The organism is Aminobacter sp. MET-1 (assembly GCF_026521175.1).
Taxonomy (GTDB): Bacteria; Pseudomonadota; Alphaproteobacteria; order Rhizobiales; family Rhizobiaceae; genus Aminobacter.
Window position 1 is genome coordinate 1 of record NZ_JAMSHL010000013.1, and the last position, 55,415, is coordinate 55,415.

The following is a 55,415-nucleotide window of genomic DNA, read 5'->3' on the forward strand; positions in this document are numbered from 1 at the left end:
CCCCCCCCCCCCCCCCCCCCCCCCCCCCCCCCCCCCCCCCCCCCCCCCCCCCCCCCCCCCCCCCCCCCCCCCCCGCCGGCATGGCGTTGTCTTCGGTCATTGGCCCTGGTCCAGGCGCCCTTCGGCTGCCTTGTTGCGGTATTGCAGCGTGATGAGCACGCCCTTGATCAGCCGGAGCGCACCAAGGCTCAGGACCACCGTCAGCGGGATCCACAGCACCAGATGCAGCCACAGCGGCGGCGACAGCGTCACCTCCATCCACAGCGCCAGCCCGACGACGATGAAGCCGATGATAAGGATGACAAAGACGGCTGGCCCGTCGCCGGCATCGGCGAAAGAGTAGTCGAGGCGACAGACGCCGCATTGCTTGCCGACCGTCAGGAAGCCCGAGAACAGCTTGCCCTCGCCGCAACGGGGGCAACGTCCCTTCAAGCCGGCCGCAACAGGCTCGACGGGCGGCCAGATCGCCTTGTCGCCGCTCATGGATTTATCTCGATAGGAGTGCCGTTTTCGACCATCTGCCAGATCTCCGCCATGTCCTCGTCGCTAACGGCGATGCAGCCGTTCGTCCAGTCGAACATCTGCAGCAGCCACGACCACCAGCCATATCCGTTCGGTTGGCCGTGGATCATAATCATTCCGCCGGGATCGACACCTGCCCTCTTTGCCGCAGCCTCGTCGTTGGCGTCGGGATAGGAGACGTGGATCGACCGATAGTAGCCGCTGCCCGCATTGCGCCAGTCGAGCACATAACGGCCTTCGGGCGTGCGCTCGTCGCCCTCCTGGAGCTTATGGCCTTCCGGGTTGGCGCCGAGGGCCATTGCGTAGCTTCGCACGACCTTGCCGCCCGCCATCAGTTCAAGCCTGCGCTCCGATTTGTCGACCTTCACCAGGTCGACAGGCTCGGCGCGGACACCGCCGACGGAACAGAAGATGGCGATGGCGGGAAGAACGAAGCGTCTGGTCAGCATGGCGGAGGCTTGCCGCAAGAAAGTGCCAAAAAAGAGAAGGCGGCCGCGTTGCCGCGACCGCCTTGCTCGAAAAAGTGCCGGTGTCAGTGGCCGGCTGCGATGGTGCCGCCGGACGAACCCCAGATGTAGATCGCCGCAAACAGGAACAGCCAGACCACGTCGACGAAATGCCAGTACCAAGCGGCCGCCTCGAAGCCGAAATGCTGCTTCGGGGTGAAGCCGCCGGCCATGGCGCGGAACAGGCAGACCAGCAGGAAGATGGTGCCGACGATGACGTGGAAGCCGTGGAACCCGGTCGCCATGAAGAACGTCGCACCGTAGATCGAGTCCTTGAACGCGAACGGAGCGTGGATGTACTCGTAGGCCTGCACGAACGAGAACAGGATACCGAGGCCAACGGTCAGCGCGAGGCCGTTGATCAGGCCCTTGCGGTCGTTGTGCAGGAGGGCGTGGTGCGCCCAGGTCACGGCCGTGCCCGACAACAGCAGGATGATGGTGTTGTAGAGCGGCAGGTGGAAGGGATCGAGAACCTCGATGCTCTTCGGAGGCCACACACCACCGGTAAACTCGCTACGCAGCACCTGGTGCGGCTCGGCCGGGAACAGGGCGACATCGAAGAAGGCCCAGAACCAGGCAACGAAGAACATCACCTCGGAGGCGATGAACATGATCATGCCGTAGCGCAGGTGCAGCGAGACGACGCGGGTGTGATGGCCCTCGTTGCCTTCCTTGATCGTGTCGTGCCACCAGCCAAACATCGTGTAGAGCACGATTGCGGTGCCGATCGCGAAGATCCAGTAGTTGGCGTTGGCGATGTTGTAGCCGAACACCGGGAAGACCGAACCCTTCATGTGCTGCATCCAGGCGACGCCGCCGAATGCCATGAGGAGCGCGCCCACCGAGGCAAGGAACGGCCACGGGCTGGGATCGATGATGTGATAGTCGTGTTGTGGTTTGGCGTGCGCGTCTGCCATATCAGCCCCCGGCTTTTCCGTCGGAATTAACGATTGTCGCATCGGCGCCGAACTTGGGCGCGGCTGCTACAGGCTTTGCCCCATCAATGGGGAAAAAGGTATAGGACAAGGTGATCGTCTTGATGTCCTTGAGTTCGGGCACGTTGATGATCTCCGGGTCGACAAAGAAGACCACCGGCATGTCGATCGAGGCGCCCGCCTCGAGGGTATTGTCGGTAAAGCAGAAGCACTCGACCTTGTTGAAATAGGCGCCGGCCAGATCGGGGGTGACGTTGAACGTCGCCCGGCCCGAAGTCGGCTTGTCGAACACATTCTTCGCAGTGTAGTGCGCCTGCGTGGTTTCGCCGATCTTGATCTTGACCTCGCGCGCCACCGGCTTGAAATCCCACGGCAGCCCGCCCGAGGTGTTGGCGTCGAAGCGGATGGTGATCTCGCGGTCGAGAATCTTGTCGGAATACTGCTCGACGCGCTGCGTCGTGCCACCGTATCCGGTGATCTTGCAGAACATGGCATAGAGCGGCACCGCCGCATAAGCCATGCCGACCATGCCGCCGACAAAAGCAACGCACATGCCCGCAACCATCCGGTTGGAGCGCTGCTTCTGCTTGTCCTGCTGTTCCTGGGTCATGCCTTCGCTCATAGTGGACGGTCCAGGATGGATGGGCCGAACTTGGCGATGGTGGCGATGTAGAAGATGATCACGAGCGCGCCCAGCGCCAGGCCAATGGCGATGTTACGGCTGCGACGCGCCTTCTTCTGCTTGTCGGTCATGGTGACCAGGTCGTTGTTTGTCATGTTCATGCACCTCCAAGCGCAAAGACGCGCTCGATGACACTGTCGGCCAGGTAGGCTGCAAAGATCACGAACAGATAAAGCAGCGAATAGGCGAACAGGGCCTTGGCCGGCTTCATCACGCGATCACTGTCGGGCATGCGCAGCACCTTCCAGGCATACCAGACGAAGCCGATGCCGAGGGTGAGCGAAACGATACCGTAGCCGATGGTGGTGTAGCCGAGCATCCAGGGCAGCACGCCAACAGGGGCGAGCAGCAGCGAATAGGCGAAGATCTGACGACGCGTCGAGGCCTCGCCCGCGACGTTCGGCATCATCGGGATGCCGGCGCGTTCATAATCCTGCGACTTGAACAAAGCGAGCGCCCAGAAATGCGGCGGCGTCCAGAGGAAAGTGATGAGGAAGAGCACGAAGCTCTCCAGGCTGACCGAACCGGTGACGGCAGCCCAGCCGATCATCGGCGGCAGCGCGCCCGCCGCGCCGCCGATGACGATGTTCTGCGGGGTCCAGCGCTTCAGCCACATCGTGTAGATGACGGCGTAGAAGAAGATGGTGAAGGCAAGCAGTGCGGCCGACAGCCAGTTGATGAGGACGCCAAGCGTCATCACCGAAAGCACCGACAGGACCAGACCGAAGGTCAGCGCTTCGCCCGGCTTGACCCTGCCCGCCGGCACCGGACGGGTGGCCGTGCGGGTCATGATCTTGTCGATGTCGGCGTCATACCACATGTTGAGCGCGCCCGAGGCGCCGGCGCCGATGGCGATCGCCAGGATCGCCACCACCGCGAGGAACGGGTTGATCGTGTTGGGCGCCGCCACCATGCCGACGAACGCGGTGAAGACGACCAGCGACATGACTCGCGGCTTCAGCAGGGCGAAGAAATCGCCTGCCGTCGCTTCCGACATGCGGAAGGTCTGGTCTTCAAAGCTGTTTCGGACAAGGGCCATGCGTACTTACGTCCAGTCGTTCCGTTTGGCAGAAACCGCCGGATTGACCGGCGGCTTCGTTTTTCAGTCAGTGCCTTACTTGATCTTCGGCAGCTGTTCCCACTGGTGGAAAGGCGGCGGCGAAGGCAGCTGCCATTCGAGAGTGGTCGCACCCTCGCCCCAGGGGTTGGCACCAGCGACGCGCTTCTTGGAGAAGGCTTCGAAGACGCCGAACAGGAAGATCAGCACGCCGACGGCCGAGATGTAGGAGCCGTAGGACGACACCATGTTCCAGCCTGCATACGCATCCGGATAGTCGATGTAGCGGCGCGGCATGCCGGCGAGGCCAAGGAAGTGCTGCGGGAAGAAAATCAGGTTCACGCCGACGAACGTCACCCAGAAGTGCGTGTTGGCGATAACCGACGAGTACATATAGCCGGTCATCTTCGGGAACCAGTAGTACCAGGCCGCGAAGATCGCGAACACGGCACCCAGCGACAGCACGTAGTGGAAGTGCGCAACCACGTAGTAGGTGTCATGCAGCGAGCGGTCGAGGCCGGCATTGGCCAGCTGCACGCCGGTGACGCCACCAACCGTGAACAGGAAGATGAAGCCGATCGCCCACAGCATCGGCGTCTTCATCGAGATGGAGCCGCCCCACATGGTGGCGATCCACGAGAAGATCTTCACGCCCGTCGGCACCGCGATGACCATCGTGGCGAAGACGAAGTAGCGCTGCGTGTCGAGCGAAATGCCGGTGGTGTACATGTGGTGGGCCCACACGACGAAGCCGACTGCACCGATGGCGACCATGGCGTAGGCCATGCCGAGATAACCGAAGATCGGCTTGCGCGAGAAGGTCGACACGATGTGGCTGACGATGCCGAAGCCCGGCAGGATCAGGATGTACACTTCAGGGTGACCGAAGAACCAGAACAGGTGCTGGAACAGGATCGGATCACCGCCGCCTTCCGGTGCGAAGAACGCCGTGCCGAAGTTACGGTCGGTGAGCAGCATCGTGATGCCGCCGGCCAGAACCGGCAGCGACAGCAGCAGCAGGAAGGCGGTGATCAGCACCGACCAGGCAAACAGCGGCATCTTGTGCAGCGTCATGCCCGGAGCGCGCATGTTGAAGATCGTGGTGATGAAGTTGATCGCACCGAGGATCGACGACGCGCCGGCGATGTGCAGCGACAGGATCGCCAGATCCATGGCCGGACCAGGCTGCCCCGAGGTCGAGAGCGGCGGATAGATCGTCCAGCCACCGCCGACGCCGTGGGCGCCCGGAGCGCTCGGCATGAACGCCGAGAGGATCAGCAGGATGAAAGCCGGCGGAAGCAGCCAGAAGGAGATGTTGTTCATGCGCGGGAACGCCATGTCAGGCGCGCCGATCATGATCGGAACCATCCAGTTGGCGAAACCACCGATCAGCGCAGGCATGACCATGAAGAAGATCATGACCAGGCCGTGGGCCGTGGTGAAGGCATTGAACATGCTCTTGCCGGCGTCGATGGCCGCATCGCCTTCTACGCCGTAGACCATCGAGGCCAGCCCGTGGAAAATCTGGATGCCCGGCTCAGCGAGCTCCCAGCGCATCATGACGGACAGGAATCCGCCGACGCAGCCCGCCATGATCGCGAAGATCAGATAGAGCGTTCCGATATCTTTGTGGTTGGTGGAGTACACCCACCGGACCCAGCCAGTCGGCCTGTGGTCGTGGTGGTCGTGAGCTGCAGCGCCTGCCATATTCCGCTCCGTTCCCTGATCTTATTCCGCCGCGGCTTAGTTGCCGGCGGCCGCGACCTTGGCCACGCCGTCCGTCTCGGCCATCAGCGCCTTGTTGGCGCCCGGCAGGTCGGACTTCGCGGCGGCCAGCCACGTATTGTACTGAGCGTCGCTGACGACGCGGATTGCGATCGGCATGTAGGCGTGATCCTTGCCGCAAAGCTCGGAGCACTGGCCGTAATAGAGGCCTTCCTTGTCAGCCTTGAACCAGGTCTCGTTGATGCGACCCGGAACAGCGTCGACCTTGATGCCGAAGGCCGGCATGGCGAAAGCGTGGATCACGTCCGAAGCTGTGACCAGAACGCGAACGACCTGACCAATCGGAACGACCACTTCGTTGTCGACGGCGAGAAGACGCGGATAGACAGCCTTGTCTTCCTTGCCGGCAGCGGCGCGATCGGCGTCGGTCAGCATGGCCGCGTTGAACGAAAGCGGCTGCTCGACCTGGTATTCGTAGTCCCAGTTCCACTGGTTGGCCGTAGCCTTGATCGTCAGCTTCGGCTCCTCGACGGGCGAATACTGCGCCGTCAGAAGCTGGAAGGACGGAATGGCCAGGAACAGCAGAATCACAACCGGACCGACGGTCCAGACGACCTCGATCAGCGTGTTGTGGCTGGTGCGCGACGGCGTCGGATTGGCGCTCGCCCGGAACCTGAAGATGCAATAGGCCAGCAGGAACAGAACGAACAGCGTGATCGGAACGATGAACCACAAAGTGTAGTGCTCGAACCAGGTGATCTGTTCCATGATGCCGGTCGCGGCCGGCTGGAAAGTGGTTTGCCAAGGCGTCGGCTGAGCCGCATAGGCCGCGACGCTGGCAAGGGAAGCAGTCGCCGCGACGGCGCTAGCAAAGATCTTTCTCATCGCCCTCAGTATCTCCCATTTCCGTGCGGGCGTAGCCGCAAGGACATCGTGCCGCTCCGGAATGGGAATCCCGGAGACGTTCGGTGGTTCAAACCATACTCTCTTTATAACCGCAAGGAAGCAGAGGCGTAACTCATGCGGCATTTTTGCGCGCAAGCTCGCGGGCTGGCGCCGCGACCCGTTTGGCGCTAGTTGGTTGTCACGCGCGTGCGGACGAGGCAATTTGCCCGCATGTTTTAAGCTATGCCCAAAAAAGGCGTCGCAATTCGGGCCAAATTGACCCCGAATGAATGGAAAAACCGAGTTAGCAGGATGGCGAAGCGGCCGTCTTGTTATTTACTTGCAGACCGCACGACCTGAATTGTCGTGATTCGCAATGGAGCCGTCATGAAGTCTGGGCTGTTTGGAACCTTGGCGAAGGTGTTGGTCGCTGTCGCCTTCCTGGCACCTGTCAGCGCCGGCGCCCAGCAGCAGCAGAGCGGCACGGTCAAGTCCACCCATGGCGCATGGTCGATCATCTGCGACAGGCCGGCGGGCGCCACCAACGAACAATGCGTGATGATGCAGAACGTCATCGCCGAAGACCGCCCGGAAATGGGCCTTTCGGTGGTCGTGCTGCGCACCGCCGACAACAAGGCCGAAATCCTGCGCGTGCTCGCGCCGCTCGGCGTGCTGCTTCCCAACGGCCTGGGCCTCAATGTCGACCAGAAAGATATCGGCCGCGCCTATTTCGTCCGCTGCTTCCAGGACGGCTGCTATGCCGAGGTGATCCTCGAAAAGCAGCTGCTCGACACGCTGAAGACCGGCAAGTCCGCCACCTTCATCGTCTTCCAGACCCCCGAGGAAGGCATCGGCATCCCCGTCGACCTGACCGGCTTCGCCGAAGGTTTCGCGGCACTGCCGTAAACACCTGGCGCCGGAGACATTGTCCGGAGCCTCCGCGTCGCCTACATCGGGACTAATCAGTTCCCCGTTTCGGAGGCGACGCGCCATGACCACCCTGCTCAGCCAGTTCGACATTTCAGAAGACCGCGTGCGCAAGATCGTCGCCGAGACGATCGAGGGCGCCGATGACGGCGAACTCTTCGTCGAATATCGCGAGGGCGAGGCGCTGATGTTCGACAACGGACGTCTGAAGACCGCCAACTTCAACACCGACCAGGGTTTTGGTTTGCGCGCGGTTGCCGGCGAGGCCACCGGCTACGCCCATTCGAGCGACCTGTCGGAAGCGGCACTGCTGCGCGCTTCGGATGCGGTCTCGGCCGTCAAGGGCGGCTATAGCGGCACGCTCGCCGCTGCTCCGGCCCGCACCAACCGTCATCTCTACGGCGAAGAGAACCCCATCAACTCGCCCGGCTTCGAGGCCAAGGCCAAGCTGTTGCAGGAGATCGACGCCTGGCTGCGCGAAAAGGATCCACGCGTCCGGCAGGTCACCGCCTCGCTCGCCTCGTCCTGGCAGCATGTCGAGATCCTGCGGGGCGACGGCCAGGTGGTGCGCGACATTCGCCCGCTGGTTCGCATGAACGTGTCGGTGATCGTCGGCGACGGCGACCGCCAGGAGAGCGGCTCCTATGGTGCGGGCGGACGCAAGAATTTCGACGAGTTCCTGACCGAAGACAGCTGGCAGACGGCCGCCAGCGAAGCGCTGCGCCAAGCACTGGTCAATCTCGAAGCCATCCCTGCGCCGGCCGGTACCTTCGATATCGTTCTGTCCTCCGGCTGGCCGGGCGTCATGCTGCATGAGGCCGTCGGTCACGGCCTCGAAGGCGACTTCAACCGCAAGAAGACCTCCGCCTTCGCCGGACTTCTGGGCCAGCAGGTCGCAGCCAAGGGCGTCACCGTCGTTGATGACGGCACGATCGCCGAGCGCCGCGGCTCGTTGACGGTCGACGACGAGGGCACGCCCAGCGCCCGCAACGTGCTGATCGAGGACGGCAAGCTGGTCGGCTACATGCAGGACCGGCAGAATGCCCGCCTGATGGGCATGAACGCCACCGGCAACGGCCGCCGCGAATCCTACGCGCACCAGCCGATGCCGCGCATGACCAACACCTACATGACCTCGGGCGACATGACGCCGGAAGAGATCATCGCTTCGGTCAAGAACGGCATCTATGCCGTGTCCTTCGGCGGCGGCCAGGTCGACATCACCTCGGGCAAGTTCGTGTTCGGTTGCACCGAGGCCTACATGATCGAGGACGGCAAGGTGACCCAGCCGATCAAGGGCGCGATGCTGATTGGCAACGGTCCCGACGCCATGCATCGGGTCACCATGGTCGGTAACGACATGAAGCTCGATACCGGCATCGGCATGTGCGGCAAGGCCGGACAGGGCGTGCCGGTCGGCGTCGGCCAGCCACACCTGCGGATGAACCAGATGACCGTCGGCGGCACGCGGGTCTGATCGTTTCGGCGGCGGATCGTCCGCCACGGCGCAGATTCAAGCACTTGGAGCGTCGGTTCGCACGCGCGGCGCCCCAAGCCCTCTGGACCGAATCTCTAAACCAGTATTCAAGAATATCCTGATACATCTGGGGCCGCAGCCGCCGGAGCATTTGCGATGCTTGATAGTGTGCCGATCGGAGCATGGTATGCCGCCAGCCTGGCGGCCGCCATCTTGATTGCCTATCGCATCTATTCGCGGCGGGCGAAGGAACAGGCGCGGCGTTCGTTTGCCGAACGCCGCGCCGCGATCAGCATGCCACAACTCTCGATCGGCGGCGGGCAGGCCAATTCGATCATTCCTTGGGCAATCCAGCAGGCGCGCGGCGACCGGCCGTTCTCGCCGGACAGGCTGACGCGCGAGGAGGCCCGTCTTGCCGAACTTGCCCAGGCGGCCATAACACTCGACGATCGCTCGTTCCGGGCAGCCTGCCGCACCGTTTCCGAGAGCGAGCGGATGATCCTCGAATATATCAGGAGGATGGTCGGCGAGGATTCCAGCGTCACGCTGGATCAACCTGTAAGCGACGAGCCGGATGCGCGGACAAGCCATGCGGTCGTGCCGCTAACGGACAGCGCTCAGTTGACGACGCAGGCACAGCCCCCGGAAGGCCACGCCGCGCAACTGTTCAAGCCGGTCGACCAGATCGGCGAATGGCTGCCGGGCAACGGCGACCCGGATCTCTGGCACCTGCTTGCCGGTGGACTGAGCTTCGACCACGGCGCAACGCTCGACATCATCGACTGGATCGTCAGGCAGCCGGATTGCGACCGCGCCACCGCGGCGCTGACCATTGCCCACATCGGGGCCTATGCCTACAAGCAACTGGAGACCATGGAGCAGAACGAAGACTGGTCCCATCATGTTCAGGCAATCGTCAGGACGGTCTGCGAGCGCTCCGAAGTCGGGTTGTATCCCATTTCCCGCCTCAATCTCTCCTGCGTCGGCCATGACAACGACCAGCGTGCGACCCTCGACATGCTGGTGCGTCGCGCAGCCGAACTCGACGCGCGAGGACACATTGTTCCGTGGCCGCAGCCGGTCCATCTGCTTTCGACACCGTTCGAGGGACGCGACGCGCTTTCGACGCATTATGAGGTCCGTGAAGACGGGCTCTATCTCGTCCGCTGAGAGGTTTTCTCAGATCAGCGTCGGCGCTTCAGCTTCTCCAGCAATGCCACCGCTTCGACATGATGCGACCAGAGGAACTGGTCGATGGGCGTGACGCTCTTCAGCGTGTAACCGCCGTCGATCAGAATACTGAGATCCCGCGCGAGCGTCGCCGGATTGCACGACACAGCCGCGACATAAGGCACGTCGGACCGGGCGATCTGCTTGCACTGGTCTTCCGCCCCTGCCCTCGGCGGATCGAAGGCGATACCGTCGAAGGCATTGAGTTCCTTGAAGGTCATCGGCCGACGGTCGAGGTCGCGGCGCTCCACGGTCACCCGCTTGAGTCCGCCGGCGAAGCGGAAGCCGCGATCGAGTGCCGCAAGCGAAGCCGCATCGCCCTCCACTGCATGGACCTCCGAATTGGCGGCAAGCCTGAGCGAAAAGGTGCCGCTGCCGGAATAGAGATCGGCGACCTTCTTGGCCTTGCGCAGATGCCCGGTAACGAGCGAAGCCATCGTCTGCTCGGCATCGGCCACGGCCTGGACGAAACCACCGGTTGGCGGCGTCACCACTGCCGTGCCGAATGTCAGCACCGGCTTGACCGGCTCGACGATGATCTCGCCGTCGATGGAGAGCCTGGCAATCTTCGACTTGATGACGAAATCGGTTGCCGCACGGCGGATCGCCTCGGTCGGCTTGCCGCAATCGCTGGCGGCAACATCGAAGCCTGACTCGGTCGAGGTGACCAGGAATCTGAAAGGCTTCGACGTGTTGGCGATGATCCCGGCGAGATGGCGAAGGGTGCCGGCCGCCTCGACGATGCCAGGCAGGAGCACCGGACATTCCTCGATGTCGACAAGCGTGTGGGAAAACGCCTTGTTGTAGCCGAGATGCATCCCGGTCTCGGTGTTGCGGGCGGTGAACGCGGCGCGCCTGCGGCTGCGCGGCGGACAGGCGACAAGGTCGCCAACCGGCGTCTCGATGCCCCTCGCCTTCAGCGCATGGGCAACCAGCCCGCGCTTCCATTCGCGATAGGCACCGTCTTCGAGATGCTGGATGGCGCAGCCGCCGCATTCGGTGAAGTGGCGGCAGGCGGGCTCGATGCGCTCCGGCGACGCCTCGAGCACGGCGAGCAGTTGCGCGCGATCCTTGTCACGAGAGGCCGTCACCGTCTCGCCGGGCAGCGTGAAGGGAATGAAGATGTGGCCACCATTGGCATCGACGACGCCGTCGCCATGCGCGCCAAGACGCGCAATCTCGAACCTGGTCGTCATCGATCCTTCACTCCACCGAGCAGAAATTCATGATTGCCGTCACCGCCTTCGACCGGCGAAGCGCAGATGCCGATTGCACGCCAGCCGGGCACGGTGTCGAGCCAGGCACGAAGCTCCTCGGCGACACGCGGTCCGTCGGCCGGGTTCTTGAGCAGGCCGCCCTTGCCGATCGCCTCGCGCCCAGCCTCGAACTGCGGCTTGACCAGGAACACGCCTTTTGCGCCTGGCGCGGCCAGCTCGAGCGCATTGGGCAGCGCCAGGCGCAACGAGATGAAACTGACGTCCGAAACCAGGAAATCGGGCGTCCGGCGGCCAAGATCATCAGATGTCAGGCTGCGCGCATTGAGACCCTCGAGGCAGGTCACGCGTGGATCGGACTTCAGACCGGCGCCCATCTGGCCATGGCCAACATCGATCGCCACGACATGAGCGGCGCCGCGTTCGAGCAGCACCTGCGTGAAACCGCCGGTGGAGGCACCAATGTCGAGCGCCTGGGCACCAGTCGGATCAAAGCCAAAACGGTCGAGCCCCGCGATCAACTTGAGTGCTGCGCGCGACACATAGGCCTGTGCGGGATCGTGGACCTCAATCTCTACATCAGCCGAAACGGTCTGCCCCGGCTTTTTCGCCGGTTGGCCATCGACGGTCACGGCCCCGCGCGCCACCGCATCGCGAGCGCGCGAGCGGCTGGCAAACAGCCCGCGGCTGACGAGCAGCTCGTCGAGCCTCAGGCTGGCGATTGCTTGCCTAGAGTTGTCCATGGCTTTCAATGACGAATGCGCGACCGCAACGCAAGCGCCGGTCAGGCGCGCGCCGCCTGTGCCGACTTGCCAAGAGCTGCGAACACGGCACGCACGATGCCCGCCGAGTCCAGTCCGGCATCGGCATACATCTTGTCGGGATTGGCATGATCGACAAAGCGGTCGGGCAGCGTCATCGGACGCACCTTGAGGCCACTGTCGAGCAAGCCATTGCGCGCAAGGAAGTCCAGCACCTGGCTGGTGAAGCCGCCAACCGAGCCTTCCTCGACCATGACCAGCACCTCGTGCGAGCGCGCCAGGCGACGGATCAGCTCCTCGTCCAGAGGCTTGGCGAAGCGCGCGTCGGCAACTGTCGTCGACAGGCCGGCAGCGCCGAGTTCTTCGGCGGCGAGCAGGCAATCCTTGAGACGGGTACCGAAGGACAGCAGCGCCACCTTGGTGCCTTCCTTGACGATACGGCCCTTGCCGATCTCCAGTACCTCTCCCCGCGCGGGCATGTCGACGCCGACGCCGTTGCCTCGCGGGTAACGGAACGAGATCGGGCCTTCATCGAACTCGGCCGCGGTGCGCACCATGTGGCGCAGTTCAGCCTCGTCGGCGGCCGCCATGACGACAAAATCCGGCAGCGAGGCGAGATAGGCCGTGTCGAAGGCGCCACAATGGGTCGGCCCGTCAGCACCGACGAAACCGGCTCGGTCGATGGGGAAGCGCACCGGCAGCTTCTGGATCGCCACATCGTGGACCACCTGGTCGTAGGCCCGCTGCAGGAAGGTCGAATAGATCGCGACGAACGGTTTGAAGCCCTCGGTCGCAAGCCCCGCGGCGAAGGTGACCGCATGCTGCTCGGCGATGGCCACGTCGAAGGTGCGCGACGGAAACGCCTCGCCAAACAGGTCGAGCCCGGTGCCCGAGGGCATAGCAGCGGTGACCGCAATGACCTTCTCGTCCTCGCGCGCCTCCTGGATCAGGCTCTCTGCAAAGACCTTGGTGTAGGCGGGCGCGTTGGCCGGCGCCTTGGCCTGCGCACCGGTGATGACGTCGAACTTGTTGACGCCGTGATATTTGTCGGCGGCGGCTTCCGCGGGTGCGTAGCCCTTGCCCTTCTGGGTCACGACATGGATCAGCACCGGCCCGGTGCCATTGTCGCGGACGTTCTTCAGCACCGGAATCAGGTGCTCCAGATTGTGGCCGTCGATGGGGCCGATGTGGAAGAAACCCATCTCCTCGAACAACGTGCCGCCGGTGACGAAGCCGCGCGCATGCTCGACGGCGCGGGTGATCGCCCGGTCGACGCGGCGGCCGAGATAGGAGGTCAGCTTCTTGCCAAGCTCGCGCACGCCGGCATAGGTGCGGCCGGACGCAAGGCGCGCCAGATAGGCGCTCATCGCACCCGCCGGTGGGGCAATCGACATGTCATTGTCGTTGAGGATGACGATCAGGCGCGCGTCGAGCGAGCCGGCATTGTTCATCGCCTCATAGGCCATGCCGGCGGACATGGCGCCGTCGCCGATAACCGAGATGACGTTGTTCCTGCCACCCTGGAGATCGCGCGCCACGGCCATGCCGAGGCCGGCCGAAATCGAGGTCGAGGAATGCGCGGTGCCGAAGGGATCGTATTCGCTCTCGCCCCGCTTGGTGAAGCCGGAAAGCCCGCCCTCCTGGCGCAGTGTGCGCATGCGGTCGCGCCGGCCGGTCAGGATCTTGTGAGGATAGGCCTGGTGCCCGACATCCCAGATGATGCGGTCGCCGGGCGTGTCGAAAACATAGTGCAGCGCCACCGTCAGCTCGACCACACCAAGGCCCGCGCCGAGATGGCCACCGGTCTGCGACACGACGTCGATCAGCTCGGCGCGCAGTTCGCTGGCAAGCTGCGGCAGTTGGGCTTCGTTCAGAGCGCGCAGGTCGGCCGGCAGGCGGACCTTGTCGAGCAGGGGCGTTTCGGGCTTCGCGTTCATCAATCCGCACCAGTTGAACTTCGGCAGATACGGCCATGGGCTGCGAAAGTAAATGCGTGGAGGTGCCGCGCCCTGGGGCTGGCGTTAGCCCTCGGGCAGCGGGATGAACTCCTCCTCATCTCCTGGAACGATATCAAAGCGGCCGGTCTTCCATTCGTTCTTGGCCTGCTCGATGCGCTCCCGCGACGACGAGACGAAGTTCCACCAGATGTAACGCCTGGTGCCGAGCGAAGCGCCGCCGAACAGCATGAAATGAGCGCCAGTCTCCGACGAGACAACGATCTCGTCGCCCGGACGGAACACCAGCAGGCGCTCGATGGGAAACCGGTCGCCGAGAATGTCGAGTTCGCCGCCGAGCGTATAGATGGCGCGCTCGTCGGCGTCGGCGGGGATCTTGATCTTCGCGCCCGGCGCCAGCTTGATATCGGCATAAAGCGTGTCCGATGCCTGGCGCACCGGTGACTTCAGGCCCTTGAACTCGCCGATGATGAGACGGCCGGAAGCGCCGTCGGCATCGAAGGTCGGCAGCACCGCGGCAGCGGTGTTCTCGAACATCGGCGCGGTCTCCTCCTTGGCGTCGGGCAAGGCCAGCCAGGTCTGCAGGCCCGATATCGACATCGGCGCGCCGCGCAGTTCTTCCGGCGTGCGCTCGGAATGGACGATGCCGCGGCCGGCGGTCATCAGGTTCACGTCACCGGGCGCGATCACCATCTCGGTGCCGAGCGAATCGCGATGCCTGATCTTGCCATCGAAAAGATAGGTGACGGTGGCGAGGCCGATATGCGGATGCGGGCGCACGTCGAGCGCATGCCCGGCCCGCAGGATCGCCGGCCCCATACGATCGAAGAAGATGAAGGGCCCGACCAGCCTGCGCCTTGCCGTCGGCAGCGCGCGGCGCACCTGGAAGCCGTCAATGTCCTTGGCGTTGGGCACCACCATCAGCTCGATCTGATCGCAGGAAAAAGCGTCGCCCGGTGTCGGGTCTTCGGCCGGGAAAAAACTCATGACTGTATCCTCAGCTGATTGAAACCTGTCCGCCGCCCGTTCCGCCCGCTCAGGCAAATCTCAGCGCCGAGCGCGCCTTGGCCTTGGCGGCCTCTTCCTCGCGGTTGCGAGGGTGCTGGTGTGTTTCCATCGAATGCAGCAATTCGTGCGCCGCTTCGGCAATGGTGTCCACTGCGCGGTGAAACGCCTCTTCGTTTTTCTTCGACGGTTTTGTCGTCCCGCTCAGCTTGCGGACGAACTGCAGTGCGGCATCACGGATTTCGTCATGCGTCGCCGGCGGATCGAAATTGAACAATGTCTTGATGTTGCGGCACATCGCCTGCTCCCGGGCTTCATGAACCGTATGGGTATGCCAAAACTGGGCGCAACGTGCCGCGAGGTCAAGCCATCCGGCTGCCGCTGCCGCGGCAGCTCGGACTGTATTCGCTCACTCCGCGTCGAGCGGCTCGGTGCCGACAGGCTTGCCGTCACGCGACAGGCGGATCTTTTCGACCTTGTCCTCGGCCGACTTCAGCAGCCGGTCGCAATGCGCCTTCAGCGCTTCGCCACGCTCGTAGATCTTGATCGACTGGTCGAGCGGCACGTCGCCACGCTCGAGGTCATCGACGATCTTTTCAAGAGCAGCCAACGCCTGCTCGAAGCTCATCGCCTTGATTTCGTCATTGGGCTCAACGGCCATGGTTCATCCTTTCATCAGGCGGGTCACGTGGGCGGCAACGGAGAAGGCCAGCCCTTGCAGGTCATAGCCGCCCTCGAGCAGGCTGACGAGGCGGTTTGACGAATGCCTTGCGGCACGGTCCATCAATTGCCCCGTCGCCCAGTCGAAATCGGCTTCGGTGAGGTTGATCTCGGCCAGCGGGTCGCGATGATGCGCGTCGAAACCGGCCGAGATGATGATCAGGTCGGGCGCAAAACTGTCTAGCGCCGGCAGCACGCGTGAGCGGAACGCCTCGCGGAAATGGTCGCTGCCGGTGTCGGGCGACAGCGGCGCGTTGACGATGTTGCCGACGCCTTCCTCGCCTTTGGCGCCGGTACCGGGAAACAGCGGCATCTGGTGGGTCGAGCAATAGAGCACGCTCGCATCGTCCCAGAAAATGTCCTGCGTGCCGTTGCCGTGGTGCACGTCCCAGTCGACGATGGCGACACGTTCGGCGCCATGCCGCTTCTGAGCATAGCGGGCGGCGATGGCTGCGTTGTTGAACAGGCAAAAGCCCATCGCCGTGGTCTTTTCGGCGTGATGCCCCGGCGGGCGCGAGGCGACAAAGACATTGTCGGCCTTGCCGGCAAAGACATCGTCGACGGCAGCATTGGCGGCACCGATCGCCGTCAGCGCAGCCTGCCAGCTCTTGGGGCTCAGCACAGTGTCGCCGTCGATCCGCGCCATGCCCTCCTCCGGCACCTTGCGGCGAATACCTTCGACGAATGGTTCGGGATGGGCATAGAGAATCGTCTGCTCATCGCCCTCAGGCGCCTCGACGCGGTCGAGCCTTTCGAACGGCTCGTCGTCGAGCACGCGCTGGATGGCGCGCAGCCTGTCTGGCCGCTCAGGGTGGCCGGCGGGCGTCAGGTGTTCGAGATAGATCGGATGGGTGTAGAGCCGCGTGGTCATCACCCCACCTTATCAGCTATGGCCGGCCAGACCACGCAATACCTGTCAAAGCCCTGGGGAAAATGGGCGGGATTCATGATGCTCCAGCCAAGGCCTGCCAGGACAAGGCTCGCATTCAGACCGTCGTCCTGCCGTCTACCAGCAGCCCTTCCATGAGCGCACGGAATGCCGGAACTGCCTTCTTCGACGTCGCATCGGGGTCGTCGGAAGTGGCGATCCACTGCGCGGCGTAGAGCGAAGCACCGCTTATCAGGCGCGCCATCGCCTCGGGATCGATGTCGCGCAGGACACCTTCTTGCTTCAGCGCGACAAGGTTGCCCGTGATCGACAGGATGCAGGCGTTGGCGTTGGGCCACTGCGCCGGGTCGCCGAGAACCGCCGGACCGTCGCGCAGCACGATGCGCTGGATTTCGGGCTCCAGCGCCATTTCGACGTAAGCGATGTTCTCATCGACAAAGCCCTGCCAGCGCGTCCTGGCCATGGCGGAGATGGCGGTCAGGCGCGAGGACATTTCATGGTCGATCTGAGCCAACACGGCTTCGAACAGCCCCTTCTTGTCACCAAAATGGTGATAAAGCGCGCCACGTGTCAGCCCGGCTTCGGCCGTGAAGTCGTCCATCGAAGCGTTTGCATAACCCACTGTCGCGAATGCCTTGCGCGCGGACGCGATCAGCTTGGCGCGCGTTTCGGCAATCATCTCGCTACGGGGTTTGTGCGCTGGCTTCATGGCTTCTTCCTCGTCGGATCTCATTCACATACGTGGCGTATATTTCTTTCACATACGAGGCGTATGGTAATTGACATACGGCGCGTATGCAATTAGCTCTTCACATACGCCGCGTATGTAAATGGCGAGTCCTCGAATTTCCAGGAGTGCTCCGATGCACAATCCGTATGGTGAAATCTTCAGAGTCCCGGGGGCCAAAGGCTTCGCAGCGGCAGCCTTCGTCGCCCGCCTGCCGATCGCCATGGCCCCTATCGGCATCGTCGCAATGCTGTCGCAGACGCGCGGCGAATATTGGCTGGCCGGCGCCGTCTCGGCCACGTTCGCCCTGACCAACGCGTTCGCTGCCCCGCAAATCTCGCGCCGCATCGACCGGCTTGGCCAGACAGCAGTGGCCCTGCCCACCACTGTCATTTCCGTCCTCGCCTTTGCCGCCTTGCTCATTGCAGCCCATTATGACTGGCCGGCCTGGACGCTGTTCGTCGCCGCTTTCATCGCTGCGGCAATGCCGAGCGTGCCCGCCATGGTCAGGGCTCGCTGGACTGAAATCTTCCGCGACCGCCCCGAACTCAACACGGCCTTCGCCTTTGAATCTGTCGCCGACGAAATGGTTTATATTGCCGGCGCCTCACTGTCCGTTGGCCTGAGCGTGGCCCTGTTCCCCGAAGCGGGCATGCTCGCCAGCACGCTGTTCCTGGCTTTGGGCATGGCGGCTTTCATCCTGCAGAGGTCGAGCGAACCCAAGGTAAGACCATCTGAGCTCGCGAGCGGCGGCTCGGCCATCATGCTGCGCCCGGTCCAGATCATCACGCTGGCGCTCATCTTCGTCGGCTCGATCTTTGCCACCGCCGAAGTCAGTGCCGTGGCGATCACCAAGGAGCTGGGACAGCCCACTGCCGCCAGCCTCGTCATCGGCGTCTATGCCGCCGGCTCGCTCATCGTCGGCCTGATCGTCGGCGCGTTGAACCTCAAGGCACCGAAGCAGCGCCTGCTCGCCATCTCGATTGCCGTCGTGGCGCTGACAACGTTGCCCCTGCTGGTCGCAGACACGGTGCCGTTGCTGGCGCTTGCCATCTTCGTCAGCGGCGTCGCGATCTCGCCCACCTTCATCATGGCCTTCGGCCTGATCGAACGCCGGGTTCCCGAGGCCATGCTGACCGAAGGCATCACCTGGGTGATGACCGGCATCGGCATCGGCATGGCCCTGGGCGCTTTCGTGGCAGGCTGGGTCGTCGACACCTTCGGTGCCCAGAACGGCTTCTGGGTGTCGATCGCCGCAGGCACGATGTCGTTCCTTGTGGTCCTGCTCGGCCAGAAAGCTCTCGCAGGCGGTCCCGAAGTAGAATTGATGGGCGCTGCACCACAGGCGGCGGAATAAGCCCCCGCTCGGCAAGGAACAACGTTCTGTCAGCATCAACGAGCCGCCAGGTCTGGCGGCTCGACTGCCTTTGAAATCTCGGATATCTCCGTCCCCGGTGACAAAAATGCGCAATCCATATAGCGAAATCTTCAAGGCGCCCGGCGCCAAGGCCTTCTCCGCCGCCGGCTTCGTCGCGCGCGTGCCCATGTCCATGGTCACGCTCGGCATCGTGACCATGCTGTCGGAGGCCCGCGGCGAATACTGGCTTGCCGGCGCCGTCGCTGCCGTTTTTGCCCTGTCCAGCGCTGTCGTCGCGCCGCAGGTCGCAAGGCTTATCGATCGTTATGGCCAGGTCCGCATCCTGCTGCCGAGCGCGGCCATCGCGGTGATCGCGCTGTCCGGGCTGATGCTCGCGACGCGCTACGACGCGCCCAACTGGGTCCTCTTCGCCTTCGCGATACTCGCAGGCGTCACCCCGATCATGGGCGCCATGGTGCGCGCGCGTTGGACCGAGATCTACCGCGACACGCCACATCTACACACGGCCTTCGCGTTCGAATCGATCATGGACGAGGTGATCTTCATGACAGGTCCGATCGTTGCCATCGGTCTCAGCGTCGGCTTCTTCCCGGAGGCCGGCCCTCTGGTCGCGACCGTGTTGCTGGGCGTGGGCAGCCTGCTCTTCGCCGCCCAGCGCTCGACCGAACCGCCTGTTCATGCGCAGGATCGCAGAGACGGCAAATCCGTGATCTGGCTCGGCCCCGTCCAGATTCTGGTGCTCACGCTGATTGCCATCGGCGCCATCTTCGGCACAGCCGAGGTCACCGCCGTGGCCTTTGCCGAGGCCCAGGGCAACAAGGCGTCCGCGGGCTTTGCGCTTTCCGCCTACGCTGCCGGCTCGCTCGTCGCCGGCCTCGTCTTCGGCGCCATGAAGCTCAAGATGCCGCTCGCGCGGCAGCTATTGATTGCGATCGCGCTCGCGGCCCTGACGACTCTGCCGCTGCTGGTGGTCGACAACGTGACCGTGCTGTCAGTCGTGCTGTTCCTGGCGGGCGTTGCCGTGTCGCCGACCATCATCCTGTCGATGGCGCTGGTGGAGAAAGTCGTCCCCTCCTCCAAGCTCACCGAGGGCATGACATGGGCCGTCACCGGCATCAGCATCGGCATGGCCGCAGGCTCATCAGCCTCGGGCTGGATCATCGATCATATGGGCGCGAGCAGCGGCTTTATGGTCTCGCTGGTCGCGGGCTTCATTGCGCTGGTCGTTACCTTCCTCGGCCAGCGGTCGCTCGGCCGGTCGCTCCGCATCGCACCTGCTGCAGCTCAACCGGCGGAATGAAGGAAGTGGGTCCGCAGAGCAGTCGCTCGCGCGGACCGTTTTCCGACGTAGTCAGGCGCGGCGGGGCGCGCCGTCCCAGCGCGAGGCCTCGCCCGAGCCGAAGGCCTTTTCCTTCAACTCGCGGAACTTGGACGAAACCTCTTCGAGCTTGCGATCCCATTCCGGATTGGGCGCCTGCCCCTCGATCACCTTGAAATAGACCTGCATCAGCGACGCCACGGCAAAGGGCTCGATGATCGCCGCCTTGAAGGCCCAGGCGAAGACGATGGCCAGCACGAAGCCCCAGCCCGCCATCTCGCCCGGCATGAAGTAGAGAATGGCGCCGGCAGGGGCCAGCATGAACAGGAAAATCAGCAGCGACAGCGCCCAGACGACGAGCGACAGCCAGATCGCGTTCTTGACCATCGTCTTGCCGTTCTGGGCATAGAGCACGATGCCCTGGCGCGCCGTCTGCCACGGCGAATTGCTGCCGATGCGGATGTTGTAGCCGAGGATGATCTCGTCGACATAGGTCAGCGACATGCGGATCACCGTGTTGGCGAACCTGACCAGGCCGTCGAGGCCGGGAATGGGCAGGAACGCGGCGATGCCGCCGATCAGGCCGGTGATCGCGCGCACCGCGCCCTTGACCAGTTGGTCGAGCACGAACAGCACGCTCGCTTCGGTGAAGCGTTCGGTGACGACCTCGCGCGCATAGACGATCTGGTTCTGGCCGCCGGGAATCTCGCGGCCGTCGATCAGATGGACCATGGCGGCGATATGGCCGGCCTTGACCAGATAGAGAATGTATTCGCGGACCCAGTAGACCGCGACGGAAACCACGCCGAAACCGGCAATGCCGCCCCAAAGCGCGAAGGACACCGGACCGTCGGGATCGGCCATCACATGGCCGACGCCGTAGCCGATGCCGGCCCCTGCGCCCATCGCCACGATGTAGGCGAGCGTGATGCCGAAATAGACGACCATGCGCAGCACGATGAACGGCCAGGTACGTACCATGATCGACAGGCTTTGGCCTATGCTGAAGTCCCACATACCCGACTCTCCCCCAAGAGAGAGCAAGAGAATGCGCCGCGTCCAGAGGAAGTCAACCGCAGCGCCGGCACAGTCCACCGGACTGCATTGTGCGCCGCAAGGCGATTGCGCCTTGCAGCAAGACGCTAGCGGATTTCGGTCTTCGCGATGCGGATGCCGAAACCTTCGAGGCCGACATAGTGACGCTCGCGCGAGGCGATCAGGTTGATCGACGAAATGCCGAGGTCCTTCAGGATCTGCGCGCCGAGACCGATCTGGCGCCATTCGTCCTCGCGGCGACGCGCCTCCTCGTGGTCCTCGCGCTCCGCCGAAGGCCGATTGCGGCCGAGATTGGACACGCCGACCGAACCTTCGCGGAGATAGACGATCACGCCGCGGTTGCACTCGCCGAAGTTCTTCATGATGTCGGCAAGCTTGTTGCTGGTACCGAACACGTCGGTGACGACGTCCTCTGTGTGCAGGCGCACCGGCACTTCCTCGCCGTCGCGGATGTCGCCGAAGACGATGGCGAGGTGGTGCATCGAGTCCCACGGCAGCGTGTAGGTGATCGCCTTGGCCTTGCCGGCGGGGGTGTCGATGTCAAAGGTGCTGACGCGCTCGATCAGCGTTTCCTGGCGCTGGCGATAGGCGATCAGGTCGGCGACGGACACCTGCTTCAGCCCGTTCTTCTCGGCGAAGGCAGCCACTTGCGGGCCACGCATAACCGTGCCGTCGTCATTGACCAGTTCGGAGATGACGCCGACCGGCGGCAGGCCGGCGAGCTTGCACAAGTCGACCGCTGCCTCGGTATGACCCGAGCGCATAAGCACTCCACCCTCGCGAGCGATCAGCGGGAAGATGTGGCCAGGGCGGACGAAATCGCCACCGCCGACATTGGGGTTGGCAAGATTGCGCACGGTGAGCGTGCGGTCGTCGGCCGAGATGCCGGTCGTGGTGCCGTGCTTGAAATCGACGCTGACGGTGAAGGCCGTGGTGTGGGCCGAGTCGTTGTCGGCGACCATCGGCGCAAGGTTGAGCCGGCGGGCGTCTTCCTTGAGCATCGGCGTGCAGACGATGCCGGAGGTATGGCGGACGATGAACGCCATCTTCTCGGGCGTGCAGTGCACGGCGGCGACGATCAGGTCGCCCTCGTTCTCGCGCCCGTCGTCATCCATGACGACCACGATTTCGCCGCGCTCGAAAGCCCTCAGCGCTTCGACAGTTTTCTTCTGGTCGTATGGCATGGCGTGCTCGCTTCGCTCGTTCTGGCGAATAGGGAATAGTGGGTAGCGAATAGAGCGAAACCGCACCATTCGCTACTCACTACTCGCCATTCGCTCACTTTCCCGTCTGTCCTCGATGGCGCAGATAGTGGTCGGCAATGGCGCAGGCGACCATGGCTTCACCGATCGGCACCGCGCGGATGCCGACGCAGGGGTCGTGCCTGCCCTTGGTCATGACGTCGACTTCCTTACCGTCCTTATCGATCGACTTGCGCGGCGTCAGGATCGACGAGGTCGGCTTGACCGCGAAACGCGCGATCACATCCTGTCCCGTCGAGATGCCGCCCAATATACCCCCGGCATTGTTGGACATGAACATCGGCCGGCCGTCATTGCCCATGCGCATCTCGTCGGCATTCTCTTCACCGGTGATACGTGCCGCCTCGAAGCCGTTGCCGATCTCGACGCCCTTAACGGCGTTGATCGACATAAGGTTGGAGGCGATGTCCTGGTCGAGCTTGGCGTAGATCGGCGCGCCGAGGCCGGCTGGCACGCCTTCGGCAACAATCTCGATGACCGCACCAACCGACGAACCCGCCTTGCGGATGCCGTCGAGATAATCGGCGAACACCTGCACAGAGGCAGCATCAGGGGTGAAGAACGGATTTTCCGCGCTGCCGATGAAATCCCAGTCCCAGTTGGCGCGATCTATATCCTTGGTCCCCATCGACACCAGAGCACCGCGCACGACGAGGCCCGGCACGATCTTGCGGGCGATGGCGCCGGCAGCGACACGGGCAGCCGTCTCACGCGCCGAGGAGCGGCCGCCGCCGCGGTGATCGCGCAGGCCATATTTCACGTCATAGGCGTAGTCGGCATGTCCCGGACGATATTGCCTGGCGATCTCGCCATAATCCTTGGAGCGCTGGTCGACATTCTCGATCATCATCGAGATCGGCGTGCCCGTGGAGATGAGGGTCTCACCATCCTCGTCGGTGATGACACCCGACAGCACCTTCACCTCGTCGGGCTCGCGGCGTTGGGTGACAAAGCGCGACTGTCCGGGCTTGCGCTTGTCGAGCTCGTCCTGGATGTCCTTCAGCATGAAGCGGATGCCGGGCGGGCAGCCATCGACCACGCAGCCGAGCGCCGGTCCGTGGCTTTCGCCCCAGGTGGTGACGCGGAACAGATGGCCGAAGGTGTTGTGCGACATGGACAGGCCCTTCCCGGCTCCTTGCCGGCATATGGCGGGGTTCTAGCGCATGACCTGGAAAAGTAAAATTGCTTTTCGGACGAGATCATGCGCCACAGGGAAATGGAGCGTCGCTTGCGCTACGACAAAGATGCGCCACGCCGGATTGGCCCATATTAGCGGTGGTCAAACTGTGATCGCAGGCGATTTAGTTTTGACACATTCGCTTGGTTTCTGCTTCCTTCCTGCCCGCTCATCAATCGTTCGCCTTGGGAGAGGCGCAGAGGAAAAGAGGACGATAATGCGTACCCTTATTGGCGCCGTTGCCGCCGTGCTCATGATGTCAGGCGCAGCGTTCGCCGCCGAGGCCGAAGGCCAGGTCAAGTCCATCGACAAGGACAAGGCGATCATCACCCTGGATAATGGCAAGTCCTACAAGCTGCCGGGCGAGTTCGACGTCGACAACATCAAGCCGGGCATGGACGTGCTCCTGGCCTATGACGTGGTCGGCGGCGAGAACCTGATCACCGACATGCAGTTGCCGCAGTAGGCAGCCCACCGGCCGACGGCTCAAAGCCAGTCGAGGCGGCCGTTTTCGACTTTCAGCACGCGGTCCTGGGGAATCTCCAGGGCCGCGGCTTCGTTTTTGGGCATGGATCCGACCAGCCGGAAGATGGCGCGCAGCACGCCGCCATGGGTGACGCAGACCGTCGGCTGGCGAACAGCTTCGAGCCAAGGTCGCACGCGCTCGGTCAGCATCGCGTAGCTTTCGGCATAGTCGCCGGGCGGCACGAAATCCCACTTGTCGTGGCGGCGCGCCTGCGAAGCGCCGGGCGAGCGTTGCTCCAGCTCGGCGAATGTGTAGCCTTGCCAGTCGCCGAAATTGACCTCGACCAGGCGCGTGTCGGTCCGGTAGACGCCGGGGTCCAGCCCCATGCCGCCGCGAACGCGCTCCATCGTCTCGCGCGTCCGACGCATCGGGCTTGCGACGAAGTCGAAGTTTTCCGGATCGGCGATCAGCTCGGCCAGTTTCGCACCGTTGCGGTCGGCCTGTTCGCGGCCGAGCGCATCGATGTCGGTGTCGGCCTGGCCCTGCAGGCGCTGCTCTGCATTCCAGGCCGTCTGGCCGTGGCGCACAAAATAGATGAGCGGTGTCATACCGGGCAGGGCAAGGGCTGAGCGGTTGCTGTCGGATCAGTCCTTGACGGTCGAGATGTCGGGCGCGTCGACCGCCTTCATGCCGACGACATGGTAGCCCGAGTCGACATGATGCACTTCGCCGGTGACGCCGCGCGACAGGTTCGACAGGAAATACAGGCCAGAATCGCCAACCTCGTCGATCGACACGGTGCGGCGCAACGGCGCGTTGTATTCGTTCCACTTGAGAATGTAGCGGAAGTCGTCGATGCCGGACGCTGCGAGCGTCTTGATCGGACCGGCCGAGATCGCATTAACGCGGATGTTCTTCGGCCCAAGGTCGACGGCCAGATACTTCACGCTCGCTTCGAGCGCCGCCTTGGCGATGCCCATGACGTTGTAATTCGGCATCACCTTCTCGGCACCGTAATAGGTCATGGTCAGAAGCGAGCCGCCGTCGGTCATCAGCTTCTCGGCGCGCTGGGCGATCGCCGTGAAGGAGTAGACCGAAATGTCCATTGTTTTCAGGAAGTTGCCATGGCTGGTGTCGACATAACGGCCCGTCAGCTCTTCCTTGTCGGAAAAGCCAATGGCGTGGACGACGAAGTCGAGCTTGCCCCACTTCTTTTCCAGCGTCTCGAACACGGCGTCGATGCTGGCCATGTCGGTCACATCGCAATGGCCACAGACGAAAGCGCCGATTTCAGCTGCAAGCGGCTCGACGCGCTTCTTCAGCGCATCGCCCTGATAGGTGAACGCCAGTTCCGCACCCTGGTCGGAACAGGCCTTGGCGATGCCCCAGGCAATCGATCTGTTGTTGGCGACGCCGAGAATAAGGCCGCGCTTGCCGGCCATCAGGCCCTGTCCACCCGCCATGTGAGCGCACTCCAATGCTTGAATTGTTTTGGAGAGCCTATCGCATAGGCAATCTTGACCTTCAAGCTTTCATGCGCCCAAGGCTGTGAGGCCAGCAAAAACTCGCTGGCCCGACATCAGTCGGCAAATTTGCGCACCAGTTCTTCCAGCGCGGGATCACCGCCCTCGGGCAACATCACCCGCACATGGGCATAGAGGTCGCCATGGCCGCCGGCCTTTTCCGGCAGACCACGCCCCTTGATGCGCAGCACCTTGTCTGAGCTCGACCATTCGGGAACCTTCACCGCAAGTCGGCCGGTCGGCGTTTCCACCGCCGCCTTGGCGCCCAGCACCGCGTCCTTGAGGCTGACCGGCAGGTCGACATGAAGGTCCCTGCCCTCGATCCTGTAGCGTGGATGAAGGCGGAACCTGATCTTGACCAGCGCGTCGCCGGCGCCGCCGAAGCCCTGCTCGCCCTGGCCCTTGAGGCGGATCGTCTGGCCGTCCTCGACATATTCAGGAAGCTTGACGGCGATCTTGCGCCCGTCGGGAAACTGGGCCGTCACCTTGGGCGCGGTCGCAGCTTCCTCTATGGTTACGTCGAGGCTGACATTGATGTCGGCTCCTGGCTGAGCCCGCTGACCACTGCCCATGCCGGCACCTGGATGCGCGCCGGCACCGGCACCACCGCGCTGACCGAAGGCATCGCCGAAAATCTGGCTGAAAATGTCACCGGCGTCGAACGAACCGCCGCCGCCTGGCCCCGACTGACGGAACTCGAAGTGGCTGGCGCCCGGGCCGCCCTGCTGGCGGCGGAAACCGCCAAAGGGATCGCCGCCGCCGGCACCCTCGAAGCCATGGAAGCGAGGCTTGCCCTCGGCATCGATCTCGCCACGGTCGAAAGATGCCTTCTTCTTCTCGTCGCCGAGAATCTCATAGGCCTGGTTGGCTGCCGAAAAACGCTCCTTTGCCTTCGGATCATCCGGATTCTGGTCCGGGTGATGCTTCTTGGCGAGCTTGCGGAAAGCCGATTTGATGTCCTTGGCCGAGGCGTTCTTGGCAACGCCCAGCACCTCATAGGGGTCGCGCATGCAAAGTCCCACGCAAATTGAAAGGGTTCGCTCTTCTCTATATGCGCTTGCCTAGGAACAAATTCCAGAGGCTGCAGCGACGCTATTCTCAGGCAGGCTCGAAGGCCAGCATCTGCCAGGTTCCGGCGCCCGCCGCGCAGATTTCGCCCTTGAACAGGGTGACGCCGTCGAAGCTCTCGCGGGAGGCGGCGAATTTGCGGCACAGGACGCCGCGTTCCATGGTCTCGGCGAGTGCCGTGATCTGCCCTCGCGCGCCGGTATCGGTGTTGGCCCAGGCAATCGGCTGCCCAGCGAGTTCACGCACATCGGCGGACGAAACCGCGTTGCGGATCGTTGCCTGGTCGGAGAGCCGATTCGCATCGGGAAGCGTGTCGGTTGCCGGCACCTTGCTGGTCAGCAGGCTGCGGTCCACCTCCGCCTTTTCCAGGCTGAAGCCGCCGACGCCACATGCCGTCGTCGTCATCAGACCAAAAAGCACCGCTACCTTGAGGCATCGGAACCCGATTTGCGGGTGGCAAAGGCCTTCAAAGGCTTGCGCGGGGCGCGACAATAGGCATTCTCCCGGTCGGCATTGGCAGGTCGAGTAAGAGCTATGACGGACACAGAGTTAACAACGGGTGACTTCACTGAAAGCGCGGAGCCATATCGGCTCTTTGCGGCATGGCTGAAGGATGCGACGGCCAGCGAGCCGAACGACCCCAACGCGGTGGCGCTGGCGACCGTCGACACCGACGGCCTGCCCGACGTGCGCATGGTGCTGCTCAAGGGCTTCGACGAGCAGGGCTTCGTCTTCTACACCAACTTCGAAAGCGCCAAGGGCCGAGAGATCCTGGCGACGATGAAGGCCGCGATGTGCTTCCACTGGAAGTCGCTGCGGCGCCAGGTGCGCGTGCGCGGTCCTGTGGAAATCGTCACCGACGCCGAAGCCGACGCCTATTTCGCCTCGCGTCCGCGTGGCAGCCGAATCGGGGCCTGGGCCTCGAAGCAGTCGCGTCCGCTGGAAAGCCGCTTTGCACTGGAGAAGGCGGTGGCCGAATACACCGCCCGCCACGCCATCGGCGAAATCCCGCGGCCGGCGCACTGGTCGGGCTTCCGCATCCGGCCGAGCCAGATCGAATTCTGGCACGACCGGCCCTTCCGCCTGCACGACCGCATCGTCTTCACCGCCAACGACAAGGGCGATTGGGACAAGGACAGGCTTTATCCGTAGGTTCCTGGCCTCCCTTGATGTGGGGAGGCCAACCAACTCACTTCTTGCGCGTCATGAAGGCGACGAGAGCGGCGCGCGCCTCGTCGGATTTGAGGCGGGCACGGAAATGCTCGCCTTCCTCCTTGATGCGGGCGACGAGCTCAGACCGGTCGCCGCGCATCAGGTCACGCGCGATCTTCAGCGCTTCCGGTGGCTTGGCAGCAATCTCGCGTGCTGCCGCAAGGGTGGCAGCCTCAAGTTCGTCTTCGGACACCACCTTGTAGATCAGCCCGGCCGCGAGCGCCCGCCCGGCCGGAAAACCCTCGCCCAGGCCGAGCAGCGCAAAGGCCCCCTGCTGGCCGAGCACGCGCGGTGCAAGCAGGCTCGAGCCCGCTTCGGGAACCAGGCCGAGATCGACGAACGGCGTGCGGAAGGTGGTGCGCGGCGTGGCGAAGGTCAGGTCGCAATGCAGGTTGATGGTCGTACCGATGCCGACCGCAATGCCGTCGACGCCCGAGACGATCGGCTTTTCGACCAGCGCAAGCGCCCCGAGAAATTCCCACACCTCGGCGCCGCCCTCGCCGCCGGTGGCGATCGCCATGAAATCGGCGAGGTCGTTGCCGGCCGAGAAGGCACCGGGCACACCGAGAAAGACGTGCACGCGTACTGCCGGATCGGCGTCGCCGGCCTTCAGCGCTGCGGCCATCTCACCATACATGGCGCGCGTGATGGCATTCTTCTTGTCCGGACGGTTCATCCGGATGATCTGAACGGCATCCTGCCGCTCGATGACAATATGGTCGCTCACGTCAGACTGTTCCTCGTCCCAGATTCTTATACCGAAACCAGCGCCTTGGCGGCTTGGTGCAGGCTTGCCGCGCCGCCGGTGACGCGCTCCTTCAGCGCCGTAGTCTCGCCGAGCAGGTTCTCGGCAAAGAACCGGCACAAGGCGATGCGCCCCGCGTCGCCCTCGGCCACGGCCGCGCGCGCCAGATAAGAGCCGCCGGCGGCCAGCGCGAACAGCCTGAGATAGGGCGTGGCGCCGGCCAGGGCATCGTCCGTTCGGCCGTTCTCGATTTGCTTTTGCAGGAAGCGCGTGGACTGCTGCAATTCGTCCAGCGCCTGCTCCAGGCAGATCGCGGTGCGGCCATAGTCCTCGCTGTTGAGGGCCGCGACCGCATTGGCGGCGGCATCGAGCTCGCCGATATAGTCGAAGACATGGTCGCCATTTCCGAGCGGCAGCTTGCGGACGACCAGATCGATCGCCTGGATGCCGTTGGTGCCTTCATAGATCGGGGCGATGCGAGCATCGCGCAGCAAGCGCGCCGCTCCCGTCTCCTCGATGAAGCCCATGCCGCCATGCACCTGTACGCCGAGCGAGGCGACATCGACACCGACGTCGGTGGCGAAAGCCTTGGCGATCGGCGTCAACAGGTTGGCGCGGTCCTGCCAGTGCGCCTTCTCCGTGCCTTCGGAGATGCGCGCCATGTCGAGCGCGTGGGCGCAGGCATAGGTGATGGCGCGCGCCCCCTGGGTCAGCGCCTTCATGGTCAAGAGATTGCGCTGCACGTCGGGGTGATAAACGATCGGTGCCATGCCTTCGCCGGTGTAGCCGGAGGCCTTGCCCTGGCGGCGGTCGTTGGCGTAAGCGAGCGCCTTCTGGAACGCGGCTTCAGCCACCGCCACGCCCTGCATGCCGACCGACAGGCGAGCATTGTTCATCATCGTGAACATGCAGGCGAGGCCCCTGTTCTCCTCGCCGATCAGCCAGCCCACCGCACCCGGCTCACGGCCTTTGGCGAAGCCGTCGCCATAGATCATCGTGCAGGTCGGCGAAGCATGGATGCCGAGCTTTTCCTCGATGCCCGAGCAGAACACATCGTTGCGCGCACCCGGCGTGCCGTTGTCATTGAGCAGGAACTTGGGCACGAGGAACAGCGAGATTCCGCGCGTACCGACCGGCGCGTCCGGCAGCCGGGCCAACACCAGATGCACGATGTTGTCGGTCAGGTCGTGCTCGCCATAGGTGATGAAGATCTTCTGGCCGAAGATGCGGTAGGTGCCGTCGCCTGATCGTTCGGCGCGAGTGCGCAGGGCGGCGAGATCCGAACCGGCCTGCGGCTCGGTCAGGTTCATCGTGCCCATCCACTCGCCGGAGATGATCTTGGCGAGATAGAGTGCCTTCAATTCTTCCGATGCATGCTTTTCCAGCGCCTCGATCGCCCCCATGGTCAGCGTCGGGCCGATGCCGAAGGCCATGGAGGCCGAGTTCCACATTTCGAGTGCGGCAACACCCAGCATCGTCGGCAGGCCCTGGCCACCGTACTCCTCAGGACCGTTGAGGCCGTTCCAACCACCCTCGGCCCAGTGCTTGTAGACGTCCTTCCAGCCGGGCGGCATGGTCACGGCCGCATCCTTGAGCTTGGCCCCGACCTTGTCGCCGATCTCGTAGAGCGGCGCCACTTCCTCGCTGGCGAAGCGGCCTGCCTCGCCCAGGATCGCGTCGACCAGGTCTTCACCAAGGTCGCCGAACCTGCCCGCGTCGAGCGCTGCCTTCAGGCCCGCCACATGCTTCAGCGCAAAGGCAATCTCTTCCACCGGGGCGCGATACATGACGCTTCCTCCTGCTGATGACGTGCTATCGCGGCCTCACCACCGCCTGCCGCCCACACTAGCCGCGTTCCTTCAGCGAGGGAAAGTGACTTTTTACGTAAACGTCAAATTTTTGGCCGAACTCGAAACCAAAACAGGGCGTCGTCACCCATCGCTGCTATAGCGACACCAGCGGCAACCGGTTCAAATAGGCTGACGCTTCAACCCTTGGGTGCTGGAGCTTCATCAGTATTTCCTTAACCATGACGGTTCACGATCGGCTATCGATCATCGGGGATCGCCGCTTGAGGGGACTGGTGTCCAGGTTTCGCAGGCTCACGCTTTCAGCGCTTGCCGCGGCGTGCGCCTCCCTCCCCGTCGCCGCCCTCGCTTCCGACTTCTCCGAACCCTGGAAGAAACCCGACCGGGCGCTGGTCATCGACGCCTACGAATACAATTCCATCGACTGGCAGAAGCTGTCAGGCGACAAGCGCATCGTCGGCTTCATCAACAAGGGCTCCGACGGCCTGCCTCCGCCCTATTTCTGCTCCGGCACGGAAACCGAAATCCGCCTGTGCAAGGCATTGTGGAAGCGGCACGCCGTGGCGCGCGAGCTGTTCCACACCCGCAAGGTCGTCGCCAAGGCGCTCGGCCTCGAATGGGGCGCCTACCATCTCGGCCGCCCAGGCAATCCGATCGAGCAGGCGCAGAATTTCCTCGATTTCGCCGAGCCTGGTCCCGACGATCTGATGGCGCTCGACATCGAGGAGAACGATCCCGACAAATGGATGTCGCTCGAGGATGCCGAGATCTTCGTGCGCTACATCTTCCAGCGCACGGGACGCTACCCGATCCTCTACACCAACGGCACGACTTCGAAATACATCGCCGACAATCGCTATCGCTACCAGCTGCTGTCGCGGCTGCCGCTCTGGTACGCGCGCTACAAGCCCGAGATCGGCATCCATTTCCCGAAAGGTAACTGGCAGGGCTACACGCTGTGGCAATTCTCGGCGCAGGCCAATTGCGGCGAGCGCCGCTGCCCCTACCGCGTCGCCGGCACGCCCAATGACATCGACGTCAACGTTGCACCGATGGATGCGGAGGCGCTGCGCAAGGCCTGGCCGTTCGGCCAGCTCATCGAAACCACTGATGTGTTTGTGGCGAGCGTGCCGGTGCCGATCGCCCGCGACGACGGCGTGAAGGGCGAAAGCCAGATCCGCTATGCGTCAGTCGCCTATCCCGTAAGGCTCGACCTGCTGGCCGAGGCGTTGCAATCAAGCTGGAACAAGGCCGTCATCGGCACGGTGCCGGCGATGAAAGCGCCCGGCAGCCGTCATGCCTACGGCATGGCCGAATATGCGGCGGCGAAGCTGGAACGACGCGAGCGCGCCCTTGCCGACCGCAGAGCCGACCTCGACCCGGTTTCAACCGCATCCACAGAACTGGACAAGCCTTAGGCCTGCTCACGCTCGACGGCGCGCCAGCCGATGTCGCGGCGGCAGAAGCCTTCGGGCCAGTCGATCAGGTCTACCGCCGCATAGGCCTTCTGCTGTGCTTCGCTGACGGTCTTTCCGGAGGCGGTGACGTTGAGAACGCGTCCGCCATTGGCAACCAGCTTGCCGTCCTTCTCCGCGGTGCCGGCATGGAAGACCTGTGCACCCGAGGCGACAGCCTTGTCGACATCAGAGATGACCGAGCCCTTTTCCGGTGTGCCGGGATACCCCTCGGCGGCCATCACCACAGTGAGCGCCGCCTCGTCGCGCCAGCGGGCGGAGACATGCGACAGCTGGCCGTCGGCGGCAGCGTTGAGCAGGACGAGCAAGTCCTCCTTCAGCCGCATCATCAGAACCTGGCATTCGGGATCGCCGAAACGGGTGTTGTATTCGATCAGCCTCGGGCCTTTGTCCGTCAGCATCAGGCCGGCGAACAGCACGCCCGAGAATGGCGCGCCCATCTCGGCCATGCCGCGCATGGTCGGCTCGACAATCTCGCGCATGGTGCGCTCGACCGTCTCCGGATCCATCACGGGCGCAGGCGAATAGGCGCCCATGCCGCCGGTGTTGGGACCGACGTCGCCGTCGCCGACGCGCTTGTGATCCTGCGCCGTGCCGAAGGGCAGCGCCGTCTTGCCGTCGCACAGGCAGAAGAAGCTCGCCTCCTCGCCGGTCATGAATTCCTCGACGACAACGGATGCACCGGCGCCGCCGAACGCACCTTCGAAGCAGGCGTCGACAGCATCGAGGGCCTCGACCAGGGTCATCGCGACAGTCACGCCCTTGCCCGCGGCAAGCCCGTCGGCCTTGATAACGATCGGTGCGCCCATCTTCTCGACATAGGCGCGGGCGGAGGCCGCGTCGTCGAAACGGCCATAGTCAGCGGTCGGGATGCCGTAGCGAGCGCAGAGGTCCTTGGTGAAGCCTTTCGAGCCCTCGAGTTGAGCCGCGGCCTTGGACGGGCCGAACACACGGATGCCCTGAGCGCGCAGATCGTCGCCGATGCCTGCAACAAGAGGCCCCTCGGGCCCGACGACGACAAGATCGATGCCCTTGTCCTTGCAGAAGGACGCAACCGCTGAATGGTCGGCGACATCGAGCGCCACCAGTTCCGCCTCCTGGGCGATGCCGGGATTGCCGGGCGCGGCATAAAGCTTGGTCAGCATCGGCGATGCCGCGATCTTCCAGGCGAGTGCGTGCTCGCGACCGCCGGAACCGATGAGAAGGACATTCATCAGGCAATTCCTCGTCCTGCAGAAACCGCCTCTCCGCTATGGCCGATGTCGCCACGGGTCAAGGCTTGGAAGCCGCTTTTTGCTGCCGACTCGATCATCAATCGCTGCCCCGCCCAGAGACCATCCGTCGTCTTGACGACCGCGTCCGCGCCTGCCACTCCACAGCGATGGAAACCATTCAGTCAAAAGCCGGCCAGGGCCGGGTCGCCGATGCGCCGAGCGGGCATTGGGTCTACCGCGCCTTGCCGCGCAAACTCTGGCCTTATGCACAGCTGGCCCGCTGGGACAGGCCGATCGGCTGGGTGCTGTTGCTCTGGCCATGCTGGTGGTCAGCCGCGATGGCGGCAAGCGCCTATGCCCGCCCCGAGGACAGCCTGATCTCCCTGCTGCCCTCGCCCTGGTATCTGATCCTGTTCCTGATCGGCTCCATAGCCATGCGCGGTGCCGGCTGCACCTACAACGACATCGTCGACGAGAACATCGACGCCCAGGTCGAACGCACGCGTTCACGTCCCATGCCGTCGGGACAGGTCTCCAGGCGCCAGGCCTGGATCTTCCTCGTTGCGCAGGCGCTCATCGGACTGGTCGTGCTGCTGCAGTTCAACAGCTTCGCCATCCTGCTCGGAATCTCGTCGCTGGTGATCGTCGCCATCTACCCGTTCATGAAGCGCTTCAGCAACTGGCCGCAATTCGTGCTCGGCCTTGCCTTCTCGTGGGGCGCGCTGATGGGCTGGGCGGCGGAATTCGGCGACATCGATCCGCCGGCGCTGCTGCTCTATTTCGGCTCGATCCTGTGGGTGATCGGCTACGACACGATCTATGCCCACCAGGACAAGGAAGACGACGCGCTCGTCGGCGTGAAGTCGACCGCGCGCTATTTCGGCGAGAACACGAAGTCCTGGCTGATCGGGCTCTACGGCGGCGCGCTGATGTTGTTCGCCACGGCCTTTGCCATGGCGCAGGTCCCGATGCCGGCGCTGGCCGGCCTGGTGGCGGCCGGCGCGCACATGGCGCGTCAGATTGCCGTGCTCGACATCGACAATCCAGACCAGTGCCTCAAGCTGTTCAGGTCGAACGGCCAGATCGGTTGGATGATCTTCATCGGCCTGATCTGCGGCGGCGCCTGGGTGGCGCTGAAGCCGCTGATCTGATCCTGGCAATCAAGCGCGGGCGATGATCTCTTCGCCCGCGATGACGAGACGCACACCAAGCGAACCCGATTTGCGACGGGCAAGGAAACGCGGCCGGCGCATGCGCGACACCCGGCCCTTGCGGCGATCCAGCGGCGGCTGGGTCTTGATCGCGGCCCCGAGCGACTCTTCGAGCGTGCGGGCAACACCGTCGGCCTCGATCAAAAGCATCGGCAGGCTGTAGAATTCGGCCCAGGCACGCCAGTCGGCGGCAACATCGTCGAGATCGTCGGCAACCAGCAGCGGCACCGAGAGCATCGGGTCGTTGTGCAGCAGCTCCAGCGTCACTGTGACATTGCCTTCGTCGTCTTCCATGGCCCGAGCGGCGACGCCGCGGAAGGCACGAGCCGGCAAGGCGATGGTCAGCGGAAGGCCACTCTGCTCGAGCAGTCGGCGGATGACCGCGCCGCGATGATCGATGGTGAAGGTGACATCGCCCAGGTCATCGCGCGTGGCGTAGCTGACCATCTGCGGCAAGCGGAATGGGTCGAGGCGCATGTTGCGTCCCGCCCAGACTGGCTTCAGTCCGGTGTTCATGTTGTGCCTTCCTGTTTCTCCTGAGAGCCGTTTTCCGGTCTCTCCGGACCAGTTTTCCCGGTCTCGTTTGTAGGAAGGACACTAGCGGGGGGACCTTACCGCCCCGCTTAAGAAAGTCGGTTAAATTTTGCTGATCTCTCCGATGGTTATCGGAATCCCACCAAACTGCATCAAATCACCTTGCCGGGGTTCATGATGCCGGCCGGATCGAAAACGGTCTTCACCCGACGCATCAAGTCGATGGCGACGGGCGGCGCGGTTGCGATCAGTTCGTTGCGCTTGAGCTGGCCGATGCCGTGCTCGGCCGAGATCGAGCCATTGAAGCTGCGCACCACGTCGTGCACGGCATCGTTCATGCGGCGGTAGAGCGCCAGGAACTCGGCGCCGTCCATGCCGACCGGCTGCGAGATGTTGTAGTGCAAATTGCCGTCGCCCATGTGGCCGAAGCAGACCACCCGTGCCTCCGGGCAGACGCCCGCCACGGCAAACCCTGCCTTTTCGATGAAGGAAGGAATGCTGGCGATCGGCACCGAGATGTCGTGCTTGATCGAGGCGCCCTCGGCCTTCTGCGTCTCCGGCAGCATCTCCCGCAGGCGCCAGAATTCATTGGCGTGGCCGACGCTCGCGGCAATCGCGGCGTCGCCGACCTGGCCGGCCTCGAAGCCGGCGGAGAGGATGTCCTCCATCAAGGTCCTGGCATCCTCGGCCGAGCGGCCGGAGGAGATTTCCATCAGCACCTGCCAGGCCCAGTCGCCTTCCAGCGGCGGGCGGGCATCAGGGATATGACGCATGGCGAACTCCATCGGCAGGTGGCCGATCAGCTCGAATGCGGTCAGGGCGCTGCCGCCGAGGTCCTGGGCGCGGTCGAACAGGGCAAGCGCCGCCTCAGGCGTTTCAAGTCCGACCCAGGCCACCTCCCTGCCCTTCGGCTTGGGAAACAACTTCAGCACGGCGGCCGTGATGATACCCAGCGTGCCCTCGGCACCCACGAACAGGTTCTTGAGGTCGTAGCCGGTATTGTCCTTCTTCAGCTTGCGCAGGTCGTCCAGCACCTCACCGGAAGGCAGCACCACCTCGACGCCGAGACAGAGTTCGCGAGCATTGCCATAAGCAACGACACCGGTACCGCCGGCATTGGACGACAGGTTACCGCCGATCTGGCAGGACCCTTGCGAAGCGAGCGACAGCGGAAACAGCCTGTCGACCTCGTCGGCAGCCTTGTGCAAGAGGTCGAGCACGACACCCGCTTCGGCGACCAGGGTGTTCGACACCGGATCGACTTCCCGGATGCGGTTCAGCCGCGACAGCGACACCACCACCTGCCCTCCAGAGCGGTCCGGCACCTGGCCGCCGACGAGGCCAGTGTTGCCCCCCTGCGGCACGACTGGGGTGCGCGTCTCGTTGGCGAGCTTCATGATCGCGCTCACCTCCTCAACGCTGCCCGGCCTGAGCACCAACGACGTTGTCCCCGTGAACAGCCCGCGAGGCTCATGCACATAGGGCTCGATGTCGGAACTCTCGCGAACGGCGTAGCGCTCGCCAACGATCGCGGAAAAGCGCTCGGCAAGCGCGGGGTCGAGGCCGATTGTGTTCTGTGTCATGGGAGCAGCCAGGTTCGGGGCCAGATTCACATATGGGGAATGTCGCGCGGTGCCGCAGCCCGGACCAGCCGGTCGTTGATCGCCTCGCCCAGTTCTTCCGACGGAATGGGCTCGACGGCGATCAGTCCGGCACCGCTGCGGTCGAGTGCCTGCAGATGCGAAAACAGGTTGGTGGCGGCTTCACGAAGGTCGCCGGTCTCGGACAGGTTGAGGAAGGCGCGCGCCTTCTGCCAGCCTTCGGCACGCAGCGCACCGAAACCAAGCAGCGCCTCGCCAGCCTCGATACGGTCCGCGTCGAGGCGCATGGCAGCGCCCGGCGCATAATGCGACGCAAGCATGCCGGGGGCCTCGATACCAGCGGTCACGCCGCGTAACAGCGGCGATCCCAAGACCGCTTCGATATCGCCGGCAGCAATGCCGCCCGGACGCAGCAGCCGTGCCCTGTCGCCCTCGACCTTGACGATGGTCGATTCCAGGCCGACCGATGTCGGACCGCCATCGACGACAAGCGGAATGCGCCCACCGAGATCGGCAGCGACGGCCTCTCCGCTGGTCGAACTGATCTTGCCCGACGTGTTGGCGCTCGGTGCCGCGAGCGGCCGGCCCAGCCGTGATATCAGCTTGCCGCCGAAACCCATGGGCATGCGCAGCGCGATCGTGTCCAGCCCTGCGGTGACAAGCGGGTGGATGCCAAATTCGAGCCTCAACGGCACGACCAACGTCAGCGGTCCCGGCCAGAATGCGTCGGCCAGCTTGCGCGACAAGGGATCAAACACGCCGATGCTTTCGGCCATGGCCATGTCAGCGACATGGGCGATCAGCGGATTGAAGCGCGGGCGGCCCTTGGCCTCGAAGATGCGGGCGACAGCATCGCCATTGGTCGCGTCGCCGGCAAGCCCGTAGACGGTCTCGGTCGGAATGGCCACGACCTCGCCGGCACCCAGCAGGGCAAGGGCTGCGTCCATCGCCTCATCGGCCGCGATCAGTTCCGTCACGTTAAAGCTTCCTTTTCGTGTCCGGTCGATAGCGCGCATGGCGCCATGCGACAAGGCCACCCCCCCAGGAATCGCGGCGATGGCTAAAATGCGCGGCATCTTCGCAAGCCCGCCGCAACCGGCGGCATATTATGAGGGCCTGATAGATCGATTCAAAGCCGGGGGCCAAATGCGTCTTTTTGCTGCGTTTCTCGTTGTGGGCATGGCTGCGGCCGGCGCCACGCAGGCATCGTCTCTGGTCTTCGTGCCCGACAGCGAGACAAGCCCATCCTTGGTCGAGGTCGGGGCTCCGAAGGTTGCGGTCTCGATCGTGGCCCTTGGTGCGTCGGCGGTCGATACGAGAAACGTCGCGGCAATCGCCGCCGCATCCGCGCCCCGGACGCGACAGGACGTGATGGTCATTCGCAGTGGCGAGATCGGCGACGCATCTGCCGATCCGGCGCCGGCCGCCCAACCGGCACAGGCATCGGCGGCGCCCGCCCAGCAGCAGGCGGCGGCAGATGCGCAGCCCGCTCCCGCTTCGATGAAGGAGCCCGCCGCCACGCCGGCGAAGGACCTGGTTCACTAGACCTGCAGCCCTGCGCGTCCTCCCGGACGTGCAAAGGACACTGCAGCCGTCAAACCTAACCCGCGATCTTGGAGAAGTCGGCGACCTGATCGGTCGCCGCACGGATGCGGGCGAGCAGCGCAAGGCGGTTGGCACGCACCGCCACATCCTCGTCGTTGACCAGAACCTTCTCGAAGAACGTATCCACCGGTTCGCGCAGGGCGCTGAGCGCCCGCATGGCGGCGGCGAAGTCTTCGCGATGGATTTCCTTGCCAGCATTGTCGACGGCCTGGCTGACCGAAGCGAACAGTGCGCTCTCGGCAGGTTCGCGGAACAGCTTTTCGTCGATGGCTGCGGCCACGACGGTACCCTTCTTCTCTTCGGCCGCCAGGATGTTGGCGCCGCGCTTGGTGCCAGCGAGCAGGTTCTTGCCCTCCTCGCTGTCGAGGAAATGGCCCAGCGCCTCGACCCGGCGGGTCACGGTCAAAAGGTCATCGGCGTCTGGCGAAATCACCGCGTCGATCAGATCGTGGCGGGCGCCGAGTTCGCGCAGATAGACTTTCAGGCGGTCGTGGAAGAAAGCGAGCAGGTCGGCCTTCAGGGGCGCTGCCCGCTCAATCGTCTCGCGGCGCAGTTCCGCCTCATAGGCGGCGAGCGCATTGTCCACGTCCTGCTCGCCGTCGACGTCACCGGTGTCGAGCTTGGCTTGCGCGGCCTCGAACTCGGCCAGACGCTTTTCAATCGACGTCTCGGCCAACTGGGCAAGCGCCGCATCGAACAGCTTGGTCAGCGGCAGCTTGCCACGTGCTGCCAGCAAGATCCTGACAATGCCGAGCGCAGCACGACGGAGTGCGTAAGGGTCCTTTGAACCCGTCGGCTTCTCGTCGATGGTCCAGAAGCCGACCAGCGTGTCGAGCTTGTCGGCCAGCGCCACCGACACCGAAACCGGATCGGCCGGCACGCGGTCGGACGGGCCCTGCGGCCTGTAATGCTCCTCGAGTGCAGCCGCCACCGACGGGCTTTCGCCCTGCAGCAGCGCATATTTGCGGCCCATGGCGCCCTGAAGTTCGGGGAACTCGCCGACCACTTCAGTCTGCAGGTCGGCCTTGGCCAAAACGGCAGCGCGCTCGGCGAGCTTCGGCTCGGCGCCGACCAGCGGCGCGATCTCGCGAGCAAGCGCACGGATGCGCTGGACGCGGGCGCCCTGCGTGCCGAGCTTGGCGTGGAAGGTGACGCCGAGATGGTCGAGACGGGCCATGCGCTGGTCGAGCGGCTTGGCCAGATCGAGGCCGAAGGCCGAGGCCGATTCCTTCAGCGTTTCGAGATCGGGCAGGTCGCCCTGGTCGGTCTTCCAGAAATAGAGCGCGTCGGAGAGACGGGCGCGCACCACCTTGCCGTTGCCGTGGACGATCTCCTTGCCGCCGTCCCTGGCCTCGATGTTCGAGGTCAGCACGAAGTGATGCGACAGCGCGTCCTCCTTGCCTTGCGGGCGGGTGACGAAACACTTCTGGTTGGCGCGGATGGTCAAGCGGATAACCTCGGCCGGGATTTCGAGGAAGGCATCCTCGAACTGGCCCATCAGCACGACCGGCCACTCGACGAGGCCCGAAACCTCTTCCAGCAGGCCTTCGTCTTCGACCAGCTCAAGCCCACTGGCGAAGGCCAGGTTGCGGGCATCGGTGACGATGATCTCCTTGCGCCGGTCGGCGTCAATGACGACCTTGGCGGCCTCGAGCTTGGCCGCATAGTCGTCGAAGCGGCGTACTGATATCGCTTCCGGGGCGTGGAAGCGGTGGCCGTAGGTGACGTTGCCGGAGCGAATGCCGTCGACCTCGAAGTCGATGACGACGGGCTCCTCGGTCTCGGGGCCGAAAGTGCAGACGATCGACTGCAGCGGGCGCACCCAGCGCAAGCTGCCGGGCTTGGCCGAGGCCGGGCCCCAGCGCATCGATTTCGGCCACGGGAACGACTTGACGATCGCGGGCATCAACTCGGCGACGATCTCCTCGGCCGAGCGGCCGGGCTTTGAGATGTGCGCGACGTAGAAGTCGCCCTTCTTGGGGTCGCTATGGACATGCGCCTCGGAAATCGAGTTCAGCCCGGCGCTGCGTAGAAAGCCCTGGATCGCCGCTTCAGGCGCCTTGGTGCTTGGGCCTTTGCGGTCCTCGTGGATGTCCTTGGAGCGGGCGGTGAGGCCGCGAATGTCGAGTGTCAGGCGCCGCGGCGTCCAGTACTCGCGCGCTGCCTCGTAGGTGAGACCGGCTTCGACCAGACCGTCGGTCAGCATCTTCTTCAGATCGCCGGCCGCCTTGCGCTGCATGCGGGCGGGGATTTCTTCGGAACGCAACTCAAGAAGCAGATCGGGCATCGGACAGGCTCACGCGGAAAATGGTCCGCGCGGCATAGCAACTCAGCCGCCCGCTGTCACCTCCAGTGCAGCAGGCGAAATGCCATGGGCATGCAGCGACAAGCCTGCGCAAGACCGAAGATTTCCGTGAACCGAACGCTGCGCCGAAGCGACCGACGTTCAGGCAGACACCTGTTGGCTCGATGGCGATGAAAATCCTGACCGCATCCCTGCATGTCCTGGCACTCAGCGCCCTGCTCGCAGTGCATGTCGCCGCACCCGCTGAACTCAAGCTGCCGGGCGTGCGCAAGGCGCTGCAAACCATCGACGGACAGGCGGTTCCATCCGCATCGTCGTATGGTACGGCAATCGCCCAAATCGCCTAGCTCAGGCTCTCGCCAATCAGCGCCGCCAATCGTGTCGCCGCAGTATCCGCCGTCGGATTGGTAAGGTCGATCACCAGCGCCCGGCCGGCGCCGCCGGGTCAGTCGTTGAGGTGAACAATGGTGTGGGCGAAAGCCGTCAAACCGACATGCCGCCCGCTTCCGTCAGCAGGAAAGCCTCGCCGCAAGCCTTGGAAAGGTTGCGCACCCTGAGGATGTAGCTCTGGCGTTCGGTCACCGAGATCACGCCGCGAGCGTCGAGCAGGTTGAAGACATGGCTCGCCTTGATGCACTGGTCGTAGGCCGGGAACACCATCTTGTGCTGGGCGAGATTGCCGCCCTCGGCCGGCGCGCCGGCTGCGAGCAGCGCCTTGCACTCGGCTTCGGCGTCCTCGAAATGCTTGAGCAGCATCGCGGTGTTGGCGTGCTCGAAATTGTGCCTGGAATATTCCTGCTCGGCCTGCAGGAAGACGTCGCCATAGGTGACCTTGTCGTCGCCTTCGAGACCGTTGAAATTGAGGTCGTAGACGTTGTCGACGCCCTGAACGTACATCGCAAGGCGCTCGAGTCCGTAGGTCAACTCGCCTGCGACAGGCGCACATTCGATGCCGCAGACCTGCTGGAAATAGGTGAACTGCGACACTTCCATGCCGTCGCACCAGCATTCCCAGCCAAGGCCCCAGGCGCCCAGCGTCGGGCTTTCCCAGTCGTCTTCGACGAAGCGGATGTCATGCACCAGCGGATCGAGGCCGATGGCGGCCAGCGAGCCGAGGTAAAGTTCCTGCAGGTTCGACGGGTTCGGCTTCAGGATGACCTGGTACTGGTAATAATGCTGCAGCCGGTTGGGGTTTTCGCCATAACGGCCATCCTTGGGGCGGCGCGAGGGCTGCACATAAGCGGCGTTCCAGCGCTTCGGGCCCAGTGCGCGCAGCGTCGTTGCCGGGTGGAACGTACCGGCGCCCACTTCCATGTCGTAGGGCTGCAGGATGATGCAACCATGCGCGGCCCAGTAATTGTGCAGCGTCAGGATCAGGCCCTGGAACGAGCGGCTGGGGTGCATATGGGCGGGCATGGTGTTGGTCACGGGCAACGCTCGATCATTGGCGCGCCCCGCAGCAAAACGGGGCCAGAGAGGCCCCGTCCTATTCTGCCCGAAGATATGGGTCAAGCAGCGGCATCCGGCCGCCGCCCGCGCTGCCGGGTCAATTGCCCGGCAGGCGCAGTTCCTGTCCCGGCGCCAGGCGGGCCGGATCACCGCGCAGCTCGGGGTTGAGATCGAGGATCTCGCGATAGCGGTCGCCATTGCCGAGCACCTCATTGGCGATCGACCACAGCGACTGGCCGCGCTGCACCTTGTAGGCCGCAGGTACGATCTGCGCCGTCTCCTCGACCGGGTTATCGACCTCGCCCTTCTTCTGGCTGTCGGTCGCAGGCGCCACCGGCTGCACCGGCTCTGGCTTGGCCGGCACTTCCTGGGCGGCGGTCGGCTTCTCAGGCAGCGGCTCCAGACCCTTGGCCAGCTTCTTTTCGACCTCAGCCAGAACGTTTGGCTCGGGCTTCATGTCGCGCGTGTGGCTCCACTGGAATGTGGCCTCCAGCTTGCGCCCGACACGCCAGTAGGCATCGCCGAGGTGATCGTTCAGCACCGGATCGTCAGGCTTCAGCGCCACCGCGCGTTCGAGTTCGCGCACGGCGTCGTCGAACTTGCCGAGACGATAATAGGCCCAGCCCAGCGAATCGATGATGTAGCCGTCGCTCGGCCTGAGATCGGCAGCCTTCTTGATGAGGTTGAGGCCCTCATCGAGGTTGATGTTCATGTCGACCCAGGAATAGCCGAGATAGTTCAGCACCTGCGGCTGGTCCGGGAACAGTTCCAGCGCCTTGCGGAAGTTCGGCTCGGCCTTTGGCCATTCCTTCAGCCGCTCATAGGCGATGCCGCGCTGGTAGAAGAGGTTCCAGTTGACGTTGGTCGGCGTCTTCAGCTTTTCGACCGCCTTGTCGTAGACATCGGCGGCGGCACGGAAATTCTCGGTCGACGCATAGACGCCGCCGAGCGCGAGATAGCCGCGCATATCGTCGGGATTGGCCTCGACCAGCGCCTTCAGGTGCTTGATCGCCTCGTCGTGCTGCTTGAGGTCGGCGAGGTTGAGGCCGAGCTGCAACTCCGACAGCCGCTTCAGCGGCGAGCTTTCAGGCACGCGGCGGTAGAGCGCGATTGCCTCCTCGCCGTTCTGCTGCTGCTCGGCGATCGAGGCGAGCTGCACCAGCAATTCGTCGCTGTATGGCTTCAGGGCCAGCGCATATTGCAGATAGAGGCGAACGAAGGGTTCGCCGCCGCCGCGGTTCAGCGCCGTCGACAGGTTGAGCAGGATTTCGGCGGCGCCATCCTGCGGGTTGGCGACCAGAGGCGCAATCTTGTCGCCCTTGTTGATCTGCTCGCGCAGCGCCGAAATCGGCAGCTTGCCAGGCGCGAACTCGTCAGCCTTGTCGAGGACAGCGAGCGCCTCGGCCTTCTTGCCACCGCGTGCCAGGAACCCGGCATAGGCTTCGGCGGCACGCATCCATGTCTCGGGCGCAGCACTGCCGGCGCCGAGATTGTTGATCGTTGCCTTGAATATCTCGTCGGCCTTGTCCTTCTGGCCAGCTGCCTCGGCGATCAGGGCGCGATGATAGGTCTTGAACAGCTCATACCATTCCGGCCCCTGAAGCTTGTCGAGGAACTGCAGCGCATCGGCCGAGCGCCCTTCGCCCTGCTTCGCCCAGCCGGTCATGACACCTGTTATCAGCCGGTCGAGGTCGGATTCGAGCGCCAGCTTGAGCCAGTTCTCGGCACCCTGGTAATCCTTCTTGCGGATGCTGTCGACGCCGAGCGCCAGCCGCGAGAAGCGCTCCACGTCGGGCACGGTCTTCAGCATCTGGGCGTAGGGCAGCGATTCGTCGAAGCGCCCCTGCGCGATCAGCGCCAGCATCAGGCTCTGCTGAAGGGCCGCGTCTTCGGGATCAAAAGCCAGCGCGCGCTTGTAATAGGCAATGGCGCTGTCGAGATCGTTGTCTGCTTCGGCGGTACGCGCCGCGAGATAAGCGCCCGAAAAGGAGTTGATTTCGACCGGCTCGGAAACCGTTTTGGCATAGCCCGGCTGCGTCAGGGCGGTGAAGCTCGTGAAAGCCGCCAGCCCGAGGAGCCAGAGTGCGCGTCGCTGCCGCATGAAAGTCCTTCCTGGTCAGGTCCTACGGTCAAGACACCCGCTGTGCGGGATCGATGGTCGCAACCGCTTGTCGGTTCGAAGCATGGCCTTTTTGGGGTCACGCATCAATCCGGTCCGGCATTACAATCCGACAACCGGCTCAAGACTTGCTTAAGGGCAACACTGGCGTGTCGCCTCGGGCGACAATCACACGACGCGGCTGATGCAGAAATCGATGACGTCGATCAGGGCCGTCTTCTGCGGCGTGTTGTCGAGCGGCGCCAGCGCATCGCGGGCGATCTCGCCGAAATGGCTGGCGCGGCCGATCGTGTCGGAGATGGCGCCATGGCGCGTCATCAGGCCAATCGCCTTTTCGAGCGCGGTATCGTCGCTCCCACCATCCTCGATCGCGCTCTTCCAGAAGGCGCGTTCGGCGGTGCTGCCGCGGCGATAGCTCAGTATCACCGGCAGCGTGACCTTGCCTTCGCGGAAATCGTCACCGACATTCTTGCCGAGGTCCTTGCTGGAGCCGCCGTAATCGAGGGCGTCATCAATCAACTGGAAGGCAAGACCGAGATTCATGCCGTAGGAGCGCAGCGCCGCCTTGTCGTTCTTCGACGCGCCGGCGATGACCGGGCCGACCTCGGCAGCGGCCGAGAACAGGGCCGCCGTCTTCGCCTTGATGACAGCGAAATGCTCGTCTTCGGTGGTCTCGAGGTTCTTGGCGGCCGCCAGCTGCATCACCTCGCCTTCGGCGATGATCGAGGCAGCCGATGACAGGATGTCGAGCGCTTCGAGCGAGCCGACCTCGACCATCATGCGGAAAGCCTGACCAAGCAGGAAGTCGCCGACGAGCACGCTCGCCTGGTTGCCCCAGATGGTCCGCGCCGTCTTCTTGCCGCGACGCAGGTCGCTTTCGTCGACGACGTCGTCATGCAGCAGCGTCGCCGTGTGCATGAATTCGACCGAGGTCGCCAGCTTGACGTGGTTTTCGCCGGAATAGCCGAACATCTGGGCGGCTGCGAGCGTCAGCATCGGACGCAGGCGCTTGCCGCCCGACGAGATCAGGTGGTTGGCCACCTCCGGGATCATCTCGACGTCAGAACCGGCCTTGGAGAGGATCAACTCGTTGACCCTGGCCATGTCGGCCGAAGTCAGATCGATCAGTTCCTTGATCGAAGCGGCGTCCCGCTTTCCCTTCTCGATGTTGAGAACGACACCCAAGGCCAACACTCCAATTACACGGGCGCGTTGTCGCGCGCGTAGCTCTTAATCGATTCTAGGGCGCTATGCACCACACCGGCAAGTGGCGAATTGGCGCGGCGAAAGGTGTGGCGTTTACTTCGCCCGCTCAAACTGCGAATTTCCAGAGATGATCGAACTCATGCGCACCAACGACCCCGTCGTCCTGTCCTTCGTTCAATCGCTTCTGCGAGACTCCGGCATCGGCTGCTTCATCGCCGACCAGAACATGAGCGTGCTCGATGGCTCGCTGGGCATCCTGCCGCGGCGCGTCCTGATCGACGAAGACGATGCCAGGGAGGCGCGACAGCTGCTTACCGACGCCGGCATCGAGCACGAAATCCGCCTGAAGTGACCTCTGCCCCTTTAGAGATTGCCGGACCGAAGCTGCCGCCGCATACGGTGGATGCCTTCCATCGCGGCGACTTCTTTGTGGTGCAGCCGAAGAAGGGCGGACATCGCGCCGGCATGGACGCGATGATGCTCGCGTCCTCTGTCCCATCGACATTTGCAGGCCGGCTGGCCGATTTCGGCGCAGGCGCCGGTGCTGCCGGCCTTTCTGTTGCGTCGCGCTGCAGGTCGGCTCATGCGCTGCTGGTGGAACTGACGCCCGAGATGGCGGCCTTTGCCGAGGCGACGCTCGCGCATCCCGACAACACATCGCTCAAGGGGCGCGCAACCGTGCTGATGGCCGACGTGGCGCTATCGGGCAAGGCGCGCGCCGAGGCCGGACTTGCCAACGGATCGCTCGACTGGGTGATCATGAACCCGCCGTTCAACCCTCAACACCATCGCCCGACGCCCGACGCGCTGAAGCGGCAGGCGCATGTCATGGACGACGGGCTGTTCGAAAGCTGGATCCGCAGTGCCGCAGCCGTGGTCAAGCCGCGTGGCGGTTTCGCCATCATCGCTCGCCCGGAATCGCTGGTGCCCATCCTCAACGCCATGGAAGGCCGCTTCGGCAATGCCGAGGTCGTGCCGATCCACCCGCGCGCCGACGCGTCGGCGATCAGAGTCATCGTAAGGGCCGCGCGTGCCTCGCGCGCGTCCATGCAGATCTGCCCGCCGCTTGTACTGCATGAAGAAAACGACAGGTTCTCGCAACGCGCCGACGACATAAACAGCGGCCGCTCTTCGCTTTTCGGCGATTGAGCTCGCCTCAGACATTGCGGATGGCTACGGAATACATACATCCGGCATGTCCGGCGCGTCGGCCCGAAAGTAGAGACTTTCGGAACGAACGATGCGCAGATTGGAAAGGCTGGAGCGTATGTCATGCGTTCATTCGGACGCATTGAGCTCCAGAATCGGAGACGTGACGCTGTGAAGAAATTTTTCCGTCGCCTGCTGCCCAAGTCGATGCGCTCTGGCGACGTCACCATCCCCGTCCTGCGCCTGCAGGGCGCGATCATGGCCGGCGGCAGCCAATTCCGACCAAGCCTGTCTTTGGCTTCCACCGCCGGCCTGATCGAGAAGGCCTTTGCCATTCCCGGCCCGGCCGTCGCCATCTCGATCAATTCGCCCGGCGGGTCGCCGGTTCAGGCGCGGCTGATCTACAAGCGCATCCGCGATCTCGCGGCGGAGAACAACAAGAAGGTGCTGGTGTTCGTCGAGGACCTGGCGGCATCAGGCGGCTACATGATCGCGATCGCCGGCGACGAGATCATCGCCGACCCCTCGTCCATCGTCGGCTCCATCGGCGTCATCTCGTCGTCATTCGGCTTCACCGAGCTGATCAAGAAAATCGGCGTCGAGCGTCGCGTCTATACCGCGGGCGAAAACAAGGCGACGCTTGACCCGTTCAAGCCGGAGAAGGCCGAGGACATCGAGCGGCTGAAGAAGCTGCAGCTCGAAGTGCACGAAACCTTCATCGACATGGTCAAGGAGCGGCGGGGCAAGAAGCTCATCGACGATCCGGAGCTGTTCACCGGCCTGTTCTGGTCGGGCAAGAAGGGCCTCGAACTCGGCCTGGTCGATTCCCTCGGCGACATGCGCACCGTGCTCAAGGATCGCTACGGCCCAAAGGCCGAACTCAAGCTGATCACCCCGCCGCGCGGCCTGTTCGGACGCCGACTCGGCATGTTCGGCTCGTCGACGCCAACACTCGGCCCCGATGTCGCGTCTGCGTTCGCCGCGGGCATGGTGGATGCGGCGGAAGAGCGCGCGTTGTGGGGCCGGTTCGGCCTTTGAAAATGCAGGGACCGCGGATTATGATCGCGGAAAATCCCTGCCCGGCCGGACACATCAGGCGCCGGCGACCCAAGGGAGGAGAATGACATGCCGCAACTGATCTTCTTCGCGCTCGTGGTCGTGGTGGCCTGGTACGGCTACCGCTCCTTCATCCGCGAGGCCGAACGCGTCACCGCCAAGGTCCGCCGCCACGAGCGCCAGCGCCAGTCGGGCACGGACGGTACGCTGGTCAAGGATCCCAAGACCGGTGAATACCGGCTTGAAAAGGACTGACGGCCGCCCGTGACGCTGAACACCGCGCCGCTCGCCGAATTCGCCCCGGCCAAGATCAACCTCGCCTTGCACGTCACTGGCAGGCGTGACGACGGCTATCATTTGCTCGAGAGCCTTGTCGTCTTCGCCGAGCTGGGCGACCGCATCGCAGTTTCCACCTGTGAAACAGACAGCTTTGCCGTCAACGGCCGCTTTGTATCGGACGTGCCGCTCGACGGCGGCAACCTGGTGCTCAAAGCTCGCGACGCCCTGCGCGCCGCTTTCCCCGGCCATGCCCGCCCCGTTTCGATCGCGCTCGAAAAGAACCTGCCGGTCGCCTCGGGCATCGGCGGCGGCTCGAGCGATGCGGCCGCAACGCTGCGGGCGCTCGCCAGGCTTTGGCGTATCCCGGTCGGCGAGGCCGAACTTGCACGGCTGGCCCTGCCGCTCGGTGCCGACCTGCCGATGTGCCTTGCCGGACGGCCGCTCATGGCGCGCGGTATCGGCGAACATCTCGAACCGGTAGAAGATTTCCCCGCCCTGCCGATGGTACTGGTCAATCCCGGCATCGCCATATCCACGCCTGAGGTCTTCCGAGCGCTCACCCGCCGTGACAACCCGCCGCTCGCAGCCCTTACGCATGCCTGCGACATGTTCGAATGGTTCGCGGCGACGCGCAACGATCTCGAACCGGCCGCCATGTCGATCGTGCCTGCGGTCGGCGAAGCGCTCGATGCCCTGCGCCAGAGCGGCGCTGCCTTTGCCCGCATGTCGGGCTCCGGCGCCACCTGCTTCGGCATTTTCGCCAGCCAGGCGGCAGCCCAGCGTGCTGCGAATGCAATCGTCAGCAGGCAGCCCGGCTGGTTCACCGCCGCCACCAAGTCCATGATCCAGGAGCCAAGGCGATGAGCGAGCCCCGCGCCTTCATTCCCGTCGGCATTGCCGTGCTCACCGTCTCCGACACCCGCACGCTCGCAGACGACAAGTCGGGGCAGACGTTGGCCGACCGCATCGTGGCCGAGGGCCATGTGCTGAGGGCACGCGACATCGTCACCGATGACAAGGATAGTATCCGAGAGCGCGTCACCACATGGTCGTTAGACAAGGACATCGACGTCATCATCACCACAGGCGGCACCGGCTTCACCGGCCGCGACGTGACGCCTGAGGCGCTGGAGCCGATCTTCGAGAAGCGCATGGACGGCTTCTCCGAAGTCTTCCACCGCATTTCCTACGACAAGATCGGCACGTCGACGATCCAGTCACGCGCCACAGGCGGCGTGCTCAACGCCACCTTCGTCTTCGTGCTGCCTGGCTCGCCCGGCGCCTGCCGTGATGCCTGGGACGGCATCCTCAAGCCGCAGCTCGACTATCGCCACATGCCGTGCAATTTCGTGGAGATCATGCCGCGCCTCGACGAGCATCTTAGGCGCGGCGGCACCAAGTCAGCCTGAGCTATCTCCGCCCTGCAGCGACGGTGATTTCAGCTTCCAGCGTCTTCATCGCCAGCCCGCGTGCAATGCCCTCGGCATCCGCGCCATTGCGGGCCTGAATCGCCGCCTGCTTCCTAGTGATGACCAGCCCTTGCTCCAACGCCCGGGGCCGCGACGTGATGCGCTGCCACAACGGCCTGTTGCTCGCCTTCGCGCGGGTGAAGCGCGCGCCCATCGTCAGCTTGGCCGTGTGGCGCATGACATCGTCTGTCCAGCCGTCAGCCAGCCGCGCCCCTGGCTCGAGCAGAAGCAGCCAATCGCCCTTCGCCTGCGCGATACCCGCCTTTATGCCACCTTCGGCCAGGAACACGCAGCCGGCATGCTCGGCGACATAGTGGGTCTGGTCGGTCGAGCCTTGATCGCAGACGATCACCTCGCGCACGACGCCCTCAACGGCACCGCCGACCAGCGACGCCAGCGTCCGGGCCAGAGCTTCCTCGTCGTTTCGCGTTTCGATCAGCACGCTCAGCATCCCTAGCCGCATATCCGAAAGCAGGCCGATGCGCCAGCGCGGTCGAGCAAACGACAAAGTTCTTGCTTTGTTCTCATTTAAGAAATAGGAATAGTTTCATGTCGGGCGAATCGACGGCCGGCCATTCCCACCGGGAGACAATGAGATGGAACCCATTGCACGGGCCGATGTCGCAGCTTTCAAAGGCGGTGGCGCGACAATGGCCAACGCGATGATCGAAGAGAGTGGCCTGCGCATCAATCACGAGCGCCGGCGCGGACGTGGCTCCGGCGTCAACCCCTCCGGGCGTTTCGAACCGACGACGCGTCATGTCTTCGACGACGGCTGGAGCACCATCGAAGAACTGCCGCCTTTCAAGACCGAAGTGCAGGTGGAAAAGCCGCGCACCATCATCACCCGCAACGACTCCCCCGACATCTCCTTCGACCGCTCGATCAATCCCTATCGCGGCTGCGAGCACGGCTGTGTCTATTGCTTCGCCAGGCCAACCCACAGCTACATGGGCCTGTCGGCAGGACTGGACTTCGAGGCGCGGCTGTTCGCCAAGCCCGATGCGGCAAAGCTGCTCGACCGCGAGCTGTCGAAGGACGGCTACCAGCCGCGCACCATCGCCATCGGCACCAACACCGATCCTTACCAGCCGATCGAGAAGAACTGGCGCATCATGCGCGAGGTCCTCGAGGTGCTGGAGGCGCGCAACCATCCTGTGGGCATCGTCACCAAGTCGGCGCTCGTGGCCAGGGACATCGATATCCTGGCACGCATGGCGGAGAAGGGTCTCGCCAAGGTGGCGCTGTCGATCACCACGATGGACCGGCTGCTTGCCCGCACCATGGAACCACGTGCGGCGACACCGACCAGGCGGCTTGAAGCCATCCGCCAGCTGTCGCAGGCCGGCATTCCCGTCTCGGTCATGGTGGCGCCGATCATCCCCGGCCTGACCGACCAGGAGATCGAACGTATACTCGACTCGGCCGCCGCCGCCGGTGCGACCGGAGCCGGCTACGTCATCCTGCGCCTGCCGCTCGAAGTCAGCCCGATCTTCAAGGACTGGCTGTTGCGCCACTATCCCGACAGCTATCGCCATGTGCTGTCGCTGATCCGCTCGATGCGCGACGGCAAGGACTACGACGCTGAATGGGGCAAGCGCATGCGCGGCAAGGGCCCCTATGCCTGGCAGATCGGTCGCCGCTTCGAGATGGCCGCCAAACGGCTTGGCCTCAACTCCGAGCGCACCCCGCTCAGGACAGACCTGTTCAAGGCCGCCCCGAAAGACCAGCAGCAGTTGATGCTGCTCTGACCCTACAAGAGAATCCCGTCCGGCCTCCCCCGTGGCCAGCTGACGGTGCCTTCCCGAGCCGCCGCCCCATACGGACGGGAAGGTCTTGCGGAGAATCGGAGCCGATGCGAGCATCGCCGCACTATGGCTCGCCCGCGTTCCGATTCTCCGCCCCTCTTCGAGATCGTCGAGAAACCCGACTTCTCCTTCGAACAAAAGGCGATGAAGGCCGGGCAGTGGCCATGCGCCGGCATGGATGAAGCAGGGCGCGGCCCACTCGCCGGCCCTGTCGTGGCTGCGGCGGTCGTGCTCGACCCCGACAACATCCCTGCCGGCTTGGACGATTCCAAGCGTCTCAGCGCAGCCCAGCGCGACGCATTGTTCGACGAGATCCTGAGCAAGGCGCTGGGTGTGGCAGTGGCGTCGGTCTCGGCCGACAGCATCGACCGCAGCGACATCCGCAAGGCCAGCCTCGAGGCCATGCGGCGCGCGCTCGCCGGACTGCCGGTCGTTGCCCAATCGGCGCTCGCCGACGGCCGCGACGTGCCTCCCGGCCTCGCCTGCACCTGCAAGGCGCTGGTTAAGGGCGACCAGCGCTCGCAGTCGATCGCCGCAGCGTCCATCGTCGCCAAGGTTACCCGCGACCGGATGATGACGGCCTGCGGCGCCAACGATAATCGCTACGGCTTCGAAATCCACATGGGCTATGCGACCGCACGCCATCGCGCGGCGATCGTCGAACATGGCGCATCCATCCGCATCCACCGCGTCTCCTTCGCGCCGTTCAAGGACTGACGCCGTCCGCGGCCGGCGGTCCGTTGCGCAGATCTTTTCAAGCCCGGGGCCGCAGTCTCATCGCTGGTGACACTTCCCCGGTGCGACCGCAGGGCGGCTCATTGTTTCCTCCAACAAAAAAGCCGCCGGAAATTCCAGCGGCTTTCTCATATTGGGTAAGTCCAGCTCGACTTAGTTGAGCTTGGCCTTCACTTCCTGGACCGAGCTCTTAAAGCGGTCGGTGCTGGTCTTGGCGTCGAACTTGCTGCCCAGAATCTGGCGGGCGGCTTCGACGGCGAGGTCCACTGCGTTGGCGCGGACTTCGTTGATCGCTTCCTGCTCTGCCTGGCCGATCTTCTGCTCGGCGAGCGCGGTGCGGCGCGCGACATATTCTTCGGTCTTGGCATGCGCCTCTTCGGCGAGCAGGCCAGCTTCACGCTTGGCGATCTCGACGATTTCGGCTGCTTCCTTTTCCGCTTCCTTGCGCTTGCGCTGGTACTCGGCCAGCAGCTGCTGCGCTTCTTCACGCAGCTTGCGTGCATCCTCGAGTTCGGCGCGGATGCGATCCGCACGGCCGTCGAGAGATTTCGCCAGCATGCCGGGCACCTTCAGGTACACGATCAGCGCAACGAAGAGAAACAGAGCGACTGTTGCCCAGAATGTAGCGTCCATCGCTTGTCTCCTACTTGCCTGCGGCCTTGACGGCAGCGGCGATGTCGGCCTTTTCGACCTTGCCTGCGCCAAGCGCCTGGACGATCGCCTGGGCGGTGTCCTCGGCGATGGTGCCCACTTCCTTCATGGCGTTGGCCTTGATGGTGGCGATGCGCGCCTCGGCGGCAGCGAGCTTCTGCTCGAGACCGGCCTCGACTTCCTTGCGCTTGCCTTCAGCTTCGGCCTTGGCCGCGTCGCGGGCCTCCTGGCCAATGGAATTGGCCTTACCCTTGGCCTGGGCCAGTTCCTGCTCGTAGGCAGCAACCGCTGCGTCCGCCTCGGACTTCATCCGCGCGGCCTGATCGAGGTCGCCGGCGATGCGATCACGGCGAACTTCCAGCGTACCGCCGACACGCGGCAGAACGACGTTCTTCAGGAAGAGGTAGAACAGGCCGAAAGTGATGGCGAGCCAAAGGATCTGCGACGGATAGGTCGTAGAATCGAATGGCGGAAAAACGCCGCCGCCGTGCCCACCAGCTGCTTCCGTGTGCGCCTGAGCGGCACCGGCATCAGTGGTGTGAGCATCTCCCGCCGCAGGCGCTACTTCCTCGGCGTAACCCGGTGTCACAAACATCTCATTCCCCTGTCCAACCCGACCGGCCGCCTGTGGCGACCGGCACAATCGTCAGCGTGGCTCTTATGCGAAGAGCAGCAGCAGGGCGATGAGCAGCGAGAAGATGCCCAGAGCTTCGGTCACGGCGAAGCCGAACACCAGGCGGCCGAACTGGCCGTCAGCAGCCGACGGGTTGCGCAGGGCGCCCGAGAGGTAGCTGCCGAAGATGTTGCCGAGGCCGAGGGCCGTACCAGCCATGCCGAAACAAGCCAGACCGGCGCCGAGATACTTTGCTGCTTCTGCGTCCATTTTAAAACTCCTTGTTGGAACTGTTGATTTCGTTATGCGACGGGCGAGCCCGCCGTATCTGGATCAGTGCCCGGGATGGACAGCGTCGTTGAGGTACATGCAGGTCAGAACTGCGAAGACATAGGCTTGCAGGAACGCGACCAGCACTTCGAGACCGGTGATTGCAACGGTCATGAACAGCGGCAAGACCGAGCCGGCGATACCCACGGCGCCCATGGCGCTCAGTGAGGTAACGAAACCGGCGAAGACCTTCAGCGTGATGTGACCGGCCAGCATGTTGGCGAACAGACGAACCGAGAGGCTGACCGGACGCGACAGGAACGAGATCACTTCGATGATGACGACCAGCGGCACCAGCAGGCCCGGAATGCCGCTCGGCACGAACAGCTTGAGGAAGCCGAAGCCATGCTTGGCGAAACCGTAGACAATGACGGTACCAATCACCAGCAGCGCCAGCGCGAAAGTGACGATGATCTGGCTGGTGACGGTGAAGAAGTAAGGGAACAGGCCGAGCATGTTGGCAACGAGCACGAACATGAACAGCGAGAAGACGAACGGGAAGAAGCGCATGCCCTGGGAGCCCGCGGCATCTCTCAGCATCGACGCCACGAATTCATAACTCATTTCCGAGACCGACTGCAGGCGGCCGGGAACGAGGCCACGGCTGGTGGTCGTCAGGAACAGGAAGGCGCTGGCGACCACGACGGTGGCAACCATGAAAGCGGCCGAATTGGTGAAGGAGAAGTCGAGACCTCCGACCTCAATCGGAATCAATTTCGAAATCTGAAACTGATGGATAGGATCGTTGGCCACGTGGCCCCCCTTCGCCTAAATTGCGCCTTGCGGCGCTGCTTACTTCTTGCCCTGGTCGTCCGACCGCCCGTCCGGCGGCCTGATGCCAGCATCTGTAACAAGCCCTGCCGAACGCAGGACATTCAGTACACCGGCGCCAAAGCCGAGAAGCAGGAACACGATCAACCCCCAGGGCGACGTGCCTGCGAACCGATCGACAAACCAACCAAGCCCCACACCTACAGCTACACCGGCGATGAACTCGCTCGACAGCTTGAGTGCCTGACCGTAGCCAGTCGTACCTTTCGACTCTGTACCTTCATCCCCCTCGTCACGCTGTGGGCGCCTTGCTGCCAACGAGGCTTCAAGATCGCGCCTGCGGCGCTCGAGTTCGTTGTCGCGAATGTCGTTTTCGGCTCGATTTTCAGGCCGGGTGTTTCCAGTTTCGCCTGGCCTTGTTGGCTTGGCCATTGCAAACTCCCGCCCGGTCCGAGCGTCTCCGTCCGTCCGCTTCAAAGTCGCCGGCAACATAGTTAGAGGGTGCCTGCCCGTCAAGCCACGGGGGCACCCATCAGCAGAAGTATTTAATGCTGTTAAATCAGGGGCTTGGCGAAGTGCGACATCCTGCCCAAGGCTCCACCCTGCCCTCCCCGGGCGAATCCCCTGACAAACGGGGTTCAGCGCGGACTACCGGGCCAAGCCTTGAGACAGGTCAGCTCCAGCCACCGCCATAAGTGCGGTAGAAGATGTGGAGACCGATTTTGGTCATCCGCTTCATGCCCCTCGCCCACCCCGGATTGACGTAGTTGGCGTAATAATGGGTCGACGAGCCGATCTCCGGCAGGAAGATCTTTCCGGCGGTCACGGCCATGGCCACATCCTGGGCGATCTTGTAGTGCGTCGGGCTGGTGACGCGGTCCTTGATGCCGTCGCAGGCAAAGGAGAACTGGCAGCGGTTGAACCAGCCGTCGTTCTGGTAGACCACGCCGCAGATGCTGCCGGGATAGGTCGGATTGCGCACGCGGTTGAGCACGACCTGGGCAACGGCTGCCTGGCCGCGCAGCGGCTCGCTCTGGGCCTCGAAATAGATGGCGTTGGCCAGGCAGGTCTGTTCGGCCTTGGAGAAGACGCTCGCCGGCAGCGGGTTCTGCAGCCAGGAGTGGTCACCCTTGCCCATCGGTGGGATGAAACGGCCCGACGCCTGGTCGTCGTCGCGCAGCAACGCCTCGAAGGGCGACGCCTTGGCATAGTCTGGCTCGGCCGGGGCATAGGCGGTGGCGAGAATGTCGGCTTTGTCGCTGGTGACCAAAGAAGCAAGCATAGAAGGCACGTCGCGATCGCGCTTCTTCGTCTCCTTGACGTGGAAGGCCGCGGCGATCTCGACCTCCTTGCCCTTGATCTCGGGCTTGGCAAAGGTCAGCTTCATGCCGCTATCGGCGGAGGGGCGCAGGAGCAAGGAACTGGTGCGCTGGAACACCGAACCGGCGGTAAAGTTCCTGGGTGGCGCAACCGGGGTCACCTCGACGACGCGGCTGCGCTTGTCGACGCGCACGACCCGGTCCTCGTCGGGCAGCTTGGAAGCAGCGCCGATCTTGCCACGGAAGGCGACCGTTCCGACGCCTGAAATCTTCATGCCGGAGCCCG

The 55,415-nt window shown here is 63.9% G+C and carries 59 protein-coding genes (1 of these 59 running past the window's edge); 19 read left to right on the top strand and 40 right to left on the bottom strand.

Translation table 11 applies throughout. The features are described from left to right. Positions 1-96: 96 nt before the first annotated feature. The 8 genes from NDO48_RS17970 to coxB all read right to left on the bottom strand — a co-directional run bounded on the left by NDO48_RS17970 (position 97) and on the right by coxB (position 6,312). Positions 97-483: a DUF983 domain-containing protein gene (locus tag NDO48_RS17970; protein ID WP_018426813.1), complete on the bottom strand. Its 387-nt coding sequence runs from the start codon at positions 481-483 to the stop codon at positions 97-99. Then, complete coding sequence (locus NDO48_RS17975; RefSeq protein ID WP_018426812.1) at positions 480-971, bottom strand: L,D-transpeptidase family protein; 492 nt, start codon at positions 969-971, stop codon at positions 480-482. Before NDO48_RS17975 ends, NDO48_RS17970 begins: the two co-directional genes overlap by 4 nt. Before the next feature lie 83 nt (positions 972-1,054). Next, positions 1,055-1,945: a cytochrome c oxidase subunit 3 gene (locus NDO48_RS17980; protein ID WP_018426811.1), complete on the bottom strand. Its 891-nt coding sequence runs from the start codon at positions 1,943-1,945 to the stop codon at positions 1,055-1,057. Position 1,946: 1 nt separating this feature from the next. Continuing rightward, positions 1,947-2,585, bottom strand: a complete 639-nt coding sequence (locus NDO48_RS17985; RefSeq protein ID WP_018426810.1) for a cytochrome c oxidase assembly protein — start codon at positions 2,583-2,585, stop codon at positions 1,947-1,949. Further along, positions 2,582-2,746 (bottom strand): hypothetical protein, encoded by a 165-nt coding sequence (locus NDO48_RS17990; RefSeq protein WP_018426809.1) that lies wholly within the window; start codon positions 2,744-2,746, stop codon positions 2,582-2,584. Before NDO48_RS17990 ends, NDO48_RS17985 begins: the two co-directional genes overlap by 4 nt. Then, positions 2,743-3,684 (bottom strand): heme o synthase, encoded by a 942-nt coding sequence (locus tag NDO48_RS17995; protein WP_018426808.1) that lies wholly within the window; start codon positions 3,682-3,684, stop codon positions 2,743-2,745. The genes NDO48_RS17990 and NDO48_RS17995 overlap by 4 nt, the downstream gene beginning before the upstream one ends. Positions 3,685-3,759: 75 nt before the next feature. Continuing rightward, positions 3,760-5,409, bottom strand: coding sequence for a cytochrome c oxidase subunit I (gene ctaD, locus NDO48_RS18000; protein ID WP_018426807.1), 1,650 nt, complete (start codon positions 5,407-5,409; stop codon positions 3,760-3,762). A 36-nt stretch (positions 5,410-5,445) separates the two neighbouring features. Beyond that, a complete protein-coding gene (coxB, locus tag NDO48_RS18005) occupies positions 5,446-6,312 on the bottom strand; it encodes a cytochrome c oxidase subunit II (protein ID WP_018426806.1) in 867 nt (288 codons plus the stop codon). Between the two features lie 387 nt (positions 6,313-6,699). Between coxB and NDO48_RS18010 the strand changes: the two genes are divergently transcribed. The 3 genes from NDO48_RS18010 (at position 6,700) to NDO48_RS18020 (ending at position 9,886) form a co-directional block, all read left to right on the top strand. Then, a complete protein-coding gene (locus NDO48_RS18010) occupies positions 6,700-7,218 on the top strand; it encodes an invasion associated locus B family protein (protein ID WP_018426805.1) in 519 nt (172 codons plus the stop codon). An 85-nt stretch (positions 7,219-7,303) separates the two neighbouring features. Beyond that, entirely contained in the window at positions 7,304-8,716 is a 1,413-nt protein-coding gene (gene tldD / locus NDO48_RS18015; protein WP_018426804.1) for a metalloprotease TldD, read from the top strand. A gap of 156 nt (positions 8,717-8,872) precedes the next feature. Beyond that, positions 8,873-9,886, top strand: coding sequence for a DUF4274 domain-containing protein (locus NDO48_RS18020; protein WP_018426803.1), 1,014 nt, complete (start codon positions 8,873-8,875; stop codon positions 9,884-9,886). A gap of 14 nt (positions 9,887-9,900) precedes the next feature. Here NDO48_RS18020 and NDO48_RS18025 read toward each other — a convergent pair whose 3' ends face one another. The 8 genes from NDO48_RS18025 to NDO48_RS18060 form a co-directional block, all read right to left on the bottom strand. Then, entirely contained in the window at positions 9,901-11,142 is a 1,242-nt protein-coding gene (locus tag NDO48_RS18025; protein ID WP_267322007.1) for a class I SAM-dependent RNA methyltransferase, read from the bottom strand. Continuing rightward, a complete protein-coding gene (locus tag NDO48_RS18030; protein ID WP_018426801.1) occupies positions 11,139-11,903 on the bottom strand; it encodes a TlyA family RNA methyltransferase in 765 nt (254 codons plus the stop codon). The genes NDO48_RS18025 and NDO48_RS18030 overlap by 4 nt, the downstream gene beginning before the upstream one ends. 41 nt (positions 11,904-11,944) lie before the next feature. Continuing rightward, the gene (gene dxs / locus NDO48_RS18035) at positions 11,945-13,858 is read right to left on the bottom strand and encodes a 1-deoxy-D-xylulose-5-phosphate synthase (protein WP_018426800.1); all 1,914 of its coding nucleotides are present in this window, start codon (positions 13,856-13,858) and stop codon (positions 11,945-11,947) included. 84 nt (positions 13,859-13,942) lie between these two features. Next, positions 13,943-14,863 carry a pirin family protein gene (locus NDO48_RS18040; RefSeq protein ID WP_267322008.1) on the bottom strand — a complete coding sequence of 307 codons (921 nt, stop codon included), beginning with the start codon at positions 14,861-14,863 and terminating at the stop codon, positions 13,943-13,945. Between the two features lie 49 nt (positions 14,864-14,912). Beyond that, on the bottom strand, positions 14,913-15,179 hold the full coding sequence (locus NDO48_RS18045) for a DUF2277 domain-containing protein (protein ID WP_018426798.1): 267 nt from the start codon (positions 15,177-15,179) through the stop codon (positions 14,913-14,915). 111 nt (positions 15,180-15,290) lie between these two features. Beyond that, entirely contained in the window at positions 15,291-15,542 is a 252-nt protein-coding gene (locus NDO48_RS18050; RefSeq protein WP_018426797.1) for an exodeoxyribonuclease VII small subunit, read from the bottom strand. 3 nt (positions 15,543-15,545) lie between these two features. Further along, complete coding sequence (locus NDO48_RS18055) at positions 15,546-16,472, bottom strand: histone deacetylase family protein (protein WP_026226955.1); 927 nt, start codon at positions 16,470-16,472, stop codon at positions 15,546-15,548. Between the two features lie 115 nt (positions 16,473-16,587). Next, positions 16,588-17,199: a TetR/AcrR family transcriptional regulator gene (locus NDO48_RS18060; protein WP_040456057.1), complete on the bottom strand. Its 612-nt coding sequence runs from the start codon at positions 17,197-17,199 to the stop codon at positions 16,588-16,590. Positions 17,200-17,353: 154 nt separating this feature from the next. On the opposite strand from NDO48_RS18060, the gene NDO48_RS18065 reads away from it, so the two are divergent. Both NDO48_RS18065 and NDO48_RS18070 read left to right on the top strand, forming a co-directional pair. Continuing rightward, positions 17,354-18,574, top strand: a complete 1,221-nt coding sequence (locus NDO48_RS18065) for an MFS transporter (protein ID WP_018426794.1) — start codon at positions 17,354-17,356, stop codon at positions 18,572-18,574. A gap of 106 nt (positions 18,575-18,680) precedes the next feature. Further along, entirely contained in the window at positions 18,681-19,895 is a 1,215-nt protein-coding gene (locus NDO48_RS18070; RefSeq protein WP_018426793.1) for an MFS transporter, read from the top strand. A 51-nt stretch (positions 19,896-19,946) separates the two neighbouring features. On the opposite strand, the gene NDO48_RS18075 is transcribed toward NDO48_RS18070, so the two are convergent. The 3 genes from NDO48_RS18075 to aroC all read right to left on the bottom strand — a co-directional run bounded on the left by NDO48_RS18075 (position 19,947) and on the right by aroC (position 23,345). Beyond that, the gene (locus tag NDO48_RS18075) at positions 19,947-20,930 is read right to left on the bottom strand and encodes a hypothetical protein (protein ID WP_018426792.1); all 984 of its coding nucleotides are present in this window, start codon (positions 20,928-20,930) and stop codon (positions 19,947-19,949) included. 125 nt (positions 20,931-21,055) lie between these two features. Beyond that, the gene (gene ribB, locus NDO48_RS18080) at positions 21,056-22,153 is read right to left on the bottom strand and encodes a 3,4-dihydroxy-2-butanone-4-phosphate synthase (RefSeq protein ID WP_018426791.1); all 1,098 of its coding nucleotides are present in this window, start codon (positions 22,151-22,153) and stop codon (positions 21,056-21,058) included. Positions 22,154-22,247: 94 nt separating this feature from the next. Beyond that, a complete protein-coding gene (gene aroC, locus NDO48_RS18085) occupies positions 22,248-23,345 on the bottom strand; it encodes a chorismate synthase (RefSeq protein ID WP_018426790.1) in 1,098 nt (365 codons plus the stop codon). 280 nt (positions 23,346-23,625) lie between these two features. On the opposite strand from aroC, the gene NDO48_RS18090 reads away from it, so the two are divergent. After that, on the top strand, positions 23,626-23,874 hold the full coding sequence (locus NDO48_RS18090) for a DUF1344 domain-containing protein (protein ID WP_018426789.1): 249 nt from the start codon (positions 23,626-23,628) through the stop codon (positions 23,872-23,874). A 20-nt stretch (positions 23,875-23,894) separates the two neighbouring features. Here the strand turns inward: NDO48_RS18090 and NDO48_RS18095 are convergent, their stop codons facing one another. The 4 genes from NDO48_RS18095 to NDO48_RS18110 all read right to left on the bottom strand — a co-directional run bounded on the left by NDO48_RS18095 (position 23,895) and on the right by NDO48_RS18110 (position 26,870). Beyond that, positions 23,895-24,482 carry a histidine phosphatase family protein gene (locus NDO48_RS18095; RefSeq protein ID WP_018426788.1) on the bottom strand — a complete coding sequence of 196 codons (588 nt, stop codon included), beginning with the start codon at positions 24,480-24,482 and terminating at the stop codon, positions 23,895-23,897. 36 nt (positions 24,483-24,518) lie between these two features. Then, complete coding sequence (fabI, locus tag NDO48_RS18100) at positions 24,519-25,337, bottom strand: enoyl-ACP reductase FabI (protein ID WP_018426787.1); 819 nt, start codon at positions 25,335-25,337, stop codon at positions 24,519-24,521. A 116-nt stretch (positions 25,338-25,453) separates the two neighbouring features. Beyond that, positions 25,454-26,407, bottom strand: a complete 954-nt coding sequence (locus NDO48_RS18105) for a DnaJ C-terminal domain-containing protein (RefSeq protein WP_018426786.1) — start codon at positions 26,405-26,407, stop codon at positions 25,454-25,456. Positions 26,408-26,495: 88 nt separating this feature from the next. Next, positions 26,496-26,870 carry an RT0821/Lpp0805 family surface protein gene (locus NDO48_RS18110; RefSeq protein WP_085941113.1) on the bottom strand — a complete coding sequence of 125 codons (375 nt, stop codon included), beginning with the start codon at positions 26,868-26,870 and terminating at the stop codon, positions 26,496-26,498. A gap of 129 nt (positions 26,871-26,999) precedes the next feature. On the opposite strand from NDO48_RS18110, the gene pdxH reads away from it, so the two are divergent. Continuing rightward, entirely contained in the window at positions 27,000-27,617 is a 618-nt protein-coding gene (gene pdxH / locus NDO48_RS18115) for a pyridoxamine 5'-phosphate oxidase (protein ID WP_018426784.1), read from the top strand. A gap of 37 nt (positions 27,618-27,654) precedes the next feature. Here the strand turns inward: pdxH and NDO48_RS18120 are convergent, their stop codons facing one another. Together NDO48_RS18120 and NDO48_RS18125 are read right to left on the bottom strand one after the other, a co-directional pair. Then, complete coding sequence (locus NDO48_RS18120; protein ID WP_018426783.1) at positions 27,655-28,404, bottom strand: crotonase/enoyl-CoA hydratase family protein; 750 nt, start codon at positions 28,402-28,404, stop codon at positions 27,655-27,657. Between the two features lie 26 nt (positions 28,405-28,430). After that, positions 28,431-30,209, bottom strand: coding sequence for an acyl-CoA dehydrogenase (locus NDO48_RS18125; RefSeq protein ID WP_018426782.1), 1,779 nt, complete (start codon positions 30,207-30,209; stop codon positions 28,431-28,433). Between the two features lie 242 nt (positions 30,210-30,451). On the opposite strand from NDO48_RS18125, the gene NDO48_RS18130 reads away from it, so the two are divergent. After that, positions 30,452-31,648 carry a GH25 family lysozyme gene (locus NDO48_RS18130; RefSeq protein ID WP_018426781.1) on the top strand — a complete coding sequence of 399 codons (1,197 nt, stop codon included), beginning with the start codon at positions 30,452-30,454 and terminating at the stop codon, positions 31,646-31,648. Here the strand turns inward: NDO48_RS18130 and purD are convergent. Beyond that, positions 31,645-32,919 (bottom strand): phosphoribosylamine--glycine ligase, encoded by a 1,275-nt coding sequence (gene purD / locus NDO48_RS18135; protein ID WP_018426780.1) that lies wholly within the window; start codon positions 32,917-32,919, stop codon positions 31,645-31,647. The genes NDO48_RS18130 and purD overlap by 4 nt on opposite strands. Positions 32,920-33,086: 167 nt before the next feature. Here purD and ubiA point away from each other — a divergent pair, with 167 nt between their 5' ends. Next, positions 33,087-34,070 (top strand): 4-hydroxybenzoate octaprenyltransferase, encoded by a 984-nt coding sequence (gene ubiA / locus NDO48_RS18140; protein ID WP_026226953.1) that lies wholly within the window; start codon positions 33,087-33,089, stop codon positions 34,068-34,070. Positions 34,071-34,079: 9 nt separating this feature from the next. Here ubiA and NDO48_RS18145 read toward each other — a convergent pair whose 3' ends face one another. From NDO48_RS18145 to NDO48_RS18155, 3 genes are all read right to left on the bottom strand, one after another. Beyond that, positions 34,080-34,646, bottom strand: a complete 567-nt coding sequence (locus NDO48_RS18145) for a DUF6101 family protein (RefSeq protein ID WP_018426778.1) — start codon at positions 34,644-34,646, stop codon at positions 34,080-34,082. A gap of 170 nt (positions 34,647-34,816) precedes the next feature. Then, positions 34,817-36,247 carry an FAD-binding oxidoreductase gene (locus NDO48_RS18150; protein ID WP_026226952.1) on the bottom strand — a complete coding sequence of 477 codons (1,431 nt, stop codon included), beginning with the start codon at positions 36,245-36,247 and terminating at the stop codon, positions 34,817-34,819. Between the two features lie 26 nt (positions 36,248-36,273). Further along, positions 36,274-37,281: an L-threonylcarbamoyladenylate synthase gene (locus NDO48_RS18155; RefSeq protein WP_085941112.1), complete on the bottom strand. Its 1,008-nt coding sequence runs from the start codon at positions 37,279-37,281 to the stop codon at positions 36,274-36,276. Positions 37,282-37,330: 49 nt separating this feature from the next. On the opposite strand from NDO48_RS18155, the gene NDO48_RS18160 reads away from it, so the two are divergent. Beyond that, entirely contained in the window at positions 37,331-37,810 is a 480-nt protein-coding gene (locus NDO48_RS18160) for a hypothetical protein (protein WP_267322009.1), read from the top strand. Positions 37,811-37,865: 55 nt separating this feature from the next. On the opposite strand, the gene glyS is transcribed toward NDO48_RS18160, so the two are convergent. After that, positions 37,866-40,157 (bottom strand): glycine--tRNA ligase subunit beta, encoded by a 2,292-nt coding sequence (gene glyS, locus NDO48_RS18165; protein WP_018426774.1) that lies wholly within the window; start codon positions 40,155-40,157, stop codon positions 37,866-37,868. A gap of 188 nt (positions 40,158-40,345) precedes the next feature. Between glyS and NDO48_RS18170 the strand changes: the two genes are divergently transcribed. Then, a complete protein-coding gene (locus NDO48_RS18170; protein WP_198292845.1) occupies positions 40,346-40,522 on the top strand; it encodes a hypothetical protein in 177 nt (58 codons plus the stop codon). A gap of 136 nt (positions 40,523-40,658) precedes the next feature. Here the strand turns inward: NDO48_RS18170 and NDO48_RS18175 are convergent, their stop codons facing one another. The 3 genes from NDO48_RS18175 to NDO48_RS18185 form a co-directional block, all read right to left on the bottom strand. Next, positions 40,659-41,603 carry a glycine--tRNA ligase subunit alpha gene (locus NDO48_RS18175; RefSeq protein ID WP_018426772.1) on the bottom strand — a complete coding sequence of 315 codons (945 nt, stop codon included), beginning with the start codon at positions 41,601-41,603 and terminating at the stop codon, positions 40,659-40,661. Positions 41,604-41,721: 118 nt separating this feature from the next. After that, entirely contained in the window at positions 41,722-43,725 is a 2,004-nt protein-coding gene (locus tag NDO48_RS18180; RefSeq protein WP_018426771.1) for a tetratricopeptide repeat protein, read from the bottom strand. Positions 43,726-43,911: 186 nt separating this feature from the next. Further along, positions 43,912-44,928 (bottom strand): polyprenyl synthetase family protein, encoded by a 1,017-nt coding sequence (locus tag NDO48_RS18185; RefSeq protein ID WP_018426770.1) that lies wholly within the window; start codon positions 44,926-44,928, stop codon positions 43,912-43,914. 148 nt (positions 44,929-45,076) lie between these two features. On the opposite strand from NDO48_RS18185, the gene NDO48_RS18190 reads away from it, so the two are divergent. The 6 genes from NDO48_RS18190 (at position 45,077) to moaB (ending at position 48,842) form a co-directional block, all read left to right on the top strand. Next, positions 45,077-45,301, top strand: coding sequence for a DUF2007 domain-containing protein (locus NDO48_RS18190; protein ID WP_018426769.1), 225 nt, complete (start codon positions 45,077-45,079; stop codon positions 45,299-45,301). Continuing rightward, a complete protein-coding gene (locus tag NDO48_RS18195; protein WP_018426768.1) occupies positions 45,298-46,098 on the top strand; it encodes a tRNA1(Val) (adenine(37)-N6)-methyltransferase in 801 nt (266 codons plus the stop codon). The genes NDO48_RS18190 and NDO48_RS18195 overlap by 4 nt, the downstream gene beginning before the upstream one ends. 171 nt (positions 46,099-46,269) lie before the next feature. Further along, positions 46,270-47,136, top strand: coding sequence for a S49 family peptidase (locus NDO48_RS18200; protein WP_018426767.1), 867 nt, complete (start codon positions 46,270-46,272; stop codon positions 47,134-47,136). A gap of 87 nt (positions 47,137-47,223) precedes the next feature. Further along, positions 47,224-47,409 (top strand): hypothetical protein, encoded by a 186-nt coding sequence (locus NDO48_RS18205; RefSeq protein ID WP_018426766.1) that lies wholly within the window; start codon positions 47,224-47,226, stop codon positions 47,407-47,409. A 9-nt stretch (positions 47,410-47,418) separates the two neighbouring features. Further along, on the top strand, positions 47,419-48,297 hold the full coding sequence (locus tag NDO48_RS18210; RefSeq protein ID WP_018426765.1) for a 4-(cytidine 5'-diphospho)-2-C-methyl-D-erythritol kinase: 879 nt from the start codon (positions 47,419-47,421) through the stop codon (positions 48,295-48,297). Further along, positions 48,294-48,842 carry a molybdenum cofactor biosynthesis protein B gene (gene moaB / locus NDO48_RS18215; RefSeq protein WP_018426764.1) on the top strand — a complete coding sequence of 183 codons (549 nt, stop codon included), beginning with the start codon at positions 48,294-48,296 and terminating at the stop codon, positions 48,840-48,842. Before NDO48_RS18210 ends, moaB begins: the two co-directional genes overlap by 4 nt. A gap of 1 nt (position 48,843) precedes the next feature. Here the strand turns inward: moaB and NDO48_RS18220 are convergent, their stop codons facing one another. After that, complete coding sequence (locus tag NDO48_RS18220) at positions 48,844-49,353, bottom strand: glycosyltransferase (protein ID WP_018426763.1); 510 nt, start codon at positions 49,351-49,353, stop codon at positions 48,844-48,846. A 145-nt stretch (positions 49,354-49,498) separates the two neighbouring features. Between NDO48_RS18220 and NDO48_RS18225 the strand changes: the two genes are divergently transcribed. Both NDO48_RS18225 and NDO48_RS18230 read left to right on the top strand, forming a co-directional pair. Then, positions 49,499-50,653 (top strand): PA0069 family radical SAM protein, encoded by a 1,155-nt coding sequence (locus tag NDO48_RS18225; RefSeq protein WP_018426762.1) that lies wholly within the window; start codon positions 49,499-49,501, stop codon positions 50,651-50,653. Between the two features lie 123 nt (positions 50,654-50,776). After that, positions 50,777-51,427 (top strand): ribonuclease HII, encoded by a 651-nt coding sequence (locus tag NDO48_RS18230; RefSeq protein ID WP_018426761.1) that lies wholly within the window; start codon positions 50,777-50,779, stop codon positions 51,425-51,427. Between the two features lie 171 nt (positions 51,428-51,598). Here the strand turns inward: NDO48_RS18230 and NDO48_RS18235 are convergent, their stop codons facing one another. The 6 genes from NDO48_RS18235 to NDO48_RS18260 form a co-directional block, all read right to left on the bottom strand. Further along, entirely contained in the window at positions 51,599-52,078 is a 480-nt protein-coding gene (locus tag NDO48_RS18235; RefSeq protein ID WP_018426760.1) for a F0F1 ATP synthase subunit B, read from the bottom strand. 10 nt (positions 52,079-52,088) lie between these two features. Then, positions 52,089-52,691 (bottom strand): F0F1 ATP synthase subunit B, encoded by a 603-nt coding sequence (locus NDO48_RS18240; protein ID WP_018426759.1) that lies wholly within the window; start codon positions 52,689-52,691, stop codon positions 52,089-52,091. A 63-nt stretch (positions 52,692-52,754) separates the two neighbouring features. Next, the gene (locus NDO48_RS18245) at positions 52,755-52,979 is read right to left on the bottom strand and encodes a F0F1 ATP synthase subunit C (protein WP_018426758.1); all 225 of its coding nucleotides are present in this window, start codon (positions 52,977-52,979) and stop codon (positions 52,755-52,757) included. A gap of 63 nt (positions 52,980-53,042) precedes the next feature. After that, a complete protein-coding gene (locus tag NDO48_RS18250) occupies positions 53,043-53,792 on the bottom strand; it encodes a F0F1 ATP synthase subunit A (RefSeq protein WP_018426757.1) in 750 nt (249 codons plus the stop codon). Positions 53,793-53,831: 39 nt separating this feature from the next. Then, positions 53,832-54,242 (bottom strand): AtpZ/AtpI family protein, encoded by a 411-nt coding sequence (locus tag NDO48_RS18255; protein WP_018426756.1) that lies wholly within the window; start codon positions 54,240-54,242, stop codon positions 53,832-53,834. A gap of 241 nt (positions 54,243-54,483) precedes the next feature. Beyond that, a protein-coding gene (locus NDO48_RS18260; protein ID WP_018426755.1) for a cell wall hydrolase crosses the window boundary here: on the bottom strand, positions 54,484-55,415 show its 3' portion. 256 nt of this gene lie beyond the right edge of the window; 932 of the gene's 1,188 nt are visible here — the last part of the coding sequence; the start codon falls outside the window, past its right edge; it ends in the stop codon at positions 54,484-54,486.

Coding starts and splice junctions, on each gene's coding strand:
- NDO48_RS18125 (WP_018426782.1), bottom strand. CDS start 30,209: ATGTATCGCGCCCCGGTGGAAGAGATTGCCTTTGCGCTGAAGCATGTG.
- NDO48_RS17980 (WP_018426811.1), bottom strand. CDS start 1,945: ATGGCAGACGCGCACGCCAAACCACAACACGACTATCACATCATCGAT.
- NDO48_RS18130 (WP_018426781.1), top strand. CDS start 30,452: ATGACGGTTCACGATCGGCTATCGATCATCGGGGATCGCCGCTTGAGG.
- NDO48_RS18105 (WP_018426786.1), bottom strand. CDS start 26,407: ATGCGCGACCCCTATGAGGTGCTGGGCGTTGCCAAGAACGCCTCGGCC.
- NDO48_RS18160 (WP_267322009.1), top strand. CDS start 37,331: ATGCGCGGCATCTTCGCAAGCCCGCCGCAACCGGCGGCATATTATGAG.
- purD (WP_018426780.1), bottom strand. CDS start 32,919: ATGAATGTCCTTCTCATCGGTTCCGGCGGTCGCGAGCACGCACTCGCC.
- glyS (WP_018426774.1), bottom strand. CDS start 40,157: ATGCCCGATCTGCTTCTTGAGTTGCGTTCCGAAGAAATCCCCGCCCGC.
- NDO48_RS18170 (WP_198292845.1), top strand. CDS start 40,346: ATGAAAATCCTGACCGCATCCCTGCATGTCCTGGCACTCAGCGCCCTG.
- NDO48_RS18190 (WP_018426769.1), top strand. CDS start 45,077: ATGATCGAACTCATGCGCACCAACGACCCCGTCGTCCTGTCCTTCGTT.
- NDO48_RS18155 (WP_085941112.1), bottom strand. CDS start 37,281: ATGCGCGCTATCGACCGGACACGAAAAGGAAGCTTTAACGTGACGGAA.
- ribB (WP_018426791.1), bottom strand. CDS start 22,153: ATGCCATACGACCAGAAGAAAACTGTCGAAGCGCTGAGGGCTTTCGAG.
- NDO48_RS17970 (WP_018426813.1), bottom strand. CDS start 483: ATGAGCGGCGACAAGGCGATCTGGCCGCCCGTCGAGCCTGTTGCGGCC.
- NDO48_RS18220 (WP_018426763.1), bottom strand. CDS start 49,353: ATGCTGAGCGTGCTGATCGAAACGCGAAACGACGAGGAAGCTCTGGCC.
- NDO48_RS18025 (WP_267322007.1), bottom strand. CDS start 11,142: ATGACGACCAGGTTCGAGATTGCGCGTCTTGGCGCGCATGGCGACGGC.
- NDO48_RS18075 (WP_018426792.1), bottom strand. CDS start 20,930: ATGTGGGACTTCAGCATAGGCCAAAGCCTGTCGATCATGGTACGTACC.
- NDO48_RS18070 (WP_018426793.1), top strand. CDS start 18,681: ATGCGCAATCCATATAGCGAAATCTTCAAGGCGCCCGGCGCCAAGGCC.
- NDO48_RS18225 (WP_018426762.1), top strand. CDS start 49,499: ATGGAACCCATTGCACGGGCCGATGTCGCAGCTTTCAAAGGCGGTGGC.
- pdxH (WP_018426784.1), top strand. CDS start 27,000: ATGACGGACACAGAGTTAACAACGGGTGACTTCACTGAAAGCGCGGAG.
- aroC (WP_018426790.1), bottom strand. CDS start 23,345: ATGTCGCACAACACCTTCGGCCATCTGTTCCGCGTCACCACCTGGGGC.
- dxs (WP_018426800.1), bottom strand. CDS start 13,858: ATGAACGCGAAGCCCGAAACGCCCCTGCTCGACAAGGTCCGCCTGCCG.
- NDO48_RS18030 (WP_018426801.1), bottom strand. CDS start 11,903: ATGGACAACTCTAGGCAAGCAATCGCCAGCCTGAGGCTCGACGAGCTG.
- NDO48_RS18110 (WP_085941113.1), bottom strand. CDS start 26,870: ATGACGACGACGGCATGTGGCGTCGGCGGCTTCAGCCTGGAAAAGGCG.
- coxB (WP_018426806.1), bottom strand. CDS start 6,312: ATGAGAAAGATCTTTGCTAGCGCCGTCGCGGCGACTGCTTCCCTTGCC.
- NDO48_RS18045 (WP_018426798.1), bottom strand. CDS start 15,179: ATGTGCCGCAACATCAAGACATTGTTCAATTTCGATCCGCCGGCGACG.
- NDO48_RS18095 (WP_018426788.1), bottom strand. CDS start 24,482: ATGACACCGCTCATCTATTTTGTGCGCCACGGCCAGACGGCCTGGAAT.
- NDO48_RS18020 (WP_018426803.1), top strand. CDS start 8,873: ATGCTTGATAGTGTGCCGATCGGAGCATGGTATGCCGCCAGCCTGGCG.
- NDO48_RS18145 (WP_018426778.1), bottom strand. CDS start 34,646: ATGAACACCGGACTGAAGCCAGTCTGGGCGGGACGCAACATGCGCCTC.
- NDO48_RS18050 (WP_018426797.1), bottom strand. CDS start 15,542: ATGGCCGTTGAGCCCAATGACGAAATCAAGGCGATGAGCTTCGAGCAG.
- NDO48_RS17990 (WP_018426809.1), bottom strand. CDS start 2,746: ATGAACATGACAAACAACGACCTGGTCACCATGACCGACAAGCAGAAG.
- ubiA (WP_026226953.1), top strand. CDS start 33,087: ATGGAAACCATTCAGTCAAAAGCCGGCCAGGGCCGGGTCGCCGATGCG.
- NDO48_RS18245 (WP_018426758.1), bottom strand. CDS start 52,979: ATGGACGCAGAAGCAGCAAAGTATCTCGGCGCCGGTCTGGCTTGTTTC.
- NDO48_RS18230 (WP_018426761.1), top strand. CDS start 50,777: ATGGCTCGCCCGCGTTCCGATTCTCCGCCCCTCTTCGAGATCGTCGAG.
- NDO48_RS18180 (WP_018426771.1), bottom strand. CDS start 43,725: ATGCGGCAGCGACGCGCACTCTGGCTCCTCGGGCTGGCGGCTTTCACG.
- NDO48_RS18205 (WP_018426766.1), top strand. CDS start 47,224: ATGCCGCAACTGATCTTCTTCGCGCTCGTGGTCGTGGTGGCCTGGTAC.
- fabI (WP_018426787.1), bottom strand. CDS start 25,337: ATGGCGGGTGGACAGGGCCTGATGGCCGGCAAGCGCGGCCTTATTCTC.
- ctaD (WP_018426807.1), bottom strand. CDS start 5,409: ATGGCAGGCGCTGCAGCTCACGACCACCACGACCACAGGCCGACTGGC.
- NDO48_RS17985 (WP_018426810.1), bottom strand. CDS start 2,585: ATGAGCGAAGGCATGACCCAGGAACAGCAGGACAAGCAGAAGCAGCGC.
- NDO48_RS18065 (WP_018426794.1), top strand. CDS start 17,354: ATGCACAATCCGTATGGTGAAATCTTCAGAGTCCCGGGGGCCAAAGGC.
- NDO48_RS18040 (WP_267322008.1), bottom strand. CDS start 14,863: ATGAGTTTTTTCCCGGCCGAAGACCCGACACCGGGCGACGCTTTTTCC.
- NDO48_RS18055 (WP_026226955.1), bottom strand. CDS start 16,472: ATGACCACGCGGCTCTACACCCATCCGATCTATCTCGAACACCTGACG.
- NDO48_RS17995 (WP_018426808.1), bottom strand. CDS start 3,684: ATGGCCCTTGTCCGAAACAGCTTTGAAGACCAGACCTTCCGCATGTCG.
- NDO48_RS17975 (WP_018426812.1), bottom strand. CDS start 971: ATGCTGACCAGACGCTTCGTTCTTCCCGCCATCGCCATCTTCTGTTCC.
- NDO48_RS18255 (WP_018426756.1), bottom strand. CDS start 54,242: ATGGCCAAGCCAACAAGGCCAGGCGAAACTGGAAACACCCGGCCTGAA.
- tldD (WP_018426804.1), top strand. CDS start 7,304: ATGACCACCCTGCTCAGCCAGTTCGACATTTCAGAAGACCGCGTGCGC.
- moaB (WP_018426764.1), top strand. CDS start 48,294: ATGAGCGAGCCCCGCGCCTTCATTCCCGTCGGCATTGCCGTGCTCACC.
- NDO48_RS18090 (WP_018426789.1), top strand. CDS start 23,626: ATGCGTACCCTTATTGGCGCCGTTGCCGCCGTGCTCATGATGTCAGGC.
- NDO48_RS18235 (WP_018426760.1), bottom strand. CDS start 52,078: ATGGACGCTACATTCTGGGCAACAGTCGCTCTGTTTCTCTTCGTTGCG.
- NDO48_RS18010 (WP_018426805.1), top strand. CDS start 6,700: ATGAAGTCTGGGCTGTTTGGAACCTTGGCGAAGGTGTTGGTCGCTGTC.
- NDO48_RS18240 (WP_018426759.1), bottom strand. CDS start 52,691: ATGTTTGTGACACCGGGTTACGCCGAGGAAGTAGCGCCTGCGGCGGGA.
- NDO48_RS18060 (WP_040456057.1), bottom strand. CDS start 17,199: ATGAAGCCAGCGCACAAACCCCGTAGCGAGATGATTGCCGAAACGCGC.
- NDO48_RS18150 (WP_026226952.1), bottom strand. CDS start 36,247: ATGACACAGAACACAATCGGCCTCGACCCCGCGCTTGCCGAGCGCTTT.